32 protein-coding genes and 1 tRNA gene are annotated in these 44360 nt (G+C 41.6%); 10 read left to right on the top strand and 23 right to left on the bottom strand.

Features of this window, described 5'->3' with window-relative positions; translation table 11 throughout:
• From FNH22_RS30290 to FNH22_RS30280, 3 genes are all read right to left on the bottom strand, one after another.
• A partial coding sequence (locus FNH22_RS30290; protein WP_221420383.1) for a hypothetical protein occupies positions 1-223 on the bottom strand: 223 nt, incomplete at its 3' end.
• Between the two features lie 91 nt (positions 224-314).
• Positions 315-1412 carry a type 1 glutamine amidotransferase domain-containing protein gene (locus FNH22_RS30285; RefSeq protein WP_143402289.1) on the bottom strand — a complete coding sequence of 366 codons (1098 nt, stop codon included), beginning with the start codon at positions 1410-1412 and terminating at the stop codon, positions 315-317.
• Between the two features lie 80 nt (positions 1413-1492).
• Entirely contained in the window at positions 1493-2623 is a 1131-nt protein-coding gene (locus FNH22_RS30280; protein WP_143402288.1) for an AraC family transcriptional regulator, read from the bottom strand.
• A 488-nt stretch (positions 2624-3111) separates the two neighbouring features.
• Here FNH22_RS30280 and FNH22_RS30275 point away from each other — a divergent pair, with 488 nt between their 5' ends.
• Positions 3112-3972 (top strand): LamG-like jellyroll fold domain-containing protein, encoded by an 861-nt coding sequence (locus tag FNH22_RS30275; RefSeq protein WP_143402287.1) that lies wholly within the window; start codon positions 3112-3114, stop codon positions 3970-3972.
• Positions 3973-4418: 446 nt separating this feature from the next.
• On the opposite strand, the gene FNH22_RS30270 is transcribed toward FNH22_RS30275, so the two are convergent.
• From FNH22_RS30270 to FNH22_RS30260, 3 genes are all read right to left on the bottom strand, one after another.
• A complete protein-coding gene (locus FNH22_RS30270) occupies positions 4419-4706 on the bottom strand; it encodes a fibronectin type III-like domain-contianing protein (RefSeq protein WP_143402286.1) in 288 nt (95 codons plus the stop codon).
• 10 nt (positions 4707-4716) lie between these two features.
• Positions 4717-4929 carry a heavy-metal-associated domain-containing protein gene (locus FNH22_RS30265; protein WP_143402285.1) on the bottom strand — a complete coding sequence of 71 codons (213 nt, stop codon included), beginning with the start codon at positions 4927-4929 and terminating at the stop codon, positions 4717-4719.
• Positions 4930-5272: 343 nt separating this feature from the next.
• Positions 5273-5926: a metal-dependent transcriptional regulator gene (locus FNH22_RS30260; RefSeq protein ID WP_143402284.1), complete on the bottom strand. Its 654-nt coding sequence runs from the start codon at positions 5924-5926 to the stop codon at positions 5273-5275.
• 116 nt (positions 5927-6042) lie between these two features.
• Between FNH22_RS30260 and FNH22_RS30255 the strand changes: the two genes are divergently transcribed.
• The 5 genes from FNH22_RS30255 (at position 6043) to FNH22_RS30235 (ending at position 13505) form a co-directional block, all read left to right on the top strand.
• Positions 6043-8412: a TonB-dependent receptor gene (locus FNH22_RS30255; RefSeq protein WP_255518193.1), complete on the top strand. Its 2370-nt coding sequence runs from the start codon at positions 6043-6045 to the stop codon at positions 8410-8412.
• 59 nt (positions 8413-8471) lie between these two features.
• Complete coding sequence (locus tag FNH22_RS30250; RefSeq protein WP_143402283.1) at positions 8472-8903, top strand: thioredoxin fold domain-containing protein; 432 nt, start codon at positions 8472-8474, stop codon at positions 8901-8903.
• Between the two features lie 595 nt (positions 8904-9498).
• Positions 9499-11238, top strand: a complete 1740-nt coding sequence (locus FNH22_RS30245) for a 7TM diverse intracellular signaling domain-containing protein (protein ID WP_185154505.1) — start codon at positions 9499-9501, stop codon at positions 11236-11238.
• Positions 11239-12242: 1004 nt separating this feature from the next.
• Complete coding sequence (locus FNH22_RS30240; protein ID WP_143402281.1) at positions 12243-12944, top strand: hypothetical protein; 702 nt, start codon at positions 12243-12245, stop codon at positions 12942-12944.
• A complete protein-coding gene (locus tag FNH22_RS30235) occupies positions 12945-13505 on the top strand; it encodes a hypothetical protein (RefSeq protein ID WP_143402280.1) in 561 nt (186 codons plus the stop codon).
• Between the two features lie 154 nt (positions 13506-13659).
• Here the strand turns inward: FNH22_RS30235 and FNH22_RS30230 are convergent, their stop codons facing one another.
• Positions 13660-14664 (bottom strand): glycoside hydrolase family 5 protein, encoded by a 1005-nt coding sequence (locus FNH22_RS30230; protein ID WP_143402279.1) that lies wholly within the window; start codon positions 14662-14664, stop codon positions 13660-13662.
• 562 nt (positions 14665-15226) lie between these two features.
• On the opposite strand from FNH22_RS30230, the gene FNH22_RS30225 reads away from it, so the two are divergent.
• A complete protein-coding gene (locus FNH22_RS30225) occupies positions 15227-16381 on the top strand; it encodes a CHAT domain-containing protein (protein ID WP_143402278.1) in 1155 nt (384 codons plus the stop codon).
• Positions 16382-16993: 612 nt separating this feature from the next.
• Here FNH22_RS30225 and FNH22_RS30220 read toward each other — a convergent pair.
• The 14 genes from FNH22_RS30220 to FNH22_RS30155 form a co-directional block, all read right to left on the bottom strand.
• Positions 16994-17197 carry a hypothetical protein gene (locus FNH22_RS30220; protein WP_143402277.1) on the bottom strand — a complete coding sequence of 68 codons (204 nt, stop codon included), beginning with the start codon at positions 17195-17197 and terminating at the stop codon, positions 16994-16996.
• Between the two features lie 342 nt (positions 17198-17539).
• Positions 17540-18352, bottom strand: coding sequence for a class I SAM-dependent methyltransferase (locus FNH22_RS30215; RefSeq protein ID WP_143402276.1), 813 nt, complete (start codon positions 18350-18352; stop codon positions 17540-17542).
• 164 nt (positions 18353-18516) lie between these two features.
• Positions 18517-21210 (bottom strand): TonB-dependent siderophore receptor, encoded by a 2694-nt coding sequence (locus tag FNH22_RS30210; protein ID WP_185154504.1) that lies wholly within the window; start codon positions 21208-21210, stop codon positions 18517-18519.
• Between the two features lie 8 nt (positions 21211-21218).
• Positions 21219-24296 (bottom strand): hypothetical protein, encoded by a 3078-nt coding sequence (locus FNH22_RS30205; protein WP_143402274.1) that lies wholly within the window; start codon positions 24294-24296, stop codon positions 21219-21221.
• Positions 24293-25831, bottom strand: coding sequence for a DUF4062 domain-containing protein (locus FNH22_RS30200; RefSeq protein WP_143402273.1), 1539 nt, complete (start codon positions 25829-25831; stop codon positions 24293-24295). The genes FNH22_RS30205 and FNH22_RS30200 overlap by 4 nt, the downstream gene beginning before the upstream one ends.
• A gap of 275 nt (positions 25832-26106) precedes the next feature.
• Complete coding sequence (locus tag FNH22_RS30195; protein WP_143402272.1) at positions 26107-27039, bottom strand: DUF4231 domain-containing protein; 933 nt, start codon at positions 27037-27039, stop codon at positions 26107-26109.
• 392 nt (positions 27040-27431) lie between these two features.
• The gene (locus tag FNH22_RS30190; protein ID WP_143402271.1) at positions 27432-28685 is read right to left on the bottom strand and encodes a hypothetical protein; all 1254 of its coding nucleotides are present in this window, start codon (positions 28683-28685) and stop codon (positions 27432-27434) included.
• 704 nt (positions 28686-29389) lie between these two features.
• Positions 29390-29833 (bottom strand): DUF4157 domain-containing protein, encoded by a 444-nt coding sequence (locus tag FNH22_RS30185; protein ID WP_143402270.1) that lies wholly within the window; start codon positions 29831-29833, stop codon positions 29390-29392.
• A gap of 747 nt (positions 29834-30580) precedes the next feature.
• Positions 30581-30847 (bottom strand): hypothetical protein, encoded by a 267-nt coding sequence (locus FNH22_RS30180; RefSeq protein ID WP_143402269.1) that lies wholly within the window; start codon positions 30845-30847, stop codon positions 30581-30583.
• 245 nt (positions 30848-31092) lie between these two features.
• Positions 31093-31929 carry a Zygote formation protein zyg1 gene (locus FNH22_RS30175; protein ID WP_143402268.1) on the bottom strand — a complete coding sequence of 279 codons (837 nt, stop codon included), beginning with the start codon at positions 31927-31929 and terminating at the stop codon, positions 31093-31095.
• A gap of 447 nt (positions 31930-32376) precedes the next feature.
• The gene (locus FNH22_RS30170; protein ID WP_143402267.1) at positions 32377-32760 is read right to left on the bottom strand and encodes a hypothetical protein; all 384 of its coding nucleotides are present in this window, start codon (positions 32758-32760) and stop codon (positions 32377-32379) included.
• A 603-nt stretch (positions 32761-33363) separates the two neighbouring features.
• Positions 33364-33888 carry a UpxY family transcription antiterminator gene (locus FNH22_RS30165; protein WP_143402266.1) on the bottom strand — a complete coding sequence of 175 codons (525 nt, stop codon included), beginning with the start codon at positions 33886-33888 and terminating at the stop codon, positions 33364-33366.
• A 291-nt stretch (positions 33889-34179) separates the two neighbouring features.
• Entirely contained in the window at positions 34180-35850 is a 1671-nt protein-coding gene (locus FNH22_RS30160; RefSeq protein WP_143402265.1) for a helix-turn-helix domain-containing protein, read from the bottom strand.
• A gap of 283 nt (positions 35851-36133) precedes the next feature.
• Positions 36134-37726, bottom strand: coding sequence for an ATP-binding protein (locus tag FNH22_RS30155; protein ID WP_143402264.1), 1593 nt, complete (start codon positions 37724-37726; stop codon positions 36134-36136).
• A gap of 392 nt (positions 37727-38118) precedes the next feature.
• Between FNH22_RS30155 and FNH22_RS30150 the strand changes: the two genes are divergently transcribed.
• From FNH22_RS30150 to FNH22_RS30140, 3 genes are all read left to right on the top strand, one after another.
• Complete coding sequence (locus tag FNH22_RS30150; RefSeq protein WP_143402263.1) at positions 38119-38682, top strand: RNA polymerase sigma factor; 564 nt, start codon at positions 38119-38121, stop codon at positions 38680-38682.
• On the top strand, positions 38675-39445 hold the full coding sequence (locus tag FNH22_RS30145; RefSeq protein WP_143402262.1) for a M48 family metallopeptidase: 771 nt from the start codon (positions 38675-38677) through the stop codon (positions 39443-39445). The genes FNH22_RS30150 and FNH22_RS30145 overlap by 8 nt, the downstream gene beginning before the upstream one ends.
• Positions 39446-39782: 337 nt before the next feature.
• Complete coding sequence (locus FNH22_RS30140) at positions 39783-43445, top strand: CHAT domain-containing protein (RefSeq protein WP_185154503.1); 3663 nt, start codon at positions 39783-39785, stop codon at positions 43443-43445.
• A gap of 367 nt (positions 43446-43812) precedes the next feature.
• Here the strand turns inward: FNH22_RS30140 and FNH22_RS30135 are convergent.
• Together FNH22_RS30135 and FNH22_RS32235 are read right to left on the bottom strand one after the other, a co-directional pair.
• Positions 43813-43886: transfer RNA gene (locus FNH22_RS30135), tRNA-Ile, on the bottom strand.
• A gap of 175 nt (positions 43887-44061) precedes the next feature.
• Positions 44062-44220 (bottom strand): hypothetical protein, encoded by a 159-nt coding sequence (locus FNH22_RS32235; RefSeq protein WP_185154502.1) that lies wholly within the window; start codon positions 44218-44220, stop codon positions 44062-44064.
• Positions 44221-44360 lie beyond the last annotated feature (140 nt).

Below are 44360 nucleotides of genomic sequence, written 5' to 3'. Positions count from 1 at the left end.
CACCACACCAGACACTGACCATAAAAGCCTCTATGATGGTCAATGGGCTATATCCTCTGTTTGATTTTGGTTCGGGCAACATATCTCCGCTTAAAAGATGCTCGCTGAACCCCATCTTATCCATTATTCTCCTTAAAAATGCCAAACCTGACCATGCCGTAACTTGCTGTCTACTAAAGCGTATCTCCCAATTCATACCAAAAGATACTCTATTGCTACGCATTAGAAAATCCTATTGCGTAATTTGGGATAATGCAGGTTAAAGATGTGAAGCTTAGGTTTTATTTCCCCATGTTTTCATAGGTTAGAAAAAGTCAGTCTAGCGACTTGAGATACACCAGTAAACGGATCAGATCAGCAGACTTTCCAAATTTCCACTGTATGGCAGCTACAATACTGTGTACGGCGAGAACTTCCCTGTCGATGGGCTTATTTTGCTTTAGGAACTGTTCAGTCGTTGCACGTTTTGCAGAGGTAAAGCCTTTGGCCTCATAACGATTCAATACATCAACGGCATTTTCTTCTGCGGTCTTTTCCCGGCTTACAGGTTCATAACCCAACTGGCGGACCATCGTTTCTGCCAACCCCCAGGTGGACCATGGGTTTTGCCCCGTTATCAGGTTCCCGTCCCATGCTACATTCTCGAGGTACATGTATCCTTCGTCAAAATCGGCGCCTTGTTCCTTTATCTTATCCTGGAGAAGAAAAGGGAAAATATCGGATGCATTCCGGATCAAAAACAACTCCTCATGATTGGTGAAACTGCTGATTTTCTTTTTTGCCAGTAATGGACTCCCATCGTCAAGTGTTACGTTGACCAATGCCGCCGGCCCATGGCATACCGCTCCGATCACTTTCCCTGACTGGTAATGTTCAAGCACCAATGACTGGATGTGAGTATCATTGGGAAAGTCAAACATAGCGCCTTTGCCACCAACGAAATAAACCCCCTGGTATTCTTTAGGGTCTACATGTTTCATGGCTATACTATTGTTTACCTTACGCTGTGCTTTAGGGTCGTTCAAAAAGGCATAGTCATACACGCCCATATCACCATCATCAATGATTACCGGTGGTTTACCTCCTTTGGGACTGACGATGTCTACCTCGAAACCATTGGCCTGAAAAACGTAATAAGCCCGTGACAGTTCTGTAAGCTCATAACCGGTCTTTTTGTTTTTATAGCCCATTGCGTCACAGCTCGTTACTATAGCCAGTAGCTTCCCCCTTGATGGGGACAGGCGGCCTGCGAGGTAGGGTAAGTCCTGTGGTAAGGTGCGTGCCATATCTTTACGGGGAATTTCCAGTGGAGGGACCAGGCTAATGAACCAAAATCCAAAGGCAACGATCAAAACGATCAGGCATGAGAATACAATTAAAGACCATTTGATAAAAACTTTCTTCTTTGACATAGTACTTGATTTTTTGGAACAAAATAGAAGCTACGTCCGGAAAAAGTCTTTCGAAATGATCATTTCGAAAGCGTAAAAGATCATTTCATGACCTTCATTCTGTAAACAGCAGGGGTAACACCCGTTTGCTTTTTAAAGGCCGTGTTAAAACTCGAAATACTATTAAAGCCTACCTCGAAAGCAATAGCGGCCACCGTATGGTTTTTGTGCCGGTCATCATGGAGCAGGCGCCTGGCTTCTTTTATCCTGTAATCATTGATAAAACCATTAAAATTCTTCCGGCTTTTTTGATTGATGATCATAGAAAGCGACTGTGTGCTGATATGGAGTCGTTCACTGAGCGATCTTAAACTGACATCCGGGTTTTTATAGTATTCCTCATTTTCAATGAGTTGAAGTACCTTTGAATAGATTTGTTCCTGCTGTTCATCAGGCACTGAGGTAGTCTTGTATTTGGTTTGTCCCACGGACTGGATATACCCCTTTTGTATGATGATAAAACTGGTAACATAGGCGACCAGGGAATATAATATTGGGCCTACCACATACGGAACTGTATCATCAAATAAATTCAACACGTAAGCAAACCAGATGACCAACATTCCATAAAACAACAGCTTTAATAAGTCATATATGTTTTTATTAAGTCCGGCTTTTCTTTGCCTGGAGATGTATGCATGGCTCACCAGCAGGTATAATAAATAGTGACTGTAGTAGGTAACAAACAACACAAAGAAAATAAGTATAGGTAGTGTCTCCGTATGCTCTTCCCTGACCCACAAACCAAAGGACATACCCAACATGGCCGGAATGAAATGAATAAGCTGCTTTTTTTTGGGCCGGAATGTAGGATCAGCACAGCTCAACACATAAAGGTAGTAAAGCGGACCGATAGCCATAAGTGTGCCGAGCCCGGTAAATACCAGCTTAATATCCAAAGCCGTAGCGAATTCCAGCAATACCGATTTACCGATCCGAAAAGAAAACACCACTAAAAGCAGGGCCAATAGTCTGTTGGACATCCGTTTTCCCTTAGAGTACGTCCATAAAAATAAGGCAAGGAATAACCCATGGACCACCCCCAGACCACTGATAATGATCAATACAATATCATTTGCCGGCATGTATGCAAAGTAACTAAAATATTCATGACGGTATCTTCCCTTTGACAGGCCCTTGTTATGGACAATAATGTGCAAGGCCCTCTTCATTTGTACAAAGAGGTTTTATGTACCACATACTTTGTAAACCTCCTCTGTACTTTCTTTTACAAAAGTTTTGTTTATACCACCACCGTAATAGTGTGGGAAAGTGTCTTTACCATTTCATTGGTGCAAAGCTTCAAACCGTTTAATATTTCTGAAAATTGGCTCAAAGAAGTCTGATTTGTTAAATTATCGGGTGCCTTCTGTCAAGAATTTGAGAAAGTGAAATTTCTGTTCGAAGTCAATGAGCCAGTCGGAATACAAGAAATTTAAGGATTGGTTTAACGAAACATATCATGATAAATTCGAAAGATTGTATCGTTATGCCTTTTATCCCGTTCGGTCTCCTACCTGGGACTCTGACAGCCGGGTGAAAGTTGATCACCGGGTCAATTTTTTAATTTCACTTTCTAAGGCTCTCAAAGGACGCTGTGAGAGACCTTGAAGACAAAATAATTCTATATATTTAAAGACTTCCTTACTCAACGTAAACTATGAAATACTTAACTATTTATCAGACCATCATAGGAGTCTTATTCCTTTCGCTATTGTCCTGCGAGTCCAGTTCTTCTCCCGGATTTAAAAATGCACTGACTTTTTACGTTTCTTTTGATAACGGCACTCAGGCAGACGTAGCACTGGGAGATGCCAGTATCTATACTGCTGATTCCAGGAAAAACTTAGATAGTGCTGAGGTAGGAATGACGAATACGGACCATGAAATTGTTAAGGGAAAAGGCCGGGTAGGTGATGCATTCCGGTTTGGGAAAAAGAGCAGTAAAGTCATTTTTTATAAAAGTAAGGGCAACATAGCCTATGATCCGCAAAACTGGTCAGGCACCGTTTCCTTTTGGCTAAGCCTTGACCCTTCCACAGACCTTGAGCCAGGTTTTACCGATCCGATACAAATTACGGATACCCGTTATGATGACGCCTCTATTTGGGTAGATTTCACCAAAGAAAACCCGCGTGACTTCAGATTGGGAATCATCGGTGACAAGGATGTATGGACGCTGGACACCTTGAATTCTCCGGTGGATGAGGAGTTAGAAAAACGATTTGTCAGAGTAAAAAAACCTCCTTTCACTAAAAACAGTTGGACGCATGTGCTCATCACTTATGATGGATTGGGCACAGCCCAAAGTTTAGCAAGTCTTTACCTGGATGGCAAAAAAATGGGGACTATAAAAGGGATAGATGACCCGTTTACATGGGAGCTCGAAAAATCAAATATTTATCTTGGCTTGAGTTTTATTGGGCTAATGGATGAATTGGCAATATTCAATACACCCTTGACGGATGATCAGGTGATGGAACTTTACCAATTAAAAGGGGGCATCAAATCTATGTTGTAATGCAGACTTTTCTCCAGTTCAGCCGCCCGTCAGGGATGCTGATATCTGAGCTAGGGCTAATCACTGGGTAAAATCTGACTTTTTAAGACTCTTGGGGCCTCTGTGAGAGTCTCTAAGGAGGACAAAAGAGTACAAATGATCATTACACTATTTATTGTAGGGCTCTCTCGAAAATTCCATTTTCAAGGTTTGTTTCTGGGTGCTGGTCACTGGGCCACTGGCAATACAGTGTACAATTTATTGATTATCATCATATTACAAATACACTTGGAAAATGATGTTGCTCAGTCGCTTATTGCAAATCAGACCGTGATAGAAGATAAAAACCTCGAAAATGGCATAATATCAATGATTTTGAGGTTCAAAACACCCAAACCTCCCATAAAAAGGTGCATTTAAACGTCAAAAACACACTTTTTGAGCTAAAACTATTTTTCATGAGTGGCCTATTGTACTTGATTTTCAGAAAACAGTACGCTGCGTTGATCAATTACCATCTTGTCACCGGTAATTTCCATCGTTCCCGAAAGGCGAATGTCTGTACTGGAAGCACCAATTTTTATTTCATATAAACCGGGTTCTATCACCCATTGACCGTTTTGATAATAAGCCAATTGTTCAGGAGATACTTCAATGGTTATGGTTTTGCTTTCCCCTTTTTTGAGCATGGTTTTGGCAAAGCCCTTTAGTTCTAGGGGCTCTAATTCCACTACTCCATATACGGTGGGAAGCATGGCGATATGGTTATGTCAGAAGCTCTAATTTAAAGCCAACTTTTTCAACCGTTTTTTCCACTTCTATGGGATTAAGATCATTTACCTCTACTGTCAGGATGCGATCCTCATGATCAAGGTCTACATTCCATTGATGAATGTCTTTTTGTTCATCTAACACGGGTTTGACTTTTGATAAACAACCTGTACAGTTAATGTTGGATTTAAATTTCAGTGTATGCATTTTAACTTATCTTATTTAGAAGCTTGTTTAAAGTATAGCCACATCAGCTGCCATTGGGCCTGGCAAAAACCATTGGATGCATGAATAGCCCTACTACATATAAACGATCATTAATTTAAACGATATATTGAAACTCAGCAAAGTAAGTTGAAACTTACAATTATCTGGCAGGCTTAAGTTGTGTTCTGTCGGACTTTAGTTCCATGAGGGGTTTGGTGATAAGTTTTACTTATAAGGGTTATTCTCAAGAAACTTAGTTGATCGTGGAATTGGTGAGGTCAAATGTTACACCTGGGTCCATACAGCACTCGGTAAAGCAATTTTCGCGATGGGTAAATGTAAGCTACTGAACTTCAACCATCAGTTTTTCACTTACTTCAAAACTCAGGGATATTTTTTTATTATCGTGTTGAATGACAAGGCTCTTATCAAAAGGTTCTGTTACTTCTATTGTTACTGTTGTTCCCAGACTCAAACCCCGATCATCTAAAAATGTTAAAAACTCTTTTGAGGACTGTCTTAATGCCGTCAACTTGACGTGATCACCGGTTTTACAGTCACTGAGACGCTTGTAGTGTTGCTGGATGATCTTTCCTTCTTTGTCAGGTATGGGCGAACCATGCGGGTCTTCGGTAGGGTAGTCCATCAATTCATTCATACGATCAAAAAAAGCGGGGGATTTAATATGTTCCACTTGTTCAGCTATCTCATGCACCTCGTCCCAGCCAAATCCCATTTTTTCTACCAGGAACATCTCGGTAAGCCTATGCTTACGTATAACGAGCGCTGCCGCTTTTCTGCCTTGGTCAGTTAATAGTAACGGCCTGTATTTTTCATATACCACTAACCCTTGCTCTTTCAGGTTTTTAACCATACTGTTAGCTGTAGGCTTACTTACATTTAGAACAGCGCTAAGCGCCGAGACACTTACCTCACCACTTTCTGATGATAACTGAAATAGCGCCTTCAAATAATTCTCCTCGGTGGGTGTAGCCATAATTAAAAGTTGACCCTAAAGATAAAAAGTATTCTAAATTTTATTTGTTAGATTAATCTAACTTGTTAATTTTGCTAACCTAATTATAGAATAAGACTTGTATTAATACTACATGCATGAATAAATGGATACAATTTGCATTAGGTAGTTTGATGCTCTGCATATCGACTACCTTAACGGCACATACAGGAAGCATTTCCGGAAAGGTCATTTCAAATGGTAAACCTCTTGAATATGCCACTGTTTCGATATCAAAGTCCTCGTTGGGAGATATTACAGATGAGTCCGGAGTGTTTAAAATTGAAGACGTACCTGTCGGTACTATCTCTTTAAAAGTAAGTTCCGTTGGTTATCGCACTCTCACTACATCACTGGATGTCCAGGCTGGTAGCGATAACACTGTTGAAATTACTTTAAAGGAAGATCTACTCAATCTGGAGGAGGTGGTAGTTAGTAGTACCCGGTATGAACTGGACCGAACAGAAGCCCCGGTGGTAGTGAATGTGCTGAGTAACAAGATTCTGGCGGCTACCCAGTCTATTGCGGTATCGGAAGGATTAAATTACCAACCAGGTGTCCGTGTGGAGACCAACTGTCAGAATTGTGGTTTTACCCAGGTGAGGCTCAATGGGCTGGAAGGCGCCTACTCCCAAATTTTAGTCAATAGCCGGGCTGTTTTTAGCGCTTTAAATAGTGTATATGGCCTGGACCAGATCCCTACTAATATTGTAGAAAAAGTGGAGGTGGTCCGAAGTGGGGGTTCGGCACTTTACGGATCCAATGCCATAGCCGGCACCATCAATATTATTACCAGGGAGCCTGTGGAAAATGCCTGGCAGATCGGCTCAAACTTTGCTGTCATCGATGGGGATGCAGTAGACCATACAGTCAATTTCAATGGTTCCATTGTAAGTGAAGACCTCAACAGCGGCGTTACTTTCTATGGGATGTTCAGGGACCGTGACAGCTATGATGCCAATGGGGACGGGTTCACAGAGCTGGTAAACCTTGAAAACAATGTGTTAGGGGCCAAAGCATTTTTGAAACCTACGGATAGAAGTAAGCTCTCGCTTGATTTCAGTTCCATCCAGGAATACCGCAGGGGAGGAGATCGTTTAGAGTTGGCCCCGCACTTCACAGATATTACCGAAGAACTGGACCATAATACAACCTTTGCAGGAATGACGTATGACTTCTGGTCAGAAAATCAGCATGATAAGTTTTCAGTCTATTCTTCTGCTCAAGTCACAAATCGAGGTAGTTTTTATGGTGGCTTAGGTGGAGGCAGAACTCCTGAAGACAGTTTGCTGGCCATCAATGCCTACGGTAATACAGACGATATCGCTATTGTGACGGGAGTACAATATACCAGAAGTATGGATAATAATGATGTTTTTACTTTTGGCATCGAAAATCAGTTTAATGATACAGAAGATGAAATAGCCGGCTACAATCGCCTGGTAGACCAACGTGTCAACACATTTGGTTTTTACGGTCAGTATGAATGGAAACCAACCACCCGCCTGACGGCACTTCTTGGAGCCAGATACGATGCAACCCATGTGGACGGAGAGTACCGGGTGGGAGAGATCGAACGCTCCTCCGACGTAAACCTGGGCGTTTTCAGCCCCAGGGTCACGCTACTTTATCAGTTAACGGATAACATGCAATTCCGCGGTGGTTATGCTCGTGGTTTCCGTGCGCCACAGGCCTTCAATGAAGACCTTCACATTTCTTCGGTAGGTGGAGAACCTCAGTTTGTCATCCTTTCTGATGGTCTTGACAAAGAGACATCCAATGCGTATACGGCCTCATTAAGCCTCACGCGTGATTTTGGGTTGACCCAAACTAACTTTCTTATAGAAGGTTTTTACACCCAATTGGTTGACCCTTTTGTGCAGGTAAGTACGGGGTCTGTACTGCCCAATGGCTCTATCCTGGAAGAAGTTAGAAATGGTTCCGGAGCTTCCGTTTCTGGTGTGAATTTCGAAACAGGTTTTTCACCTTCCAGGAAGTTTTCCTTCCAACTTGGAGGAACAGCCCAGCGGGCTTTATTCGATGAAGAACAGATATTGTTTGAACCGGAAGGTGAGCCGGACGGAGAATCCGTTGTAGTCGTTGATGAATTCACCAGGAACCCTAACCTATACGGGTATTTTACTTCTAACTGGAACGTTACCGAAGCATTCAGGTTCGATTTTACAGGAACTTACACCGGCGCTATGATCGTTCCTCGCGTAGTGAATGAATTGGGTTTCCTGGATCTGATTGAATCTGACCCTTTCCTGGATATGAATATTAAAGCTTCTTATCACTTTGATGTCAGGGAAAACTTTCACCTTGAGCTAAGTGGAGGTGTGAAAAATATATTTAATAGTTATCAGGATGATTTTGATTCAGGAGCTGGCAGAGATTCGGATTATATCTACGGTCCGGCTGCCCCTCGTTCTATTTTTGTGTCCGTAAAAATCGGTAATTTACATTGATGCACCATAATCCTTTTATTCTTAGAAGTTGCCTCTGTTTCCTGACGGTATTCCTTCTAATGTGTGTTAAGACGAGTGCGCAGGAGAAGGACGCGGTGCGCTGGCTTTCTTTTGATCAGCTGGATGATTCACTGGCAATACAACCTAAAAAGGTATTCATAGACTTTTACACAGAGTGGTGTACCTACTGTCGCAAAATGGATAAAGTGGTTTTTACCAAATCTGAAGTGATCGATCTGTTGAACAAAGAGTACTATGCCGTACGTATGGATGCTGAAAGGACAGATACAGTTTATTTTGACGGGCAACCATTTGTGAATGCACAGGCCGGGAAAAAACGAAATGCCATACATCAACTAGCTGAGGTACTGGCCCAACGCAATGGTCAGTTTGCACCACCTACCATGATTATTCTTGATGAAGCATTTAATGTAAAGAAACGTTATTTTGAATATATGGATAGTAAGAAATTACTAAGGGCGCTGCACTAATAATGATGGATTTTATACCACTTTGCCCTGATGCCGCCTTTAAGTTCGCCAATCTCAAAATCAGACATGAGCCAAATGGCTGTGTCTGGAAGTCTTTATGAGCATTACAATGATTTTTATGCCGGTAAAGACCACCGGTACGAATTACCTTCGTGTATAACGGAGTTGAAGATAATGAACGTCCTGATGAAGAGGAGCATTGCGACTTACATTGTGTAAATAGTACCAACGCGATGTTACTTACTGTCAGTAAAAATGAACGACAGGCATGCATTAGTGCAGCATGTGGTACCCGCTTGAAGATTGATTGACCACCGGATGGGAATTTCTACCCGTCAACCCAAACATTTCATACATCTGTGAGTGTGAAGGGTGTTTTAGTTTGAGACAAATCCTATTTCTTTTTAACTTTCGGTCATAAAAAAATGGCATTCTGATCGATAACTTAGCATTGCCATTACGGTAAATCCTGATGTATTTTTCAGGATTCTTGCACCTTACATTTTGATAATGAGAAACTTAAATAGGTTGTGCTTATGATGGCATTACTACACTACTCATGACGTTTAGGGTGGTAATTTATCTTCTACTCGGGGTGCTTACAACAACTACATTTAGCGCTTCTGGTGTTGAAATTCCAATTTCCGACTCCTTAGAAGGCCCCAATTCAATTAGCCGGGGGACAGTTAACCCGGTCTTGCTTGATCATTCGACAGAACTCTATTGCCTGAATGATCAAGCACTTTTCTTACCTGTCTATGAAAAACATATTACAGCACAGGATGCATGGGAAACAAAAGATCGTTTTTTATCCTGGGAAAATGTATCTATCACGCGTGATGAGAAAGAAGTCTGGGTCTGTTTTTCTATTAAGAACAATACCGACCGCCCCAATACTTTTTACCTGAATGGTAAAATGACTGATTACGTAGAACTTTATCAAATTCTTAATGGTCAACCAGAACGGGTCACTTCATCGGGCTATTTGATGCCTTTTGATGATCGCCCCGTGTTGGATTGGGGCTTAATTATACGTCATTCCATTCCGGCCGGATCCACGCAAAAGTATTTGTATAGATTAAAGTCAGTCACCAAAAATTCACGCCATCTAATGGATTATGCCCTGCCCGACTGTATCAAACTCTATATGCAGTCAGGGTATGAAAATACATATAAACTACGCAGGCGTTTAACTTATTTCTTTCTGGGTGTGATCTTCGTTATGTTTGTTTATAACCTTTGTATTTCGTTCATTACACTTTATCGAGAGTACTTTCTGTTTTCTCTCTACAATATTGCCACTGTCCTGACTTGTCTTTTCCTTACAGATGCTCATCTGGAGACGAGGTTATTACAGACAGAAGATTGGATTCGAAACGTACAGTATATATGCTTTTCAGGTATCTTTCTTTGTTACTTGTTATTTTCCCTCAAATGCCTCGACCTCAAAATCAATATGCCTGTAATATACAGGGTTTTGAAATGGGTCCCCTGGGCGTATTTGATCATCTTCGTATGCCTTGTTTTATCTTACTATACAATTAGCCTCTACCTCACAATTGTGATCGGTACTCTCTCTTTTCTGATCACCTGGTATTGTTCTATGCGGTTATCTGTCAGTATACCCAGTGCTCGTTTTCTTTTAATAGCGAATTTTATTATTTGTACAATAGGCTTTTTCTATGTGGCCAATCTCATGGGATGGGTTTCAACCAATGTGATGATCCATACTGGCTATACGCTTCAGATGATAGAAGTGGTTGTTTTTTCATTTGCCGTGGCCTATAAATTAAGAGTTTCAAAACGGGCTATGCACCAGGTGAGGTATCAAAATGAAATGCAGAAAGAAAAGCTTAATATGGAAGAAGCCATACGTAAACAACTTGAGAAAGATGTCAATCAAAAAGCGCGATCACTTACGACAACTTCCATTCAACTACTTAATTTCAATGATAAGCTTACGGAGGTTATTGATAAAATAAAGATGGACGTTCGTACTGGAAACAACCCCTGGGAATATGTCATCAGAGAGCTGGATAATCTGAAGCAACCCGAGAACTATTGGAAAGGTATCAAGATACATTTTGAGAATGTACATCCGGACTTTTTCTCAAAACTAGAACGCAATTTTCCTCATCTCACCTCAAACGATCATAAGCTATTGGCCTTCTTAAAAATGAAGCTGTCAAATAAAGAAATCGCAATTATTCTAAATGTCTCCAGACGTGCGGTTGAGCAAGCGAAACGAAGAGTAAAGAAAAAGCTTGGCATGGATCCGGACAACATGGATATCGTTGGATTTGCAGAAAACGCTTCGATCCAATCGGAGGTATGAAACGATAAAAACGAATTCTTATTACTTAAGCCCACTTTTAAAATGCCTTATTCTGGGTTGGAAATGATGTTGTCGTAATTCTGTAGGGTATCTACATATGGCTAAAGGGTTGCTGAATCTCACTTTCCCTCGTTATGTTTGAGCCGATTAATCATTTTCAATAAGGCATGATCCGGGTTTAAACTACAAAATACAAATGCCCCAGCGTTTGATATTTTTCAGAGCAATATAAATATGAAACGAAATACAAGTATAAAAAAATCAGACACCTACATACTATCCCGTCATCATCAGGAGGAATCCTCTATCGACGTTTCCGTAAACGGAAATTTACTCATCAAAGAGCAGGCTGGGTATCAAATATGGATTTACCACTTGGAATAAGTGTTTTTGAATGGCTACCCATATAGCCCGAAGTCGGGATGGTGGGATTAATAAAATTTTAGGCTTACAAGGTTTTACAGTAGTCCGGGACTGATCTCTCTGTTATCGAAAATAGCTCATGTGATCCTTTCTTTAAGGCATCAACATTAATTTACCTAAAGAAAACAATTGAAAATCTAATCTGGATGAACAGAAATAGAAAACGTAGTATCCGTTATTTTATACTTTGTTGCTTTTTTTTACTGACCTTACTCATGTGGGTTTTCAAAGAAGAAATATCAAAACGCATTACGTTATTACCAAGACACTTTCGCTCTGCATTACCCTTATAGTCAGTGTTTTGAAATGAATTTATCCTCTTTTTTTAATCAAAAAAGACTTTTTCAGTGCTATAAGATCATGTATAACTTTTAGGATAACTTCAATTTGTATGCATTTTATTTAGTAGTTTGACATTATCAACTTCCTGACAAAGCCCGGGTATTAAAGATATTTGCCGAATTTGCAATGGTAGGATAATTTCATGTCGTTTTTCTTTACATTGAATGCATATCAACAATGAAAAAGTTCAGGAATAGTAAATGTCACTCAAACACCTATATACAATAAAGACGTATTCTATGCTTGTAGTGAAGAAAATGCCAAAAGAAATGAGTGAATATCTGATGAAAAGGGTGAGTATGTTTTTATACTTACTAATTGCTTCAAGTCTGTCTGCATCGGGTCAGATAGATACTTCCCGGATGGTTTCCTTTTTTATGCATGTGGAAAGTGAAACCTTGAGCAACTATAAAATTGTAGCTTTTACACTCAAAACCCCGGAAGGTTCTGATATAGATTGGCAGTCGGGTTGGATCCGGCCATTACAACAGGATTCGGATACCAGGTACCTGATCAAGGCAGATGTGCCTGCCGAGATTTCAACAAGTATAGATGAACTGGAGTGTACGGGGATAGCCAAGAATTCCTATAGCATGTGGAACTGGTTAAGGGCAAAAGATAAAAGAACGTTGAAAATCCCCTATGGAGGGGTAGACCTGAGCGTGATCAAGCTTGAAATCAGGTCAGATCCTAAGGGTGCAGAAGTGTACATGGTGCCTATTCGGGTATGGGATAAACTTTTCAGCGATACCAAGCTGGAGCGAAGTATTGAAGATATGGAACTCTACAAGGTAAATACTTCTGTTACGGATACGTTTGTGCGTATTGATCAAACGGTTTTTAAGATTATTTTTCATGCAAACGGCAGGTTTAAAACGATTACCCATCGACCGCTACCCCAATCGGTAGAGCCTGTGCAGTCCGTAAGTGTACAATTCTAAATGAAAGAACTAGGCAATGTATTTTCAGGTATTTCGGCAACTTTTGCCTTAATACCAGGGATGACCATACTGATTACCAAGCTGGGAGTTCCTCCCGGAGCTTCACAGGTGGTTTTTGGAGCCTCTATAGAGTCCGTATGTGCACTGACCCTTTTGATGTTATGGGTCAATAAACAAAAGATCAAGCGATTACCCTCCCAACGAATTACAAAATATGCCGTTATCCTGGGGATCACTTTTGTACTCATGTTTGTTTCATACCTTTTCCTTTATGGTTATTATGTCGAAGAGATCCCACATACTGCTGATCTTCTCTTTCCAATTTGGCCGAATGGGGAGTTGCAAGAAGGCCTCCAAATGCATGGCAGTCATATGAAATTGGTAGAAGCATGGGGACGGGATGATGTATATAAAGTGATCCAAAGCTCTTCCTCCCTGACCATACAGCTTACTGTTATCCTTTTTTTGCTGAACTACATGGGAATATTTATGTCTTTGACAATGGGTTTTGGGATTTTGGGAATTAAGATCGCTTCAGCAACAAAAAAAAAGCCACAATAGATTATGGATTAGGTGCCAATTCTTAAAAACATTGTGCTTTAAGAAGCCTTGATGGATTAAGATGTTCTAAGGACACGGTCAACAGGTAAGTTTAATTCCTTTTTCAATATAGCCGGACGGTACTCTTACATTATTACACATGCTACTTTGTGGTTCACTTATAAGTGTTCAGTTTTTGCTTAAAAAATCTCCCGCTACCCGAAGGTGTAAATTTGTTATCAATGTACAGTCTGGGTGACCATTGGCTGTCAAACACCCAAACAATATAGGAGATGTTACGCCGGTCGCTGTAATCAGTAATGGCGATACCATAGGATTCGTCGCTTATGACAGGAACATGTGCTCCCGGGTCATTTGGGCCACAATAACCCATTTCAGTGAGTATTAATGGATAGTTTTCTTTAACAAAACCCCAATCTGCCGTCCATTTTTCTTCCCAGGGTTTTTCCCTTTTTTGCGGGTAGGGATGGCTCACATAAGCTATTCCTTCTGCTTCAATCGGCTTGTATTTGACGGGAGTAAGGTCGTAAGCCCAGTTGAACCCTGCTACCAATGGAATGCCCTCCCCACCATTGGCCCTAACCACAATAATGATTTCTTCCATTATGGTTTTCCACTCATTCCATGATAAACGACCAAACCTGTTTTCATTCGTAGTTGGCTCATTGAACAGCTCATAAAAAGCAACGATTGGATTCTTACCATATCGTTCGACTATTATTTTCCAAAAATTAAATGTTTCGTTTTTATCTGTGTAATACATATCTGACAGATATAGTCCGGTTTTTAGGTTACCTATACTATGCCAATCGATAATGACATACAGTCCATATTCCTCTGCCCATTTTATGCCATCGTCTAATAGGGCCAAATAATTTTCCTTCCCTCTTTCTCTCCAGGCTTTCGGATGTACGGGAAACCTGACGATGTTGGCCCCCCAGTTCTTTAGTTCGGCAAAATATCGCTTATTCCATTTCTTCTCAGTTTCAAGCTTATCCGGGTCACTGGAACTGTAGCCTCTAAAAACGATTACCTGTCCCGACTCATCTACAAATTCATTGCCACGGACTTCGATTTTTGAAATTGTTTCCTGGGCCCATAGTAATGTTTGACTAAATAGTAACAGGCAAATAAATAAACACTTTTTAAAGAAATTCATGGTTTGAGAATTAAGCTTGCTGCAGGTTCTGCGGTTGAAATATTACCTTCGAAAATTCGAATTCAACAGATTCAAGAGGCAAATGTCCATCATTATTGTAAGATCCCAAACGTTGGTTGCCTGTAATAAATTCAACAAGCTAAGATTTTCCAGGTTCTGGCTTTATCTATTTAACCCCTCTTAATCCGTTAATGATGCCCTTTTTAAGGCTTTATCTAAATTTAGGTCCCTTAGAAGTAGAAATTTCAAAATACGAGTAATCTAGTTTTAACTTATGGGTGTTATACTATATGAATTGGTATTCTATTAAATTCTTTTCTCAGATAAATCGATCATCCCATTATTAAAGATTAACCAATTTAAACTTAGGATTAAAGGTGTCCTAACAATTTATGATGGCAAATAATAATCACAGGAAAAGATCGCCCCTCCGGAAGAGGTACAAAAGGAGCTTGGTCCGGATAAAGCCCTGATTGAGTACTTCCTGGATGGTAAATCCTTGTTCGTTTTTACCCTGACCCACCAAGAACTTTGGTTAGACACCCTTTCACTTACTGATTCTTTGGACAGCAGATTAAACACCTTTCAAAACCAACTCCAGGCCCCACCGGATCCGGACATGCTGGATGTGTTGGCTTATAATGAGTTGGCAACAGAACTGTATCGCCTCTTATTAGAAAAGCCACTTTCGAATTTGCCCGCTGATATTCAGTCGCTGGTCATCGTACCGGATGGTAAACTGGCACAACTTAACTTTGGTACGCTTGTGAAGCCAGGACCTTCGAACGAAACTGTCAGCAGGTTCTCTCAACTACCGTATGTCATCAAGGATTATGACCTGCATTACGCAGCTTCTGCCAACCTGTGGGTGGAGTCCATCAAACAGACATCAGAAGCTAATAACCATGCGCGTTATGCCTTCGGAGGGTTTGCTCCTGCCTATGATTCCTTACCTGGTAAAGAAGAACGCTGGCCTGACATGCTGGCCAGCCTGGTCCGTGCGGGAGAGGTGCAACTTCCCGGTGCTGAAAAAGAGGTTCAGGAGATCGCTGAGATCATGGATGGAGATGCCTGGCTGGGGGCAGAGGCCACAGCGAGCAGGTTTCGGGAAAAGGCCCCGGAATATTCCGTCGTCCAACTGACTATGCATGCCCTGCTGGACGATCAGGAATCATTGAATTCGTGTCTGGTATTCTCTCCTTCCACAGAAACAAGAACAGAACGTGACACAACTGGCTCAAACAATTCGAAAACGGATTATTTACTCTACGCATCTGATATTTACAGCATGCAATTACCCAACCGGATGGCTGTGCTGAGTGCTTGCAATACGGGTAGGGGACAGATCAAAAAAGGAGAAGGGGTTATGAGCTTGTCTCGCGCCTTTATGTATGCAGGATGTCCTACGCAAACCATCAGCCTGTGGAATGTATCGGATTTGGCCTCCTCCACCATTATGGTTCAGTTTTACGAATACCTCGCCGATGGTCTGTCCGTAGATGCGTCACTCAGAAATGCACAACTTCATTACCTTAACAACAGTGGCCATCCGGTGTACTCTCATCCATATTACTGGGCTTCTTTTATTACCATTGGAGACAGTAGTCCAATTGCGTTTCGGGAAAGTAGAGCGATAACTGTGATAGCTTTTGGACTCGGATTGCTTTTGGTGATGGGCATAGGTATTGTTCTTTATAAGAAACAGATGAAAAAATGACAGGGAAGGAAAAGAGGGTATTGGGGGGTGTTTGCTATTACTTGAAAGTCTTCAAAACAGGAAAAAACTCTATTACGAGTTAAGCTGGGGCATTGCTTCAGAAGCTGACGAGTATAATGACATTCCTTTAGATGGATTCGAAGTGGTTAGTAAAATTAACCGTGTACCACAGATTTTGAAAGCATCAATTACTATTGTCTAGGAAGATTCTGAAGATAACTTATTTGAAAAGAGATCTGTTGACCTCCTTGACCTCCTCAATACGGAAATTGTCGAAGGATTACCCGGGAGTGGTAATTAGGAGTAGGAAGTTTATTAATACGGCAGATAAAAATCGAAAAAGGTCAGAGGAGGTCAAGAGTTATTCATTTATCAAGTTTTTACGCAAAATATTTGACAGTATAATAAGTTTTATAAAATAGATAACTAACACTGAGAATATAAAATGAAATGGTATGGGTTAAGAGGAAGTGTAATAACTTCTATGTGGTTAAAAATGAGTATGCAGGCTGCTAAAGCGTCCTAAAAAAGACTCGTAATGTATTACGTTTACCTGATAGCGATTGGATAAATCAAATTGTTGAAGGTAAGTAAGCACAGGTTAGTCCAGCATTACTTAAGCTTTATATTCTTCTGGAGTTTCCTCGGGGATAATACTTTGTATTCATACCCCCTGCAGGTAGGTATACAGACTGATCCGCGGGTATTAGAAAGGGTGATTGTACCATTGGAAATATGAAGTACCGTAAATGACTCTCCGGTAGCGATCTTGCATACTATTTCACCTTGCTCAAAGGTTTTGGCTGTTTTTTTCATATAGAAAGATTTTTTTAGAGCATGTTTAAATTTTGAGTTTTGAGCAAGCCTGCGCCCGGAATGCCGGCCCAGCGGCCAATTTTGAGAATTTCAAACATGCTCCTACTTAAAATTTTATAATGAAGTCTTGTTTTAGCTCACGGTGCGGCATTACCCATGCAGGAGTTTCCGGACCTTTTATGTAATTAGAAGTTCTGCTTTAATGAAAATTGTTGAAAACCAGCATCATGTCATTTAGACGCAATAAACCTTCCTGGCTTGAAAGTGGTATGAAATTACAAGTATAGCCCCTCTATAGGCGGTGGTACTGCTGTCAGTAGAAAAATACGGAAAGTGGGATTTTCATTTAGTGGCTGAAAAGATGCCCTGTTTAAAGGATAGACTGACATTTCCGTCTTTTATGGAAAATTTAATACGGTTAGCAAAGTTTGCACCACGCTCGTTCACCATTTCCAGAATGTATTGATGCCACTGTTGAAGTTTGTCTTCATCATTATTGAACTCGGACGCCAGGCGATAACGACTATTTAGTTGGTATTCAAACGTTTGTTCTTTCTTCCATGTGCCAAAACCTGCCTGTTGGAACAGTGAGTAAAAAGTACGTTCCTTAACAAAATGCCGATCACGGGTCATGGAATCATAACCGGCTAACTCGTCTTTTTTCCGCATCAGATTTCCAAAAAAAGTGACTGTTGTTTCATCTAAAATAGTCTGCCATAAGTAAAAGGTTCCGCCCGGTTTTAAAATACGGTACATCTCTGATACGGCAATACTTTGCTCCGCAGAGGGAAGCTCATGCAAAATCATCTTACCTATGATCGTGTCAAAATAATGTTTTGGGAAAGGAGTATCGGTCATTGGGCAATTAAAAAAGCGAAAATACTTCTCTCTAATATCTTCATCGGTCAATTTTCTGATTGCTTCCCTGGCCCTATCTAGTTGTACAGTGCTTTTTTCCAACAGAGAGTAGTAAATGTTAGCCCCGGAGTTTCGTTTAAAAATGGCTTGGGTAACCGCACCGTATCCAGCGCCAACGTCTAGAATATACTGCCCTTCTTGAGGATGGACAATCTCTTCCATCTTTGAAAACATCTCCTCAGAAAAGCTGGTAATCTTTTCATAGGTCACAATTCGCTTATCATATGCATTTTCCATATTGGTTTTTTTGGTCTTACTCTTAAGAAATTGTCCATGATTTGTTTAATAGTTTTTACCTGGTCATGGTTTCTTTGGGCATGACAGGCCTTATCTCTGTTTGATCCCATAAACTTGTTATCAAGTGTGTGTTTTGAATGTGTGGTTATGGGAATTAACTTTCGTTATTGATTTTTTGACTTTACAAAGCCGGTGTTATAAGTGAGCGTTATTAAGTAGTTGATACCCTTTTGCGGTGTACGGAAAGCTTGAGTGATGCCATCAGCACTTCTTATACCCGGGTGGAAATATTCTTTGTCCAATAAATTGTTCACCACAAGCTGTACATCCAGACCAGGCAGGAGTTTTCGGTAGGTAATGGCCCCATTTAAGACCATGTAGGCATCGAATTGGTCATTTTCTTGCGGATTATGCGGCACAGTCGTGCCTTCACCAACCTTCCTTGCTCCAACGTAATTCATTCTTAGGTTGAGGTTAATTTTTTGGGAAAAGAGTGCATTGATACCAAGATTAAAGCGGTGACTGGAAATATCCCCTACTTTTGTCTTAGATGAATTGATCCGTTTTTTAGCACGATCAAGCTTGTAATCCCAGGGCTGGGTATAATTGTAGTTGGCATAAAGATCGCAATGGAGTAGATGTGAGCTACCTAACTGGTAAGAAAATGCGGATTGAAGGCCAAAAACTTCCCGTTCTCCTATATTTTGGTTTTGACCTGTTGAACCAACCTGTACTTGACCAATCACATTACTATACACCGAATGATAACCCGTAGCATCTATCTGAATACCTGCTTTTTGATAACTGACACCGAACTCAAAATTTTTAACCCGCTCAGGTTGGAGATCAGGATTGGGTAATAAACGTGTAGGTGCAGTTGAGTACTTGTCACGAACAGAGGCAACCTGATAGGCAGTAGCATAAATTCCTTTCAACACAAAAGCTTCTTCTTTCATTGGGGTGATAACAAGCGCTATGCGTGGATTGAAGACCGGTGCATAAGCAAGTTGATCCCGTACCTGATTGTAGTCTAGCCTACCTCCCAAAGTAAGCCTGACTATGTCTCCAAAATTATTGGTTAGTTGCACATATGTACCCAAATTGCGTTGTACAAAATAGTTGATACTATCCTCTCTATTGGATTTTGATTTTTTAAATGTTTTTAAATCGGAAGTATCCGCGGGAATCCGATTGTAATCACCCTGGATTGTACTATTCTTTACCTCCAATCCACCCACAATCTGTAGTGCTTTGGAAGCTGAGTAATTAAACCTGAACTCATTTCTGAACTGGGCAGATTTTTGGTAAAAAAAAGCAATGTCCCAATAAGGGTTCACTTGTTCTATTAAACTACTAAGATTCAGTGAACCATTTCGGTAGTTTCTGAGGCTAATGATATTGGATTTGTCATTGACCTTAGTGATTCGGTATTGGGCAACGTTGCTAATGGAAATGTCATCATTCAAGTCCTTTTCATAGTTGATGTAGAGTATGGATTGTCGCGGTTGCCAGACACTGATATTCTTATCTCTATTGGCCGGAGGGCGAGCATTATCAGTGCCATAGTTGGTAGAGCCATGCCAGCTTTTCCAGTTTTGGTAACCCATTAAGAAGTCACCTGTTTTTAGTTTTACATTCAGGTATAAATGTTCAAGAAGATTGTTGTACTCTAAATTCTGGTTGGCGATAAACGCACTATCAAGCCGGGAAGCCGCTTCAGCTCCTGCCCGTGTCAGCGTGATGGAATCCTGATGAGTGGATACTGTGTAAAACTTCTGATCTTCCGCACCATTTTTTCTTACAAAATCTGCCACTTCTTCAAGATCATTTAAGTTTAGACCCTGGTACTGGTCAGGGGTGTAGTCATCTGCAGCATAATTGTAATCAGGATATCCGGATAAGTCATGCTCGTCAGAAAAGTACCCCCTAACCGTTGCCGATAGAAAAATAGACTTTCTCTTTGTATTAAGGCCTGCTTCTACGAAACGAGTGCGGTTGCTCCCAGACCCAACTTCTGTAAAGAGTGACGTAGGAGACTCATCGGTAAGCCCTTCAAAAGGATCCTTGGTGATGACATTGACAACTCCTAAAAAGGCATTGGCCCCATACATGGTAGAAGCCGGTCCATAAACAATTTCTACTCGCTCTACATTGTTAGTGGGGTATTGTCTCGCCCAGTATGGAAAGCTTCCCCAGAAGTCGTTCTCCTCCATGTCATCCAGCAGGAAAAGAGTCCGGTCGGTATTATTGGAGCGATACCCCCTCTGATAAATGTTAGAGTAAGTTGCTCCGTAGGTTCGCGAGACATCAAAACCCGGAAGGTCATTAAAAAGTGCTTCCAGATCAATGTAGCCTCGGTTACGAATATCCTCTGACGTAATGACCATAACGGTAGCAGGTGCTTTGGAAAGTTTCTCACTGCTTTTGGATACGGAGGTTACCCGGTTAGAAGATAAGTTGTTTTTAAGTTGGGTAACCATTGTGGTCAGCTCAGGGTCATCCTCAAAACCAGGTTCAAAATCCGGAACCATTTCCAACAATTGCAAAATTACTTTTTCTGCATCTTTATAATGATCCATGGCCAGGTAGGAGTTAGCCACTATTCGGTGAATCGCCTTTAGGGATCGCCTATCCAATCCTTTTTGCTCAAGACAAGGTACTAATAACTCAATGGAAGATTCAAAACGCCCTTCTTCATAATGTTGTAATGCCTTGTGGATCGTTTCTTCACCACAAACCTGTTGGGCTTCCAGTGAGGTAATTAACAGGCACCATAATATGTTAAAGAGGATTACCCGGGGAGACCCGAAAAACCGTTTAATCCACTTAACCAGGAAAGTTATATGATTTTTTTTCATAGAGCGCATTAGTTTTCAAGTAGCTTATTGATAGGAGCTTGGCTAGTAAATTTTTGAAGGTTTCCGGCCATATTCTCCTGATCTGTATGCCATACTTTCACCTGGCGGTCCCTACCACCGGTAAAAAAATAATTGCCATCACTGCTCACACTTCCCGTTCGTATCCATCCTTTATGACCCTTAAGTAAAATTTGATTCTCGTTCAGTTTTTGACTGAGTAGCCCCTCTACATTGAGGAGCTTTGCTGAATGATCAAGACTGGTGGATGCCAATTGTAATTGATCCGGCAAACAGTTAAAACTAAGGCTGCTAATGGCAGATTGATGTAAGGTAAAATAGGACGGAGGCTGGTTGGGGTGCTGCAATTGAAAAATGGCCAGTTTCCCATCTTTCTGACCAACGGCTACATAATCTTCATGTACCGCTATGGCAGTTATTTCATTGTTGAGTAACAGGGTAGATGCTATTGGCCCGATCATGGAATCCTCTGCAGCGTAACAGAACCGGAAGAGTTGGTGACCACTACTCACCAAGAGTTGTGTTCCTTGTGGGTTTACCACTATTTGACCCAAAGAAGGAAGGGGTATTCTATCCATAATTGTCAGTACGTTACGGTAGATCCGACCGATGAATAGCGAGTCAGCGGTTCCCAAAACCGGGTGCCATTCCTGATTGAGTTGTACGAAAGCCAGCGCATTGATGGAACTATGTAAGGTAATGGAGTGTATAGGAGGCTGATTATGCGCCAAAGAGGCTGTTTCCCAAACATTGACCATTCCATTGTGTCCACCGGTGATCAGGTATGCTCCATCAGGACTATAACATACGGTCCTTAGCTTTTGGCTGGTGGAAAGCACCAACTTTGATTGAAGTGCTTTTGAATTGCCGAAATGAATGATGTGGACTTTTCCCCCATTATCAACAGAGGCAAGCTCCTGTTTGAAGGGATGAGCCACCAGTTGATGTACTTCATGCTGGTGCAGTTTATATTGATAGTGTGTTGGGGCCAGGGCATAGAGTGCACCGTTCAGTGCCTGATACACTTCATTATTGTGGGAAGTGCCATTATTGTCACGATTCATTTGAAAAGATGTGATGGCCAATGTTGCACTTTCCATGCTTTTTCCTTCCATCAGCAGGTGCTGTGCCTGATACGCCCTATTTCTGGCTTCTGCCAGGTTACGTAGCTTTTGTACATCTTTGCGCTGGCTATCCGCCTCTTCTTTTGCTTTCAGGGCCTGCTCCCGCTGTGCTTGGGCAATGACGCGTTGCGCTTCCGCTTCGTTTTTAGCCGAAATTGCCAATTTACGCTTCCTGGTGGCAATGGTTCGTTGTATTTCTGCTTCATTCCTGGCCATTACCGCATACCTTTGCTGGGTTTCTGCCTGTTTTTTTTGTTTTCTGGCTTCTGCTTCGTTATTTTCTGCGATCAATCTTTGTGCCTCGGCTATTTCTCTTTGCCGGTCGGCCTCTGCCAGGTTTTTCTCAGCAATTTCTGTCTGTTGTTCGGCAATAGTTCGTTGCTGATCCGCTCTTAACTTCTGATTATGGGCTATAAAAGAAAGAGCCATTGCACAGATAGCAGCACTCCCAATGAAAATGGCAACCATGCGCACCCTTTTCAATCGAAGCTGCTGAATTTGCTCTTTTTCAGCAATTTTAAGATCTCGTTGTTTTTCGCTAAGCGCTAGAAAATTGATGGCTCGCTCATAAGCGGGATCATAACGTTGAGCCCAAAACCGGCCATGTTGTGCTTCTTCTTTCCACTTGATGGCAAGCTCTAACTCAGGCCCTCGCCACGGGTCTACTTTCCCTGCCTGGTAAAGAGCGGCGGCTCCTGATAATCTCAGGTAGGTTTCTGAAGCCTGTTTCTCCTCTCTCACCCATTGGGTCAACCTTACCCAAATACGCATCAGGCTTTCATGGGAAATATCAATAACGGTATTAGCAGTAATGCGGACATCTGATGGCGGCATTAAAAAAGAGCGTCCACTGGTTCTAAACAGATTGATGATCCCAATGATAACCTCCTGTGGTGCCTCTGTCAGTTGACAAAGCTCCTCTACCCGAACAGGTCTTCTGATTCCCTGATCTGCTTCGCCCCGCTCAGTCAGGGCCTTGAAAATAGTGGAGGTAACTCTCCTGTGCTCATTGTCTGGTAGTTCTGCAAAGGCTTCTTCTGCATGTAGGGACAGTGCTTCCTGCATAGTGCCAATGGCTTCATAGTGTGGAATATCCATAGAACTATCCCCATGTGTAGATTTTTCCCAGTAATCCCAGGATCGCATCAACGCATGTTGCAGGATGGGTAATTGATCCGGGTTATCGCCCATGTCATTCAATAAACGGGTAACCAAGCGGGGAGTAATGGTTCCCCCGCCTACAGCTATGGGGCCAGTGATGGCCGCCTTTCTTTGTTCACGTGTCATCCTTGGAACTAAGAACAGACTTTGGTTGATAGCTTCGGGTAATCCTCTGAATCTTGTGCATTGCCCCATAAAGTCAGAACGCATGGTCAACACAATGAAGATACGAGCCTCTTTTTGTTGACAGGCAAATAAGAGTAGGTTGATAAAGAGAATATCTTCATCTTTACCTGCTTTCTTATAGTTCTGATAGCGAAATATCTCTTCAAACTGATCCACAACCAGTAGTAAGTTTTCAGAAGGGTTGAAATTGGATTGTTCCCTTACTTCTAGCAGTCCTCTTCGGCTTCTTCTAAGCGTAGCTTCTATCATGGAAGCATATTCAGAAGCAGCTTCGTCCTCTCCTTCCAGGGTTTCTATTTTGGAAAGGGCCTTAGCCATGTTCCCTATAGGATCTCTTCCCGGTCTGAATATCTTTCGGTTCCAGGCAGACCCGAAAGAAACCATGTAACCACCGTTCAGCCCGGCAAGCAGTCCGGATTTTACCAATGAAGATTTACCACTTCCGGAAGAGCCTACAACAGCCAAAAAGTGATTGGAACCTAGTTTGTTTAGTAACTCATCAATCTGAGTTTCTCTTCCGAAAAAGAGATGTTCCTCACCCTCTTCAAAAGAACGCAAACCGGGAAAAGGATTGAATAGGGTTTCCGTGGTAGTCATTCCAATTCGCTTACTCTTAGTTGCTTTATGAAATCGTGAAACAAGGCCGGAGAAAAAGCTTCCTTTTCATAGATGACGGGAATTCCTTGTACCCTAAAACGTTTTTTTCCAGGTTCCTCAGAGCCCACAAGATAGATCGCTCTTTGAAGTAACGGGGTATCCCGCCCATATCCCACTATTTTGATGAGCTCCCGCATTTTAGCCCGTAACCATAACTCACTCCCCTGGCCGTAGTACAAGATTACTGCATCACAGGTCTTCAGGTTCTCCTGATGATCAATCCGGATCATCACTTCATCGCCTTCAAATACTGGGGTGATCACATCAAAACCCTGATCAAAAAGAAAATTTTCCAATACTGCTATGGCTTCCATATCCTGCTGATCACAGATGAGGTAAATGCTTTTGGCTTGTTTTTTATGATTGGTTTGAAGGGTGTCTTGGCGTTGATTTTTCCCGGCAGCCAGGTGATCATGGATGGCAAAAGTCAACTCGGCCAATGAAGTTTCCAGTACTTCTGCCCCCTGTTGAGTAAAGGCGTCATTTTTGATCAATTCTAAAAAACGTCTTTGGCGCTCATCTGCTACACTTAGGCTTGTCGGTATCCAGATTAGGCGTTGGAACTCTTTTTGTTTACTGCTTTTTTGAGCAGCAACCTCATTTTGCAACACACTGCGGGCTTTGTCCGTGCCCTCCGGTACCAAACCGTATTCGCTGCCAATTAAGTGAATGGACAGTTCACACTCATCCATCATGTGCCGGATCTTTTCTGTAAATTCCGGAGCAAACAAAGAAAGTTGTTGGTCCGGCAACACCCTACAGCCATGGGCTAGCAGTTCACGCTTTATTTGTTCTCTATAAGAATTCAGGTCATAACTGGTTTCTGCCAGGTAAACGGTAATGGGTACGTCTTCCCGTGGGGTAGGAGACGTGGATTGGTCACTTTTGCAAGTAGTAGAATGGAGACCAGGTCTATCTGTGGCTAGTTTTTCCAGCGTCCGGATCAGTTCAGCCATGTCATGGGCCATGTCATCAAGTTTGACCCAGTAGGCACGTTCACTTTCCGGGCCAAAATGCTTGCTAAATTCTTTAGTCTTTCCGGTCTGTATATCCACATGAAAAAACTCATACCCCAACAGGTCACGAATCACTTCGGGGTGCTCTTCCAATGGGACTGGGGTTTTAACAACTTTAAACACCCTGGATTTATTGTCTATTTTCATTCCCAGGCCGGAACGGGCCACCTGGCTAAACTCCTGCACTTCTTTGACGCACCAATCAGACCTGACATAACGTGGAGAGACAATGGAGACCAGTAGCGCTATGTTAGGGAATTGATCCAAAATCTCCTGGCTAAAATCATCATTGCCTTGCAACTTTGCGTCACGCCAAATGATGGGCTTGCGTCCAATCAACTGTGCCAGGCGTATTTCCAATGACCGGTGAAAAGCAGTGATCCAGCCTTTTTCCCCTTCAATAAATACTTCATTATCGATATGGGCATAACTGATCAACAGGTCTTTTTCAAATTTCATACTGAGTTGGTTTCCGTTCGTGACTCGATCCGTTTCTTAGAAACTCATGGATAGGGAGGAAATGTCATCGGAGCCGGGCCAATCATGTTTCCTTCTTAAACTCATTTGCCGGTTTTAGGGGGCATTCGTTGATAGTATTCCCGATTTATTCAGCTTTAGCTTCATGGAATACCTATTACTCCGGTCCATTTATGGCACCCTGTTACCCTATTTTTTCGTGTTTAAAAAATCAATTGAGTTTAAGTGTGAAAAAAAACACTACCAAGAAGTAGGGTTTATTCAGAAAATTCACCGATCCAGGTTTTGCTCTCGGCAGAAAGGACCTTTTCACAGGAAATGACAAAAGCTCTTTGTGCATCTGAGTCGTAAGCCGGGATTTGTTGGATTCCATGTAAAAGCCGGGTGAGTTGATGTGCCGTATTTCGGTATGAGGTGAGAAGCTGTAGATATTTGCGGGATGCATGAAAAGAAGTCATAGAGGCGGTAGTGCTGTTTAGAAAGGCGATCCATATAGATAATTGATCCAAACCATGGGCACTGATTGTTCCCATAACGGCCCCAATGAACCCCAAAAATAAACCCAGGTTTTTCATTTTTTTGATCAACCGGTTATAATGCTTCGCTTTTTGTTGGAAGTAAGAGAGCTGGCCCTTTACTCGCTCTTCAAGGTAACGCTCAAAGGTCATGTGGATTGGAACTGGTTTGTCCGTTAATACGTCATCCGGTACCACCTCCGGAGTCAGGTCCTTCACTGTATTTATGAACGATTTTGAGCGGTCAAACAACAGCACCTCCGGGTTTTCACTATTGTATGGAGCTGCTTTTAGCTGATATAGGCAGGCTTCTGACTTAAACATCTCGGCCACGGCCCGTGCGCGTACCCAACTTGTTTCGCCATCATGGGTTAGTATCTGGTTATTTGCAAAACTGCAGAGCGCAACGGTTAAAGTAGTGACAATAATGCTTACTCTGGCCAGGGACGGTAATCCCCACTCAATCAATGAATCACTAAGAAGGGCAGTGAATGATCCCAGGATGATCAGGATAAGCACCCGTAACTGCCAGTTGAAAATCTTCTGCTTTTGTCTTGTGGCAGTGATGTCCCAGATCTTGAACTGTGACCAGATAAACTCCAGTGCAGTGTCTGTAGCGGTAGATTCAGTTTGTGGCAGAGGTTTGGCTATATTCATCTTGAGATCAGGTCTCATGGAGTTGATTACGTTACATAATGGAATTTGCTCCTTTCACCTGAAAGTATGTGTTCTATGCTCCATCCATTTTTTTGATTAGGTGGTTAACCGTCCTTGTTTTAGTGCTTCAATAAGCTCCAAAGGGTATGTTAAAAGGTAGATGGAAGAGATTACTAACTCCTCCATCCTATTCTAACTTCATTTAGTGTATAGGTAATCAAAAGCACTTATGGCCGGTACCGCCCTCTTTTTACTACAATGTGCACATAGATATTATACTATATGCTGAGTTAAGATTTACGTAACACCACCATGTTCACATACGAATGTCCCGTGTCCTGTATCTGGTACCAGAACTATCGCGTATCTTTAGTGCCACCTTATTACCCTTACTAGTAATGGTTTACGCATTAAATTGATCTATATGAAGATTGTTCTAACTTTATTGTAATCAGAGCTGCTCGGTAAATCTCGCCTATTAAAGGCTTTTCGTCATCGCTATGACTCATAAAATCCCTTAATTCGAAGAAAGGAACATCTCCGGCCATATCGTAAGCTCCTAAGCCTTCCAGTTTTGTACGCTGCCCGGGAGGTGGAGAAAGAAGGTCCGATTTTCTCTCTTTACTTTGTCCTTGAGCGTAATCGTCTTCCATATATATTGGGCGATCGATTGAGTTGAGCCATTGCACGATAGTAGGTCCTCTCTCATCCTTATTATCTTCCCCTAAATACCCTTTCGGAAATAGTAAATCTTGTCTTTGCCGACGATAATAGTCTACGACCTGTTTTTTAAAAGTATCCCAGACATTATTGTCAATTTTTACTTTTTCATACATTTCACTAAACCGATTCCGTGGCATGGTAGGGAAGCCATATTTGGGATCATCTCCCCCCGGAAACAAACTCGCATCCTTTATAGCCATTAAGACCATCTTTAAAAATCCTTTCGCTGCTAAATCATTTAAAACAATACCTGGAATGAATTGTCCGAGATTTGTAGCTTTCAGAAAATCCGCCGTTTGTGTGAACTGCTTACCTAACACTTTTGCATATTCCTCATTGTTGAATAGAGCTATATAACTTTCAAAACTGTCGAAGGGTATATCAATTGTAGCCTGTGGAATAAACTTGACACTATCAGCTCTCCCATCTGCTTTTGAAACCGCCTTAAATTTATACGTTACATAATCCTTTTTACTGGTCCATTGAAGTCCCATACTTTGTTTTGGTAAAGAATCGATTATTGCTGGAGAACTACCAGCAAGTTGATTTAAGGTGTCTTCCATTTGATTAAATGTTTTGGTTACCTCCTCTTCCGTTTGCAATGGCTTGGTCACAAGTTCCAGATTGCCATTATCACTTTGAACTTCCAATTTGTCGATTGAACCCAATGCCTCCTTAGTATCTTTTATCTGACTAAAACTTTTGTCGTTTTTGCGCTTCCCTTGTACATTCCAATAATCTTTAAGTGCTTCAGCTTCAAACCCAACTGCTCTTTGCACCACGTTTTTATCCACAACAGCAGGTCCCTTACAGGTAATATGCATTTCCAGACTGTTTCTTTGTTTTATTTGCTTAGTCTCATGAAATATTTTCACATTTTTCATCATTTTCATTATTCGTTTTGTAATTGTTCTTTTTGTGTACTTTTTAATTTCGGTCATCTTCATTCGTTGGCTAGATCATTTTTTGAATAACCCTCACCATGCTTTTCTGATTTACGTGTTGTTGTTTGTTCTATTAATTGACCCTTTTTGATTTCTAACATACCCAATTCCTTGCTTCCCTTTACTTGTTTTCTAAGCAACAGAATTGGCTATGGATCTACATTTTCCGCCTTTCTGGTTTTCTAATTCTATGTACATATCTTAAATATTTTTAAATTTTTCTTTATTATTAGGTCACAGTTTTTTCACCGTTAAACCATCCGCGTATACTAATACTAGTAGCATTAACACTGGGTATTTGTAAACCCTAACACTGGTTTTGCAAAGCCGAAAAAAGCTATCATATGCTCTTTAAGGCCCATTGTGCCCTGCTGAAAAGGGTTAACAGATTTTCAGTTAATGTTAATAATAGTTTACACTATACATCATTATTCCTAGTTGTACTTTACAGAGATTACTATAATCCTGTTTGAAGTAGACAGGTTAGGATTTGGTCCTGCTTTATGTTGCTGTTCTAAAGTTTAATTTTATCTTTTATCGTTCATATTTTTAGGGTTCTGTAATTAGGTTTACATTTTTACTCATAGTTCCTCAGCGGGTTTACCTTCTTTCAGTAATGTTGCGAGCTTGGTAAAACGATATCATTCATTAACCCCAAGAGGATTTAGCGTAATGGAATTTTCGGGTTAAGTCAGTTGTTACTAAGCTGGTTCTGGTAGTGGTTTTGAGTGGGTAGAATCAAAAAAGCGAATGTATCCTTCGTTCAATGCACTGGCCATCTTCAAGGCTAGATCTCCCATGATGTCTGCCTCTTTTTCCAGTTCCTGCTCATCATTGATGTACACCCCATTTACCGTGTTGGTAGGTGTAACCCGTCCTTGCCATTGCTGTACAATGTGCCAGCTTTCATGGGGCAATAGGTGTTCTTTCCCGGCGGATAAGTAAATGATTCCGTCACAGGCATAGGCCCATGCATTGACATCTGCCGGTTTTAGTGAGTTATAGTAAACCCTCACCTCTGAAAGATCCAGATCAGAGAGGTATTCCAGGGCTTTGCGTAAGCTTTCCGGTAAGGCTTCTGAACATTCACTGCTTTTTATATCTTTCTTATGGATGGAAATATTATTCCGTGTATCTCTTATCATATTATTTATTTACTCTAAGTTTTTATATGGGAATTTGTTGCTTCGGATCCACCACTGAAGTTTGTAAGCAGCCATCCTCTTGATTCTTCACTCACCAGTCCAACTTTCACTCTTAACACCTGGGTTTAAGGACGACGTATCTTTTGAAGATATGCCGCTATCTTTTAATCCTTTCTGTAGCCGTGGATGAAAAACGAAGCGCACCTATAAGGAGAGGTGGTTAGGATGATCTGGCGTAGACTATATCGGATCAGGAACACGCTTCTGTTTTAATAGGTCATTTATATAGATTCAGAATTACTTTCAAGGTCCGATATGCTCGGGGAAAATGGAGTTAACTCACTTATCCAGCCTATGATCTGAATAGTATTGGTTTCCGGTCCGGAGACAGAGAATGGACCAAGCGATAAAGGGTTTTTCTACCACACAATGACTGTCTAAAACTTTCTGATCTTCTTTATGCCATAATGCGTCAACCGTTATTTCTTTTGCGATCAATATGGCAGTAGGAATTAGCGGGAATATACCATTGTTCTTTTCCCTAGAGCCTGATGAGCAGAACCCTGCATCCTCGTCTGGAATGGACCAATGCACCGTCTCAAAGAGAAGGGAGTTAAACCAGGGTTTTGCAAGCCAACAAGTAAATACTTCATCGTTATAGAGTCGATATGTGTATCCGAATCGAAACTTCCTTTATAAACTTTTGGTATTACCTTCTTGACTTCATCTAAATCTGAAACATTAAAATCAGCAGTACTTAAATCTAATTAATCCACTCTCGTAATCAATGTCCTTAGTCATATCAATACATTGAATGGTTACATTATGGATAACGCCATTATAATCTCTTTCCTCAATGAACTTACCTGAATTACTTATTGAACTTTGCTGTATTGATTCTTTTCGTTTCTCTACAAAACCAAAATCTTGCTTCACATAACTGTTTTTTTGAGAAACAGAATTACCAAGATTTCTTTTTTTATCCTCTCTCCATTTTATCTCATGTTCATACATGTTTCAAACATTTCAAATTAGTCTTTAATCATTGTTATTCTTCAATTAGCTATGACGGTTAAAATAAAGACAGTGCTTTACAGTAGTCTTTATGCGAATGTAGATTTTTAGTTTTCAAAGTGAGTTTTTGTAATGGAGTAGGAGCAAGCATTGGCTTTATTTAGTGTTGTGGTGCGTTTTTGTATTACTAAAAAGAGCTAAGGAATCATAAGTTCCTTAGCTTTTGGTTTCTACTTATTTTAACTCTATTTAGGTTGTTCGTTTATGTATCCTTTTAATTTTTCAATAAGTATTGTATAAGCTTCAGGATCCTCACCAAATTGTGAAGCAAATCTTGCTATTGTTTCAGGAGAGACAAAAAGAAATGTATCTGCTTCTTGCAATTGTTCAAATGAGGTAGACGTTCTTCTATGACATGGGGAAGAAGTAATGCTCGTATGACTTTCTTGAGTTGCATAAAATAATCTTACAGTCACACTTGGCGCACCAAAAATTTCCTCGCAAATAAAAAGTAGATGACAAAGCTTTGTAGATTCGTTAGTACTTCCACTGTTGTATTCTCCGTTCAAAGCATTTAAAACACTTTTGGCTATATCCATTGAGCTGCCGGATTGTAATCCTGGCAGAAGAGCTTGAACAACTTGAGTGTCAATGCTTAATGAACTGCTTTTTATTTCTAATGTTTTTTGAAACTTTTGAACTTCTACGAAAAATCCACTGCTTCTTATGAGTTGTCCCCATGAATCGTAATCAAATAGATTTTTTCCTTTGTCAGAAAGAGCTTTAGTCATTGCAGAAAAAAGTACTGTAACACTATCAAACAGATCTTTTGTTTCTCCCTGGATAGATTCACTTGTGGTAGAATAGAATATATTTCCAGTTTGGTTTAGTCTGAAATGAACTTCTTGCTCAGAATCGCCATCTGGGTTAGCTGATGCCGCTGCAAAAGCCCTATTAGATTTTTGAGAACGAATTAATTTCTCATTAAGCTCTTTAGAAACAAAATTAAATTCATTAAGCTTTGAACTTCCACCATCTTCTAGTGTGGTTATTCTTTTGTCATTAATAACAGAATTAATCATTGTATTTAGTGTTTAATTTTCCTACTCATAAGGCTTTTCGGTTTCCGCCTTCTATGTTTCACCTCACAGAAAAGGCCGTTTATTACCGTGGGTTCTGCTCCACTTTTTATAGAGATCAACCTTTAAGGCTTAGCGGCTATGATCAGGTCCGTATAGCTTGTTTTGGGAATAGTGTATTCCAGGTACGCCTGAAAGTGCCGCCCTTTTTAATTTGTAAAGCCTTGAAAAGATTGCTTAATAAGATTTTGGAAGTTGTGTAAGGAAAGAAAGCGGTCATTGTTGATTTCCTGCTCTCTTCCAGTGGTGCCAGATACTGGCAATACTGTTAGGAATAGCGTTTTGTCAGTATCCCGTTCCGGGTCATTCCAACAACTTGTGTTTGTATTTATTCAGACTCAGAGAGAGCCCTCTATGCGTAACTTTGGGTATTTGGAAAGGAAATAACCGTTAGACATCTGTATCTATCCCTAATCCGGTCAAAGTGTTTATTTCGCCTAAAATAGATATGCGTTCCACGCCATTGGGAAAGTAACGTATCAATGCTTGGCTTATTCTATCCTTCCAAGCTTCCTCACTTTCAGCTCTTTCAACATCATTTCCACCTGGCCATGGATTTGGTGTTGGATAGATTTGTACATTTCCTCTTCTGCCACCTAAGGTTATACCTAAAAATGTGATTTCTTCTCTAACTTCTCGTTCATTATTAACGATAGTAAGACCATTTCTCACTCTCAGATGAAGGTGAGGGTGATTCCTGCCGGGAAAGTAATAATCGGGTGCAGGGCCTAACGTCCAACGTCTGCCGTGCATAAATTGAGTAATTGTTGGCATATTATTCTAAAGTTTAATTTTGTACAGGTTTTCTTATTGCCTGTAACTGTTTTTAAAAAGACCACCGGACTTTCCGATGGGTAAATTCTTCTAGCTAATTATCACAAGCCGTCTCATTAATTTTCTTTTTGATGTTAGTTGGATTTGTGATGCTAAACCGCTCTCCCTGGAGAAGCGCTTTTCCAGAGTGCTGTTGCCAAGCTAATGCTGATCTAAAATTTTTATTTTCCCAGGGCGGGCATGTTGTGAATGTTGCACAACCCGTCTTGTTTAAGCTGCGGGTATGACACTCACTTCAGGCAAAAACTCAAAAACCAGGGATAGTTGACCATCACCTCGACTTTGTTAATGACCACCTCGACTTTGGTGACGATCACCTCGATCGGAAATTCTCATAAAAATACAAGTAATCAAAATGTAGGTTGTGCAACAGTCATATGTTACCTGTTCTCTCTAGGCGGAGAACTTGTAGTTCTTCAAGGTGAGCACTTTTTTTCTGGCGTACACTTGCGTGACGAGGAGCTGAGAATTTCTTTGGACGTTTTTTACAGTAACGATGCTACTGAAAATTTCCATTTGTCTGAAATGAGCAGCACGCCCGTCTTATGACAGCGTTGACTTCGTTTTCAGTACCGAAATACACCGTCTATCTATCTCCACACCCAAGGCATATCCCGTGTGATCTATCTCCATGAGGACATGAAAGTTGCCTTTGGTATGGGTGACATACCCTCTTTTTCCTTTCAAGGCACCAGTAGTGATTTCTACATAGTCACCTGACTTGGCGCTGCTATCGGTGCATAGCGCATAAGGGATATTGTTTTCCATGATTATTTGTATAGTTTGTATATGCTCGTCGGGGATCGTAGCATATTTGCCTTCAAACTGAATGAAGCTGGCAAAGCCTTTGGAAAAACGTACCTTATCAATGGTTACATTGTTCACTTTGGTAAACAGGTACGAAGTGAAAAGGGGGACCTCCAGGATTCTCTTGCGATTACTTAAATGACGAACTTCTTTGTATAGTGGGAGGTAGGATTCTACTCCTTTATCTAACAACCGAATATGTAGTTGTTTTTCTGCATTGGGGTACGTATACACTACATTCCATTTTGGTTCCGTGATCATTTCGATGGTAGTTTAGTTTAATTTTTCATGTACGAATACAGCTCCGCCACGTCTCGTACACCATTTGTAAGTTGATTAACACAGCTCCGCCACATCCCGTACACTGGTTTTTTTGGCTGCGTCATTTGTTTGATTAAGGTTTTCATTATTGAATAACCTTGATACAAAGGTGATCAGTTGGGAGGTGAATAACAGGTTCTTATTCGTCAAAAGGGTCTACTTACTTGCTTTAAAAAGTCTTCTTTTCGGTCAAAAAGGTCTCTTTATTCGATGGGACCCTGCGAAGTTTTTTTAGTTTGTATCTACTGCTCTATGGGTGTCTTTTCTGATCCCGCTAGGTGCTTGTCCATATTTCTTGACAAATACCTTATGAAAATAGCGGCGGTTGCTAAAACCAGTATGATAAGCGACTTCTGTCACATTGTAGTGACCTTCACACAGCAATTCCATGGCTCGCCGGAGACGATACTCCCGTACGAAGCTGGCTATGGACAGATTGGTTAAAGCCTTGACTTTTCGGTACAATTGACTATGACTCATCCCCGCCTCCTGAGCGAGCTGCTCGGCATTGAGTCTTTCATTATCCAGTTCTTTTTCAATAAAGGCATGTAGTTGATTCACTAACTTTTGATCAGGGTCTTCATATGGTGTTTCAAGAGTTTTATCTGAATTAGCAACTCCTCCTTTATATTTTTCTTCCAATAGTTTTCGGGTGGCGATCAATTGCTGGATCCGCAATACGAGCTCTTCGACGCTAAAAGGTTGGGTCAGGTAAGCGTCTGCTCCTTTTTGAAAACCTTTCAAACGATTTTTTAGCTCCAATCGGTCATTGAGAAGTACTACCGGGATGTGGTTGGTCATCGGGTGCCGTTTCAGGATATCACATACATCGAAACCATCCTTCTCCTGAATTGCAACCTCACTGATGATCAGGTCAGGAAGGTATTCTATCGCCTGCAAGACCCCCTCGTCACCATCTCCTGCGAGCAAGACTTGGTAGTTGAATGATAACTCGTCATATAAAAAGGCTTTTAGTCCTGCATGGCCTGCAATCACCTGAACGACGGGTCGGTCAGATCTTCGATCCGTAAGTGGTTGGTGATCCTCTTCCCGGTCATTAAATGAAAGAGAAGGGACGGGATCCTTTTTGAGTATGTTTTGAGTAGCAGGCTGAAGAGGAAGGAACAAGATTGCTTTCATTCCATTGTCAATATCACCGACCATTTCAACTGAACCGTTCATGAATTCTACTAATTTCTTGGTTATATCCTGCTTGATCGACAGGTCTTCATAGCGATGAATAGGAGTGGAGCCATCCAAAGGGTTTGACTGCCCACCAGTAGGTATTCCTTGGATGGTGATGCGTGTGCCAGGTGCACCTTCTGAGTTTTCACATGTGGCTAGCTTTAAATGGATCTTTCCTCCTTCGAGTGTCCTTCTTATGAACTGGATCAGCAAGTTGGAAAGGATCTGATCGATTTTGTTTCTGTCAAAAAGGTAATCTGCTACAGGTAGCTGACTGTCCAGATTCAGTCGGATATGCTTGTGACGAGCCGCCTCACGGAAACGTGTGGTAATACAGGCGATGAAATCTGTAAGGTCCCCTCGGTGCTGCTCTGGTGGCAATGGATCATGACCCAATTTGGATATGTTCAGCAGTTCATTGGCCTGTTGCAAAAGTTTTTGACTCGTATGTTTGATCAGGTAAACCTGCTTGCGTGTGTAGCTTTCATCTAGTCTGGTTTGCCTTAGGATCTGCTCTGCCGGACCAAGTATCAAACTGAGTGACGTTAGAATCTCTTTCGTAAAGTTGCCAATATGGTTTTCGAATGTATCCAAAAGGGAACATCTCAATGAAAGACATAGCTCCGCCACGTCCTTTACAGCGAATTTTTGAATGGACGACGCAGCTCCGCCACGTTGCCCTTCATTTCGGCTGTATGATTGTTTTCTACAGGTCACTGAGCTATGTGTCCCAAAAGCCTTGATACAAAGTTGAATGGTTGGAAGGTGAGCAGTAGGTCCTTATTGGTCAAAAAGGTCTACTCATCCTTGCCGTCAGGTCTGATTGTCGGTCAAAAAGGTCTCTTTATTCGGCGGGACCCTGAGGAGGTTTCCAGATTTGGGTCTACCTGGGCTTTGCAAGTAATTAGCACTATTTGCATGGAAATCTTGCATCAATTGAAAAACTCATCGTTTCAAAACTCTTAATTGAAATATTTAAGTGGTTAGTTTTTATTGTCTCTCAATAGGTCCTACCTATTTTGCGAATTCCTGTTCTAATCGCACTAGGCGCTTGCCCATACTTTTTGACAAATACTTTGTGGAAGTACCGACGATTGCTGAACCCAGTCCGGTAAGCTACTTCAGTGACGTTGTGTTGTCCTTCTTTTAAGAACTCCATGGCTCGCCGGAGGCGATATTCTCTAACGAATCCAGTAAGAGATAAATTAGTGATGGCTTTCACTTTTCGATACAATTGACTGTGGCTCATGCCCATCTCTCTGGCAAGTGCTTCTACATCCAGTTCATGGTTGTCCAGTTCTTTTTCAATAAAGGCGTGTAATTGACTGATCAGTTGTTGACTCGTATCGCGATTAGCAGCTGGCCACAGGTCTGCATCATCTGTTTTTTCATACTTTCCTTTGTACTTTTCCGTCAATAGTTTTCGGTTGGCAATCAGTTGTTGGGTCCACAAGGTCAGTTCTTCAATGCTAAAGGGTTTATTTAAGCAGGCATCAGCTCCTTTTTTGAGCCCTTTTAAGTGATCTTTCAATTCATCAGGATCAGTCAGTAGTAAAATGGGGATATGATTGGTCTTCGGGTGACTTTTGAGTGTATCACACACCTGAAACCCGTCCACTTCCGGGATCATCGCATCACAGATGATCAGGTCAGGAACGTATTTCAGCGTCTGAACAATCCCCTCCGCACCATCCTGCTCTGTAAGTACCTGATACATTAGTGACAGCTCAGCGCAGACAAATGCCCTTAAATCTGCATGACCGGTGATCACCTGAACGACAGGCCGGTCAGACTGCCTGTCAATGTGGGGTGCTGTTTCCATTGTATCTTCTGATTCTCTGAGTGGCTGATGAGGAGGTGGCCGTTCTTCCTCCGTTTCGGAAATGTTTGATGCAACCGGTTGAACAGGTAGGAAAATACGGATATACGTTCCTTTTCCAACTTCACTTTCCACTTCAATTTTTCCCTCCATAAATTCGACCAGTCCCCTCGTTAGAGCCAGTCCTATACCGGTCCCTTCGTACTTGTTGGTAGAAAAAGCTAGTGGATAAAGTCCGTCAAAAATATGGGGAAGCACTTCCGGATCAATTCCAGGCCCTGTGTCCTCCACGGTGAGGGTGATCCCTTGCCTACCCTCTGAATTTTGATGAGGGGAAACAGTCACCTGTATCTTACCGCCATCCGGGGTGAACTTTACGGCATTGGAGAGCAGGTTGAAAAGCACCTTGTCCAGTTTACCCCGATCAAACAGGTAATCTGCAACTGGTAACTGGCTATCAAAGTTAAGTCGAATGTGTTTTTGCCGGGTCATCTCCCGAAAACGCCCCACAATAGCGGCGATGAAATCTGTCACATCACCCCGATACTTTTCCAAGGACATTTTTTTGTGCCCTAATTTGTATGCGTCCATCACCTGATTGACCAACAGCAGAAACTTCCGGCTGTTCTGTCTGATCAGACGAACTTGTTTACGTGTGTAGTTTTCATCTAATTCCTCCTGCTTAAGGATTTGCTCCGTCGGCCCAAGGATCAAACTTAGCGATGTGCGAAACTCATGCGTAAGACTGTAAAAATGGTTTTCGGGGGTATGCAATTTTTAGTGACATTCCTGAAGTTTAAACACATGCCAACCTTTAACTTCCTTACTTACTAAATGTGTTTAGTTAAGGGAGACGTAAGCAGTTGAATGAAAAAACTCGTTAAAAACCCGCTCGCTATCTGAAGATCAAATAGTTGCTTACTGACAGGGCTACCTGGTGGTACACGGACAATTTGGAGCAATTTTATTCAATGGCAGAATCTTGTGACGGATACCATTAATTTCTATTCTTTTGGCTTAATTTGCTTCTTAAAAAAACAAGAACTAAACTGTCAAAACTTGTGATTCGTACACCGAAGGTTTCATTGAGTGTGCTGCTCTCATTTTGTACCCAAACGATCACCAGATATATGAAATGAGACCTGTATACAAGTAAAAAAGTGAAAATGGCGAAAAACCCAACGTCTGCTACTAAGGTGCGAGATATCCCCCGGAATTTTGGAAAATACAGTAAAGAGGTCATTCGGTTTTTACAAAGCCGATATCATTGGAGCAAGGAGGATGCTCAGACTATCTTTAACGATGCTTACCTGCTTTCATTAGAACACCTGAGCCAGAAGCGGATCAAAGAAATAACCAAATATTACCTGAAATCCGTTGCTCAAAAGATCGGGGCCAATCTTTCACGTCACCATGCCCGAAAACCCCGGTTTGTATCGCTGGTCAATGAGACCATAGCCATACTGGATCATCAATTATATCTGGAATATCACATTCGGGCATTTGAGTATGATGAGACCACACAAGTTTCTCAAGCCAGAAGGGCTTTTTGCCTACTGGAGGATAACTGCCAACAGTTGATTAACTTAAAGTATGTTATGGAATTTTCTCATAAAGAAATTGCTCAAAAGCTGCAAATCACACCAGATAGCTGCAAAACACAATTGAGCCGTTGCCTGAAGTACTGGAAAAAATGGTTTCACTCCCTGTCAACCCCTGATAATGATTGAACAAGACGAACTCATCCAGAAATTCCTCGACAAAAGCCTGAGCGAAGAGGAACTGATCACATTTAAAGAAAAATGGGCCAATGATCCTGCATTTGTAGCGGATGTCAAAGCTGGCATAACCTTAAAAGCGATGCTGAAAGTCAGTGGAGAACTTAAGGAAACCGGCATAACAAGTCAGCCTGCCGGCAGGCAAGTACGTATGAAGAAGAGGCCCGGGGCACCACTTAAATGGGCCGCATCCGTTCTATTGGTAGCGGGTATCGGTATGACAGTATGGCTACGAAGTACCTCTGATATATACGAGCTAACCAAAAAACACGTACTTCTTTATCGATTGCAAGCCGAAAGGGATGCGATCAGTCATGAAACAGATACTATGAATCTTATCAATCAGGCAGTTGTCAGCTATGTAAAGGGTGATATAGAAAAAGCCCTTAACCTCCTCAAAACAGGGTGGACAAAAAACAAATCGAGTGGAGCATATCCGGCTATGCTGGGAGACATCTACCTGACCCGTGAGCAACCTGATAGCGCACTACATTATTACAATCAGATCCCTCAAACATTCCTTCCGAATGACCCTGTCACCCAATGGAACATGGTCATCATTTGGCTGCACAAAGGAGAGATCAAAAAGGCCAGAGCGTTGTTGGTCGAGATAAATAAAGCCCCGTATGACGAAAGCTACGAAAAAAGATCAAAGGACTTGCTTGAAGCCATAGATGCTCCGGGCTTCCTGATAAAAAACTGGCTTTTCAATTAACTTAGGTCGACAGGATAACCAATACATCACTACCTTTGCAGTGAATTCCCTTATTTAAATAGACATCTCCAAAGATCGGAACATGTATTTGGGTAGCTAGGTCAGCATTATCACCCAGATTCATGCACAGTTAGCGTGCTCCACCTTAGACCCGCCCTCTGTAAAAGTATTTGTTGTTGTATCCATTTAACTATAACCAACTATGAAACTCTCTGAACACTCTTTTTATTTTGGCTGGCTGACATCTAGGTGCGTCCACATTTTTTTCATACCGTTTATTCTATTTTTCAGTCTATCTGCTTTTAGTCAACCAACCGATTCGGGAAGTGAGGCTGGAATGAATAAGCTACTCAAAGCAGATTCCCTTTATCAGGCGGAAGCTTACAACAGTGCCTTGCATTATTACCGGGAGGCATGGGCCTATCATACGAAAAACGGAGGATGTAAAGAGGCGATTTTGGCCCAAACCGGAGCCTCGTTAATGACCGGATTGTTGAGAGAGCCTTCTTTGGCAAAGGCACAGTTAATCGGATTGCAGGATTCCATCACGTGTTGTGCAGGTTACGAAAACGTGCTTCAGGCACATATCCGGCAAGCTCTGGCACTTCTGTACAATAAAGAGAGGGAGTTTGACCGGGCTGTACATGAGCAGGAAAAAGCCCTGGCAGGATTTATTCAGACCTATGGGGATCGACACCCAACCGTTATCAGGTCGTATTACCTGCTGGGGGATACCTATTTGAGAATGGAACAATATCAACATGCAGATAGCTTACTTCATCAGGTATTGGACCTTTCCGATCATTTACCTGATAGTGGTGCCATGGACATACTTCGGGGAATGACCCATATATCTCTGGGAAATAACTATGAACGCCTTAGAAATTATGCAGAAGCACAACGTCATCATAAAAAAGCACTGGCCCTTTTTCAAAGACATCTGCCAGGCCAGCATCCTTCTATTGCAAAATCCTTTCTGGGAATTGCGGATTCCTTTTCAAGGCTTGGAGAACTTGATCATGCGATGGATTATTATGAAAAGTCATTAGCCATTCAGATGCTTGCTTTTGGACAGGATAGCCCGACAGTTGCTAAAACATTAGGAAGAATAGGAATAGTCTATTTTCGGAAAGGTCAATGGCTAAGGGCCAGAGATTACTTTTCCAGAAGTCTGAATATTCAAAAGTGTCAGGAAATCAATGAAAATCTGCAATTACAGTTAGTATCAACCTTAAGCAGACTGGGAATAGTAGCAGGTAAACTCGAGACACCAGATTGCGCACTGGAGTATTACCATGAGGCTTTGCAAATGGTTCTGGCCATGAAAAACCCTTCAATTGACCGAATACTGACCATTTATTCTAACATAGTATCATTATATCAGGAACTCAAGGATTATGATAGTGCCTTAAGTTACCAAAACGAAACTTTTAAGCTGATAAAAAAAATATCTGATGGAGAAAATAATCTCCGTTTCGGGACTTATTATTTGAAAATGGCGCATTTGTATTTAATGAAACGACAATTTGTTTTTGCTGAGACGTACGCCAGGCGAGCATTGAAGATCCACCTGGATCATCTGGGGCCAGATCACCCTGATATTGTAACTTGCTATATGGCACTTGGAACATCTTGCATGCGTCAGAAAGTATCGTTCCGTGCACAAGAAGCATTCGATTACTTCCAAAAAGCATTAACCATTTCTTTAAATCATTTAGGGGAAGAGCATAACATAACGGGATATTTATATAGTAGAATCGGAGAGTTTTATGAAATGAATGACCAGTTTGATTCAGCGATTCATTACTTAAAAAAAGGGAATGAAATTCGTGCTTTTAGTAAGCAAAATCCTACACTGGCAGAATATTACTTTAACCTCGGAGGAACCTACTACAATGCAACGTTATTAAATTTTAAAACGGTGGGGGGACATGACAATTCAGGCCTGCTGGACAGTGCCTTGCATTACTTTCATTTGGCCGTTCAGGTACAAGAAGAGATGTATGGCTTTAAATCACCTGATATCAGTAATTATTATAATGCCCTTGGGAAAGCCTACTTTACCAAATTAGACTGGAAGCAATCGATTCAAGCTTATGAACTGGCCATTGCTGGTAATATGACTAATAAACAGAGAAAACTGAACGCATCGTTCATTGACCCGGAAAACTATTACGATGGAGACTTTTTACTTGCGTCAATGATTGGTAAGGCACAGGTTCTATCCAAGCTGGGCACGGATCCGTCAACCATTATAAAAATGCTTCGACAATGTGACCAACTCATCCGCCAATTACGTCAATCAAATTACCTGGAAAACGATAAAATCCGATTAGGTACAACCGCAACAAACGTATATGAGCGAGCTATCACCCTTTGTCTGGAAAACCATCAGGAAGGGGACTCTTTACTACACCACGCATTTTACTTCAGTGAACGGAACAAAGGCATGGTACTTTTCAGCGATCTCAAGGGGCGGACCAACCATATAAACAGCACTATTCCCAAAGCCTTATTGGAGAGCGAACGAAACTTAAAAAAAGAACAACACCGGTTTCGACAATTGGTTGCTAGTACCAATGACAGTCTGCGAAAATTGGATTATCAAGAGCAACTCCATCAGGTGATCACCAGTCACCAGGAGTTAATGGATTACCTGAAAGAAAGCCACCCCGACTATTACCAACTCAAATACCAGGAAAAGATCGCCCCTCCGGAAGAGGTACAAAAGGAGCTTGGTCCGGATAAAGCCCTGATTGAGTACTTCTTGAATGATAAATCCTTGTTCGTTTTTACTTTGACCCATCAAGAACTTTGGTTAGATACCCTTTCACTTACTGATTCTTTGGACAGCAGATTAAACACCTTTCAACACCAACTCCAGGCCCCACCGGATCCGGACATGCTGGATGTGTTGGCTTATAATGAGTTGGCAACAGAACTGTATCGTCTTTTATTAGACAAACCACTTTCGCATTTACCTGCTGATATTCAGTCGCTGGTCATCGTACCGGATGGTGAACTGGCACAACTTAACTTTGGTACGCTTGTGAAGCCTGGACCTTCGAACGAAACTGTCAGCAGGTTCTCTCAACTACCGTATGTCATCAAGGATTATGACCTGCATTACGCAGCTTCTGCCAACCTGTGGGTGGAGTCCATCAAACAGACATCAGAAGCTAATCACCATGCGCGTTACGCCTTCGGAGGGTTTGCTCCTGCCTATGACTCCTTACCTGGTAAAGAAGAACGCTGGCCTGACATGCTGGCCAGCCTGGTCCGTGCGGGAGAGGTGCAACTTCCCGGTGCTGAAAAAGAGGTTCAGGAGATCGCTGAGATCATGGATGGAGATGCCTGGCTGGGGGCAGAAGCCACAGCGAGCAGGTTTCGGGAAAAGGCCCCGGAATATTCCGTCGTCCACCTGGCTATGCATGCCTTGCTGGACGATCAGGAACCATTGAATTCGTGTCTGGTATTTTCTCCCTATACAGAAACGAGAACAGAACGTGACACAACTGGCTCAAACAATCCGGAAACGGATTATTTACTCTATGCATCTGATATTTACAGCATGCAACTACCCAACCGGATGGCTGTGCTGAGTGCTTGCAATACGGGCAGGGGACAGATCAAAAAAGGAGAAGGGGTTATGAGCTTGTCTCGCGCCTTTATGTATGCAGGATGCCCTACGCAAACCATCAGCCTGTGGAATGTATCGGATTTGGCCTCCTCCACCATCATGGTTCAGTTTTACGAATACCTCGCCGATGGTCTGTCCGTAGATGCGTCACTCAGAAATGCACAACTTCATTACCTTAACAACAGTGGCCATCCGGTGTACTCTCATCCATATTACTGGGCTTCTTTTATTACCATTGGAGACAGTAGTCCAATTGCGTTTCGGGAAAGTAGAGCGATAACTGTGATAGCTTTTGGACTCGGATTGCTTCTGGTGATGGGCATAGGTATTGTTCTTTATAAGAAACAGATGAAAAAATGACAGGAAAGGAAAAGAGCATTGGATGAATACCCGGAATTTCCTATTAATCTGTCAGGTAAACAGGTTCGCAAACTGAAACTCAGAAGTCAAGGGTTCCAACATCTCTGTAAAGAAGTTCTGCTAAGAGTGCTTCAAACCCAGAAAAATTCTGGAAATTCAGAGGTGAAAAAAACAAAATATTCATCAAAGGAAAAAAGTAGGTGCTTTTCCTGTTTTCTTTATTTTGTCAGTTCTGCAATTTGCTTTTGAGTTGAACATTGGGGGACAAAAGTGCCATTATAAGCAACAAAAAACATTTATGGGTAGAGGATTTAAAATCGTTGAAAATCTTTAAAACCAAAAAACCCGCTTTAAGCGGGTTTTTTCGTGGGCCCTGCTGGGCTCGAACCAGCGGCCACCTGATTATGAGTCAGGTGCTCTAACCAACTGAGCTAAGGGCCCTAACTCCGATGACTAAATCAGTATATTCATCGTTGTTTTGGGTTTGCAATTTTACACGTTTGCCTATAAATCGCCAAACAAAATATTGAAAATTCAAAAGGGTAGGGGAGAGTAGTATTAGAGTGCACAAATCAATTTCTTTTGATACAAAAAGAGTTGTCAATTTATTTGACGGTTAATGCTCATCAGGCGCCACATAATTATGGTCGTATAACAGGCTATCTTGTTCATGATCACCTACCAGTATGGATAATTTTCCATCGGTTTGGTCAAGCTTCCGAATGAATACTTCATAAGGAACATTGCCCTCAGTATTCCAAATCCTTTCATTCAAAGCGGGCAGTCGTTTTCTTAACCCGGAAAATTCATTAGTAGGTGAATAATTTGGGTGTAAGGTGTTATTTTTGAGATAGTTAGAAACAAAAAGCACACCTTATACGACACCCAAATATGAGGGATAAAAATACGGCATTT

Origin of the sequence: Fulvivirga sp. M361, assembly GCF_007097395.1 — a bacterium.
Classification (GTDB): domain Bacteria; phylum Bacteroidota; class Bacteroidia; order Cytophagales; family Cyclobacteriaceae; genus Fulvivirga.
The sequence above is the reverse complement of the archived record's forward strand: the minus strand, read 5'-3'. Positions and strand labels throughout refer to the sequence as shown.

Coding starts and splice junctions, on each gene's coding strand:
- FNH22_RS30285 (WP_143402289.1), bottom strand. CDS start 1,412: ATGTCAAAGAAGAAAGTTTTTATCAAATGGTCTTTAATTGTATTCTCA.
- FNH22_RS30280 (WP_143402288.1), bottom strand. CDS start 2,623: ATGAAGAGGGCCTTGCACATTATTGTCCATAACAAGGGCCTGTCAAAG.
- FNH22_RS30275 (WP_143402287.1), top strand. CDS start 3,112: ATGAAATACTTAACTATTTATCAGACCATCATAGGAGTCTTATTCCTT.
- FNH22_RS30270 (WP_143402286.1), bottom strand. CDS start 4,706: ATGCTTCCCACCGTATATGGAGTAGTGGAATTAGAGCCCCTAGAACTA.
- FNH22_RS30265 (WP_143402285.1), bottom strand. CDS start 4,929: ATGCATACACTGAAATTTAAATCCAACATTAACTGTACAGGTTGTTTA.
- FNH22_RS30260 (WP_143402284.1), bottom strand. CDS start 5,926: ATGGCTACACCCACCGAGGAGAATTATTTGAAGGCGCTATTTCAGTTA.
- FNH22_RS30255 (WP_255518193.1), top strand. CDS start 6,043: ATGAATAAATGGATACAATTTGCATTAGGTAGTTTGATGCTCTGCATA.
- FNH22_RS30250 (WP_143402283.1), top strand. CDS start 8,472: ATGTGTGTTAAGACGAGTGCGCAGGAGAAGGACGCGGTGCGCTGGCTT.
- FNH22_RS30240 (WP_143402281.1), top strand. CDS start 12,243: ATGCTTGTAGTGAAGAAAATGCCAAAAGAAATGAGTGAATATCTGATG.
- FNH22_RS30235 (WP_143402280.1), top strand. CDS start 12,945: ATGAAAGAACTAGGCAATGTATTTTCAGGTATTTCGGCAACTTTTGCC.
- FNH22_RS30230 (WP_143402279.1), bottom strand. CDS start 14,664: ATGAATTTCTTTAAAAAGTGTTTATTTATTTGCCTGTTACTATTTAGT.
- FNH22_RS30220 (WP_143402277.1), bottom strand. CDS start 17,197: ATGAAAAAAACAGCCAAAACCTTTGAGCAAGGTGAAATAGTATGCAAG.
- FNH22_RS30215 (WP_143402276.1), bottom strand. CDS start 18,352: ATGGAAAATGCATATGATAAGCGAATTGTGACCTATGAAAAGATTACC.
- FNH22_RS30210 (WP_185154504.1), bottom strand. CDS start 21,210: ATGAAAAAAAATCATATAACTTTCCTGGTTAAGTGGATTAAACGGTTT.
- FNH22_RS30205 (WP_143402274.1), bottom strand. CDS start 24,296: ATGACTACCACGGAAACCCTATTCAATCCTTTTCCCGGTTTGCGTTCT.
- FNH22_RS30200 (WP_143402273.1), bottom strand. CDS start 25,831: ATGAAATTTGAAAAAGACCTGTTGATCAGTTATGCCCATATCGATAAT.
- FNH22_RS30195 (WP_143402272.1), bottom strand. CDS start 27,039: ATGAGACCTGATCTCAAGATGAATATAGCCAAACCTCTGCCACAAACT.
- FNH22_RS30190 (WP_143402271.1), bottom strand. CDS start 28,685: ATGACCGAAATTAAAAAGTACACAAAAAGAACAATTACAAAACGAATA.
- FNH22_RS30185 (WP_143402270.1), bottom strand. CDS start 29,833: ATGATAAGAGATACACGGAATAATATTTCCATCCATAAGAAAGATATA.
- FNH22_RS30180 (WP_143402269.1), bottom strand. CDS start 30,847: ATGTATGAACATGAGATAAAATGGAGAGAGGATAAAAAAAGAAATCTT.
- FNH22_RS30175 (WP_143402268.1), bottom strand. CDS start 31,929: ATGATTAATTCTGTTATTAATGACAAAAGAATAACCACACTAGAAGAT.
- FNH22_RS30170 (WP_143402267.1), bottom strand. CDS start 32,760: ATGCCAACAATTACTCAATTTATGCACGGCAGACGTTGGACGTTAGGC.
- FNH22_RS30165 (WP_143402266.1), bottom strand. CDS start 33,888: ATGATCACGGAACCAAAATGGAATGTAGTGTATACGTACCCCAATGCA.
- FNH22_RS30150 (WP_143402263.1), top strand. CDS start 38,119: ATGGCGAAAAACCCAACGTCTGCTACTAAGGTGCGAGATATCCCCCGG.
- FNH22_RS30145 (WP_143402262.1), top strand. CDS start 38,675: ATGATTGAACAAGACGAACTCATCCAGAAATTCCTCGACAAAAGCCTG.
- FNH22_RS30140 (WP_185154503.1), top strand. CDS start 39,783: ATGAATAAGCTACTCAAAGCAGATTCCCTTTATCAGGCGGAAGCTTAC.